Origin of the sequence: Ketobacter sp. GenoA1, assembly GCF_003671475.1 — a bacterium.
Classification (GTDB): Bacteria; Pseudomonadota; Gammaproteobacteria; order Pseudomonadales; family Ketobacteraceae; genus Ketobacter.
Genome location: NZ_RCHM01000042.1, coordinates 749,730 through 807,400, shown reverse-complemented (window position 1 = coordinate 807,400; position 57,671 = coordinate 749,730). Strand labels below are relative to the sequence as shown.

Here is a 57,671-nt window from a genome sequence, read left to right as displayed (position 1 = left end):
AGGGGGTTGCTGCTTCAAACTCAGCCAGGTACAGCTTCCAAAACTGCAGCGCATCGCCTTTGTCCACCGTTTCCAGGTAGGAGATAAAATCCTCATAGGACCCGGCCTGGGGTAAACGCGCATCCTCCCCTTTCATCAGCAGCCCGTAGGTCTGGAACACCTCACCCATCACCAGAGGCAAAGACCAGCCATCCAGTACAATGTGGTGAAAGCTCCAGATCAGGCGTGAGCGGTTACCGGGCAGATCCACCCAGGCCAGACGCATCAGCCCGGGACGTTCAAAATCAAAGCCCCGTTGCCGATCTTTCTCCAGCCAGGTTTCCATGCGTTCCTGCACCTGAGCATCGCCCATATGACGCCAGTCAAGCTCAACAATTTCCATATCAATGGCCTGATAGACGATTTGCAAAGGCCGATCGATGTCCTGCCATACAAAAGCACTGCGTAAGGCCGGGTGCCGGTTCACTACACCACACCAGGCACTTTTTAAGGTATCGCGATTAACCCCACCGAGCACCTCTACGCTGAGCTGTTCGAAATACACGCCATCATCGTTGTCGAACAGGCTATGGAACAGCATGCCTTCCTGCATGGGAGAAAGGGGGTAAACCGATTCAATATTGCGTTGCGCACCAATCAAACGGTCAATCTGTGCCTGGTTCAAACCTGACAGAGGAAAATCAGAAGGGGTATAACCGTACACATCAGGCTGCACACAATGCAGTACGATCTGCTCCAGTGCCGCCATGTAATTATCAGCAATTTTTTCGATGGTCTCGGGTTTAAACATGGAACGACTGTAGATCCAGTCTACTTGGAGTTTGTCGCCCACTATGTGGCTATTAATACTGAGCGGATGGGGAGCCATGCTTTCGAGACTATGCTCATGGCCACGACTTTGCTCTGCCACGGTAAACCAGGGATTATTGTCCAAGATGGAACTGAACTGTCCAAGATAATTAAAAACAATATCCGCAGTAGGTGCTTGCTGTAACAGTCGGTTCTGCTTTTCATTGGCCAGATAGCGCAAAGCGCTGTAGCCGAACCCCTTACCCGGGATATGGCGCAACTGCTCTTTGATGGATTTGAGATTATCCTGAACCGATTGGCCATTTTCATACTTCAAGCGTACCGGGTAAACCGAGGTAAACCACCCCACGGTACGGCTCAAATCAATCTTCTCGGAAAACGACTCCCGACCGTGCCCTTCCAGATCAAGATAAATCTCAAGGTTCCCACTCCAGTCCGAAATAGAGCGGGCCAGTGCGGTAAGGAGAACGTCGTTTATCTCAGTGCGATAAGCCTGGTGTACATCCCGCAGCAACGATTGGGTAAGCTGTTCCGACAAACCAATGGAGTAGGTAACACTTTCCGCTACGGTGGCACTGCCCCCCGGATAATCAATGGGTAAGGTGGGCTTTTCCTTTTCAATCACTGTTTCCCAGTAATCGATTTCATTGTTAAGGTGCCCCAACTGAACGCCTTCAATCAATGCCTCGGTCCATTGACGATAGGACGTGGTCTTATAGCCGAGCTTGGGCTCCTGTTGTTTCTGGGCACTCTCCAAAGCGGTATTAAAATCCTCAATCAGGATGCGCCAGGACACACCATCCACTACCAGATGATGCAGCACCAGTAAAAGTCTGCGTCGATTACCGGACAAGGTGAACAATCCCGCAGCCAACAAGGGCCCGTGTATCAGGTCCAGGGAAGCCTGAATCTGGTTACAGTGTTCAGTAATTCGCTGCTCTTCATCGCTCACGGCAACAGAGCTGAGATCATATTCAGTCAGGGCCAGATGAGTGTCCACCCCGTCTGCCGGGGCAAAGCTCTGACGCACACCATGCTCGCTGCGTTCGAACCTCAGGCGCAACGCATCATGCTGCAACACCAGTGCATGCAATGCGCTTCTCAGCTCATCGATGGAGAACGTTTTCTCGGGCCTGATATCCAGAAGTACTGATTGGTTCCAGTGATGTTCGTTAACAAAGCGGTGATCAAAAAACCAATGTTGAATCGGTGACAGCGGGAACTCACCTTCGACCAAGCCCTGCTCCGCCAGTACCGGAGACTCAACCTCACTGGCCACCGCCGCCAGCTCTTCCACGGTCTGATTTTCGAATATCTGCTTCGTGGTGATATGCAGGCCGGCCACTTTGGCGCGGCTGATAATCTGGATGCTGAGAATGGAGTCACCACCCATTTCAAAGAAATTATCGCGAATCCCCAGCTCATCAAGATTCAATACCTGTTTCCAGATATCCACCAGAATCATTTCTTTCTCTGTTCGGGGTGGAACCCGCTTCAAGGCGGAATCCGGATCCAGCTCCGGCTTGGGCAGTGCACGCCGATCCAGTTTACCGTTTGCGGTAACAGGCAGACTCTCCATGGTGACGAAGGCAGAAGGAATCATATACTCCGGCAGAATCTGCTTGAGTTCAGAGCGGAGTTCCGTTGTCGTTGGGTTGGCGTTCTGCACTGGCACCAAATAGGCAACCAAACGCTTGACGCCGGGGTTGTCTTCCCTTGCAATAACCGTCGCTTCGCGAATGGTATTGATTTTACCCATGGCCTCTTCGATTTCACTCAGCTCGATACGGAAGCCGCGAATCTTGACCTGTTGATCCACACGGCCAAGATATTCGATATTGCCATCAGCGTAGTAACGCACCAGATCGCCGGTCTTGTATAAACGCGCCCCACTGCGCTTGGAGAAAGGATCACTGACGAAAACGTCAGCGGTCAGTTCGTCACGATTCAGATAGCCATTGGCAACGCCATCGCCACCTGTGTAAAGTTCACCGGGCACACCGATTGGGACCGGCTGCATACGTTTATCCAACACGTATACGGACGTATTTGCGATGGGCCGGCCAATGGGTACGGAATGACGCACATCCGCCACTGACTGCATTCTGAAACAACAGGTGAACGTAGTGTTCTCAGTGGGACCATAGCCGTTGATCAGCGCCAGACCGGGAATCTCCTCCAACACTTTCCGTACCAGCTTGGGTGCCAACACATCACCACCAGCCAGCAATTGCTTGAGTGGTTTTAACACCGCCAAGTGATACTCAGCTATGAAGTGGAACAGCGCGGCAGTGAACCAGGCCGCATTGACCCCGCCTTTCTCAATAACCTCGCCGATTTCATCAGGCGTTAACTGGCCACTGGGTGCGACCACAATTCTGCCGCCATTGAGTAGCGGCGCCCAGATCTCGAGGGTGGCTGCATCAAATGAGATCGGCGCATACTGCAGAAACGACAACGACTCGTCCATTGCCATAAAATCCGTGTTTCGCACCAAGCGGACCACATTACGGTGCACCACCTCAATGCCTTTCGGCTTGCCGGTAGAGCCCGATGTATACATCACATAAACCGGTGCTAACGGCCCCACCCGCAGGCCGAGATCCGCTACCGGACCGGTCAACGCCTGAAAGCCGTCCAACAGCAGGATCCTGCTTTCTTCCAATGGCAACTTCGGAAATAAATGACCATGCGCCACCACCAAAGGAGCGCGGGTATCCTCCAACATGTAGCGCAGCCGGTCCTCCGGATAAGCCGGGTCCAGTGGCACGTAGGCAGCGCCGGCTTTCATGATACCCAGTATGGCAGCAATGGTTTCCGCACTACGGTCAGCACACAGCCCTACCCGATCTCCCGGCCGAATGCCTTTTTCCTGCAACGCATGGGCGACGTGTCCGCTCATGTTATTCAGTTGCGCATACGTCAAACTGATTTCGCCGGATACCACTGCCACCCTCTGGGCATGTTCTTCACACACCTGCTGGAAAACATCCAGCACATCAGAATCACGCTCATAGGATGTGACGGTGCAGTGCCATTGCTGCAGTAACTGTTGTTTTTCGTTGGCTGGCAGATAATCCACATCATCCACCCCTTGTTCAGGGTTCTCCGCCAACTGGGCCAGAATCCGGCTGAAGTGGCCAAGCATGCGCCCGATGGTTTGGCCCAAAAACAGATCCGTGCGATATTCAAAATCACCTTTCAACTGCCCGTTTTCTTCGCGCATGTTAATGGTGATATCAAATTTGGAGGTTTCAGACTCCTCCGGCAATAACTCTATCTCTAACCCTGGCAATGAAAACGAACCGGTATTGGTGGCATTCTGCAGCACGAACATCACCTGGAACAGTGGCGTGTGGCTCATCTCACGGGCTACACCCAGCTCATCCACCAGGCGTTCAAATGGAATATCCTGGTGATCGTATGCGCCGGTCAGATTTTGCTGCACCTGCTTCAACAGTGAAAGAAAGCTCGGATTATTTTTAAGATCACTGCGGATAGCCAGCGTGTTGACAAAACACCCGATGAGTTTTTCAACTTCCGGACGAATACGACCTGCGATGGGTGTACCCACACAGATATCATCCTGTCCACTGTAGCGATGCAACAAGACCTGCAGGCCTGCCAGCAACACCATAAACAACGTTACACCCTGCTGCCGCGCAAGGTCATTGAGGGCTGCGGTCAATTCGCGGCTGAGTTGAAACGGTTGGTTGTGACCGTCGTAGCTGTGAACCGGAGGGCGGGGAAAATCCGTCGGTAATTCCAGTACCGGAACACCATCCAGACGGGTTTTCCAGTAACTGAGCTGCCGGTCCAGTCGCTCACCGGCAAGCCATTCCCGTTGCCATAATGAGTAATCGGCATACTGTATGTCGAGTTCCTGTAAAGGCGAGGCTTTATCCTGACGATAGGCATCGTACAGCAGCGCCATTTCCCGGATGAAAACCCCCATCGACCAGCCATCGGAAATAATATGATGCATGGAGACGATGATAACGTGCTCGGTACTGCTGAGACGGATCAATCGCGTACGCAACAGAGGCCCGTTGATCAGATCAAATGAGGTATGGGCATCCCCCTTGAACCGGGCTTTAATGACCTCTTCCTGCTCCTCTGTCGACAAAGGCTCCAAACTGATGGTCGGCAATTCCCAACGCTGATGCTCGTTGATGACCTGACGCCCCTGACCTTCTTCCGAGACAAAAGTGGTTCGCAATACCTCATGGCGGCGCACAATATCGTCAAAGCTCATACGCAGAGCTTCAACATCCAAAGCACCTTTCAAGCGCAACGCCGCAGAAATGTTGTAACTGGCACTTCCGGACTGCAATTGATCGATAAACCATAGCCGCTGCTGCGCATAGGACATGGCAACGCGATCATTTCCCCTGCGCTCAAACGGCGTAATAGTGTCCTTCCTGGGTTCTGCTCCTTCTGATTTTTTCTTTTTCAGTTGCTTCAGCAACGCTTCCCGTTGCTCCGGAGTCAGGCTGGCCAGGCGGCTCAGTAACTTCTTGTCTGTCATTAAATGATTAGCCCATTTTTATTGGTATTTCAGTGATCCTGCACTGCTGATTAAAAATCAACCTGAAACACACTGTATTTATGTACCAGTTCTTTATTTTAGTAGTTAATAAACCAGCTAAGGCAGACCCAATGGCCTGCCTTATATTTAATCAGTTTTTGCGACATCATCATCTTTCTTTGCAAGTGAAACGTCTCAGAGATTCTTCAGATCATCTTCGGACAGCCCCTCGATTTCCGCGAGCAGGTCAGCCATCTCGAGATCATCCGCAGAAGCCAGTTCTGCCTGCAACAAGTGCAAAGCAATATTTTCAATGGTGGGTTCCTCAAACAGAGCACTCAACGCCAGCTCCACATTAAAGTGTTCCCGCACACGGGAAACCACTTGCGTCGCCAGCAGGGAATGGCCGCCCAAATCAAAGAAGTTGTCCGTCACACCCACCCGCTCCAAACCGAGCACCTCTCCCCAGATTTGGCACAGCGTTTCTTCTGTGTCATTTCGGGGCGCAACAAACTCATTCTTGGAAACGGCACCGTCACTGGGAGCAGGCAAACTGCGCTTATCAATCTTACCGTTGGGAGTAAGCGGAAATTCAGACAGCACAACATAGGCCTTGGGCACCATGTAATCCGGTAACGACTGGGCAAGGTACGCCTTCAATTCAGCAGCATCAATGGCCACATCGCTCTGCACATACGCAACCAAACGCCGATCGCCCGGTACATCTTCACGTGCCAGCACCACACTTTCCCGCACATCCGCGTGTTGGCTGATGGTTGATTCAATCTCACCAAGTTCAATTCGATAACCACGGATCTTCACCTGATCATCGGCACGGCCCATGTACTCCACCACACCATTGGGTAGGTAGCGGCCGATATCACCGGTTTTGTACAAGCGTCCATACAAGCCTGAGGCGCGATCCACACTGCAACTGAATTCGGATTCAACAAACCGCTCCCCGGTCAGATCGTCACGGTTAAGATAACCGTGAGCAAGCCCCTGCCCGCCCACATGGAGCTCGCCAGGCACACCAACCGGAACCGGGTTCAAGTGTTGGTCCAGAATGTACAAATCCAGATCCGGAATGGGGCGGCCAATCAGGCTTTGGCGTCGATCCAGGTCATCGACGGTGATTCGATGGTAAGTAACATGAACCGTGGTTTCGGTAATACCGTACATGTTAATCAATTGAGGTTGATCCAGACCATAATGCGAACTCCATTTCTGCAGAGCAGAAAAATCCAGGGCCTCACCGCCAAAAATCACACATCGCAACGCCAGCGGACTGGACGCACGCGCCACCCCATCCCGGCTGTACTCATCCATTTTGATAAACTGCGTGAAAGCCGAGGGTGTCTGGTTCAATACAGTTACACCTTCATCGCACACCAGCTGATAAAAATCTTCCGTCGATTTGGCTACCTTGCTGGGCACGATTATGACGTGGCCACCATAGAACAGTGCGCCCCATAATTCCCACACGGAAAAATCGAAGGCAAAGGAATGAAACAGCGTCCACACATCCTGATCATTGAATCCAAACCATTGATCCGTTGCAGTGAACAGCCGAATCACGTTGGAATGCGGAATCAGCACCCCTTTCGGTTTACCGGTGGTTCCCGACGTGTAAATGACATAGGCACGGTCATCAGGCCCGGATTCCGGTTGCGGATTGGTGCTCGGCTGCTCTGCCAGCATGCCCTCAACCTGATCCAGAATTACCGCTGTGAAGTCCCCTGCCGGTACGGTATCCACTACCGCCGACTCGGTAATCAGTAATGCCACCTTGGCGTCTTCCAGTATAAAGCGGAGGCGTTCTTCGGGGTTGCCGGGATCCAGCGGCACGTAGGCACCACCGGCCTTCAGCACCGCCAGAATGGAAACCACCATATCCAGTGAGCGCTCCAGACAGATGCCTACCAAGTCGTTGGACTTAACCCCCTGCTGCTTCAGGTAGAAGGCAAGCTGGTTCGCCCTGGCATTCAGTTCAGCGTAGGTGAGGCTGACACCATCCATCGCCACAGCGGCCTTATCGGGGAAGCGCTGCACGATGTTTTCGAAGCGCTGATGAATGGTATCCTGAAACTCATAATGCTGCGGCTGATGGTTCCATTCGTGCAGCACCAATTGCTTTTCATGATCACTCAACAACGATACTTCGGAAAGGCGACTGTGGGGATGCTGCGCAACCACATTCAGAATCTGCTCCAGGTGACCCACCATGCGGTGAATGGTGTCCCGGTCAAACAGGTCTGTGTTGTACTCGATCATCCCTTCCAGCCCGTTAGGGCCTTCTTCCAGATTCAGGGTAAGATCAAATTTGGAAGTTTTGGCCACCGAAGGCAGCATCTCCACATTCACATCCGGCATCTGCACATTCAGGGTGTTGGATGCGTTTTGCAGTGTAAACACCACCTGGAACAGCGGAGAATGACTTTTATCGCGGGACACACCCAAGGCATCCACCAAGCGCTCAAACGGCAAATCCTGGTGACTGTAGCCCGATAGCGTGACGTCCTGCACCTGTGACAACAGGTCGATAAATTTAGGATCGTCATCCATATCGACCCGTAACGCCAGACTATTGACAAAACAGCCGATGAGTTTTTCAAATTCCGGCAGGGCCCGATTGGCTACCGGTGTTCCCACGCATATATCGGTTTGCCCAGTATAACGGTACAGTAGGGTATAAAAAGCCGAAAGCAACGTCATAAACAGGGTCACACCCTGCTCGCGACTCAACGCATTGAGCTGCTGCGTCAACACTGAATTGATCCGCACCGGCTCATAACTGCCGTTAAAGGTCATCAGTGCGGGACGGGGCCGATCCGTGGGCAACTCCAGAACAGGCACACCCGCCAGCTGGCCACGCCAGTACGACAACTGATGCTCGAACACCGGGCCATCCATCCAATTGCGCTGCCAGGTTGCATAATCCGCGTATTGTATTTTAATCTCATCCAGATTATGGGCTGCACCGGAAACAATCGAGCGATACAACGCCCCTACTTCATCAATCAGAATGCCAAGCGACCAGCCATCGGAAATGATGTGATGCATGGTCAACAGCAGTACGTGTTCCTGATCTGTAGTCTGCAGCAGACGGGTTCTCATCAGACGAATTCGCCGGGCTTTGTTCAACGGGCCCAGCACCAGGTCAAAGGAACGCGTTGCTTCATCTTCTGCCAGGTGAATCACTTCCGCTTCACGCTCTTCCGCATCCAGGTGGCGCAAGTCCCTGACATCCATGAACCAGTCTGTGGGCTCACGAATCACCTGCGTTGCCTGGCCATCGTCGATCAGGAACGAGGTACGCAACGCTTCATGGCGTGCGACCAACTGCTGAAATGCTTTACGCAATGCGCTGACATTGAGCTTGCCGCTCAAACGAATGGCAGCGGGCATATTGTACGAGGTACTGATGTTGTATTCCGATTTGCCCGATTCCAGTTGATTCAGGAACCACAAACGCATCTGTGCAAACGACAAGGGTAGTTCGCCATTGCGATCAATGGATTTAACCGGTGGCGGCATCAGATCCGCCAGATTCTCCAGGTTATCCAACTGCAGGCATAAAGACTCAATGGTGGGCGTCGTGAACAACAGCTTCACGGGCAGCTCCACCCCAAACTCCTCACGAATGCGTGATATGCACTGAGTGGCCAGCAGTGAATGACCGCCCAGCTCAAAGAAATTGTTGGTCACACCCACTTTGTCCAGCTTCAGCACATGGCGCCAGATAGCCGCCATCTTGCGCTCATTCTCAGTTCGCGGTTCAACAAACTGATCGCCGATCAGGTCTTCAATGGACGGCACCGGCAGGCGGGCACGATCCACCTTGCCGTTGGGTGTCAATGGAAAGGCTTCCAGAATCACAAACGCCGATGGCAACATATATTCCGGTAATTGAGCCCGAATCACAGCCCGCGCCTGCTGCATTAGCTCCGATTGGTTGCCCTCCGGCGCCACCAGATACGCCACCAGACATTTGGCGCCGGCGGCATCTTCCCGGGTCAGCACCAGACTGTCCTGTACCCCGTCCACCGAGTTCAGGACGGACTGAATCTCCCCCAGTTCGATGCGGAAACCACGCACTTTGACCTGGTGATCTATGCGGCCCAGATACTCCAGGTTGCCATTATCCATATACCGCACCAGATCCCCGGTGCGATACATGCGGGCGTATTTCGGATCATTCTCAAACGGGTTGGGCAGGTATTTTTCTTGGGTTAAATCTTCACGATTGCGATAACCGCGAGTCACCCCGGTACCGGAAAGATAAAGTTCACCGGCCAGCCCCGGCGCCACCAAGGCACCATGCTGGTTAAGGATGTAGGCTTTAGTATTATCGATCGGGCGGCCGATGGTGGCGGCCTTGCCGATTTCCCGCAATGTAAACGTGGAATAGGTGGTGTCTTCGGAAGGGCCATATAAATCGTACACCCGCTCCACACAGGTATTCTGATAAAGCCCATCCACCAGGCTCGCGGCCAAGGCTTCACCGGCCAGGTTGATGACCTTCACATTGTCGGGGATCCCGTTTTCCCGCAGCAGAGTAGCAATGGCGGAAGGCACTGTATTCACCAATACCACCTCGCTTTTTGCCGGCAGGGTGGGCAACGCCAACACATTGTCAGCAAGTATAATCTTGCCTCCCGCAGACAATGTCACAAACAGTTCATACACTGAAAGGTCAAAGCAAATGGAGGTTGCCGCCAGTACTCCGGAAAGATCCTCTTCACTGAAGACGCCTTGCGCCCAATGAATCAACCCGCTGGCATTCCCATGACTGATCATCACCCCTTTAGGCTTGCCGGTAGAACCGGAGGTGTAAATGACATAGGCGAGATGATCGGCAGCGATATCCAGTTGGGGGTTATTGCTGGCACAATCCCTTAACTGCGGCCCTATCCGGTCAACAAACACCGGCTGAAAATTTTCACTGGCGGGGGGCAGCATACCATCTAGAGAACTGTGGGAAATCACCAAAGGAGCACTGGCGTCGGCCAGCATGTAAGCCACCCGATCGGCCGGATAGTTGGGATCTATGGGCACATAAGCGCCACCGGATTTGAGTATTGCCAGTAACGCGACCACCATATCGGCATCCCGCGCCATGCAGACACCCACCAGAGTTTCCCGGGTTACTCCAAGATGAATCAGGTGATGGGCCAAACGATTACTGCGCTCATTCAACTCCCCGTAGGTGAGCCGCTCCTGCCCATCCACCAAAGCCACAGCATCACTGTCCTTGGCCACCTGATTTTCAAACAGGGAGTGAATGCAGTCTGTGAGCGGGTGATCAACATCCGTCGAGTTATACTCGATTAAAAGCTTGTCTTTATCGCTTTTGGTGAGGATGTTAATGCCACCAATAGGTTGCGTCGGATTCTCAACGGCGCTTTGTATCAATTGCTGGAAGTGCTCCATCATCTGCACGATGGTCTCTTCTTCAAACAAGTCTGTGGAATACTCCAGGTCACCCTGCAAGATGCCGGATTCCTCCGACAACTCCAGCGTCATATCAAACTTGGAGGTACCCGGTGCTGTATGCAGGCTTTCCACATTAACCCCGGCCAGGTTGAACTCTTCATCGATGGTGCTGTTCTGTAATACGAACATAACCTGGAATACCGGCGAATAGCTCAGGTCACGTGATACACCCAGATGTTCGACTACACGTTCGAACGGCATCTCCTGATTGGCAAAAGCTCCCTGAGTAACCTTGCGTACCCGCTGCATCAAGTCCACGAAGCTGGGGTTGCCTGACAGATCGGTGCGTAACGCCAGCGTATTGACAAAAAAGCCGATCAGCTTTTCCAGTTCCGGTGTGGTTCGGTTCGCAATGGGCGTACCCACGCAAATGTCTTCGCTCTGAGTGTACTGATGCAACAGCACATTGAAGCAAGTCAGCAGCGACATATACAGTGTCACGCCTTGCGTTCGGCTCAACTGTTTGAGTGCCTGCACCTGCTCTTTGGGAATCTGGAAATAGTAGTTGCTGCCGTTAAAGCTCTGTTCCGGTGGCCGCGGATGATCCAGCGGAAGATCCAGTACCGGCACACCACGCAAATGCGCCAACCAATAATCCAACTGCTTGTTCAATAGCCCGCTATCAAACAACTCCTTTTGCCAGTGGGCAAAATCCGCGTATTGAACCGTGAGCTCCCGTAGCTTGGAGGGCTCTGCCGTCACCTGCTCCTCATAAGCATGGGAAATTTCGTCAGTGATCACCTTCAGGGAAAAGCCATCGGCTGCGATGTGATGCATCGTCACCAGCAACAGATACTGCTCTGCAGCGCGCCCTTTCAGCGCATCCGCCTCCTGATCCGGCAGGCGCAACAGGTGGGTACGAATAACCGGGCCGGTGGCCAGATTAAAAGGTTTGCGTGCCTCACCATCAATACGATCCTGGATGGCTTTACCTAAAGCGGGCTCTTTAAGATAGGTCAGATCTTCTGCCGTGAATCCCCACCTGGGTGCCGGCAGTACTTTTTGATAGGCGTGACCATCCTGCTCAACGTACACGGTTCGCAATATTTCATGGCGGAAAATCATGCTCTCAAAAGCTTTGGCAGCCGCCCCGACATCAAGCGCACCCTGGATTTTAAGTGCGAAAGGGAGATTGTACGCAACGTTGTTTTCACGCAGCTTATCCATAAACCACATGCGTTTCTGGGAAAACGACATGGGCATCAGTTCAGTGCGCTCTACCACTTGCAGGGGTGGTAAACTGGAGCCTGCCGCTCCGGCCATGGCATCTGCCAGAGTGGAGGCCAGGGCCCGGAAATCCCTGGCATCGAACAAAGCCGGCAATTCCAGATTGATTTCAAACCGATCCCGCAGACGAGTGAACAACTGAGTAATTTGCAGGGAATCAATGCCCAGCCCCATCAAGCTGACATCGTCACTGATACGATCAATTTTCTCACCAATCTCGCTGGCGATCGCCGCTTTCAGGTAAAGCATCAGGCGCGGTTCTTTCTCCGCCTCCGGCAGGGATTGCCATTGAGCTTTACTGAGATCCAGCGCGGCTTCTATCTCTTTCTTTTCCTCTGCGCCCTGCTCCACAGCATTCAGGGCACTGACCGCAATCGGCTGCAGTGAATCTTCCAGAAACGCCCGCTGATTGGCGCTGCGCTGAATTTTACCGCTGGAGGTCTTAAGGATCGCACCAGGCTTCAGGTACACGATGGTGTGCACCTGAAGTTCGTGATTTTCCGCCACTGCCTGCCGGATAGCAGCGCTGACCACTTCCGTCACCAGGCGCATGCGGTATTTACGCTCCACTTCCTGCACTACGACAAGGCGTTCTTCACCGTCAATCTCCACCGCGAAAGCCGCTCCGGCATCGGATTTCAGAGCCACGTGACTCTGCTGTACGGTAAATTCAATGTCCTGCGGGTAGTGATTGCGGCCGCGAATGATGATGACATCCTTTTGCCGGCCAGTTATGTACAGCTCACCGTCGATCAGGCACCCGAGATCACCGGTACGCATGTAAGGACCATCACCATCAGCGGTGTAGGCCCGGAAAGTTTCCTCCGTTGCCGCTTCATTGCGCCAGTAGCCCTTGGCGATGTGATCACCCTTGGACCAAATCTCCCCCACCTGCCCTTCGGCCAGCACGCGCTTTGTGGCAGGGTCAACTATGGCAACCTTTGCATCCAGCGGCGCAACACCATTGGAAACCAGGCGCATGGTCTTATCACTGCTGGTTGGCGCCGCGATTTTATTCTCCGACAGTGCAGCGGCATCCACTTCCTTGAACAGCGGCCGGTTTTCTTCACGGGCACAGCTCACCATCAATGTGGCCTCAGCCAAACCAAACGTAGGTGTGAACGCTTGCCGCTTAAAACCACAAACCTGAAATGCCGCTATGAAATTTTCCAGGGTCTCCGGGCGCACCGCCTCGGCACCGGAGAGCGCAATACGCAAACTGGACAAATCCAGCGTCGCCTTTTGCTCATCGGTAATCTGATTAACGCAGAGTTCATAGGCAAAGTTAGGCGCACAAATGGCCGTACCTCGATAATCACTGATGGCCTTAAGCCAGCGATAAGGCTTTTGCAGGAAAGAAGCCGGTGACATAAACACCGACGTGGCACCCACAAACAGTGGTTGCAGCGTCGTGCCGATCAGCCCCATATCGTGGAACATGGGCAACCAGCTTACCGAAACATCCTCATCATGACTCTTAAAGGCCGCTGTGATCATGGCTTCGTTATAGATCAGGTTGCCATGACTCACCATCACCCCTTTGGGATTGCCGGTGGAACCCGACGTATATTGCAGAAAGGCCAGTGTTTCGGCCGACAATTCCGGCGCCTGCCAGCGGGCAGCCGTGTCGGCTTGATCCAGATCCACCGTCAGAAACTCCAGTTCGGTAAGCCCTTCGGTTTCTGCAAACAGCGGTTCAGCAATGGTCAGCACCTTTGAGGTGGTTAACACAAAGCTGGGCACACAATCATCAATGATCGCTTTCAAGCGCCCCAGGTTCTGGTTGCGACGGGGTGGATAGGCCGGCACGGCGATGACGCCGCTGTAAATACAGCCAAAGAACGCGAATATAAACTCCAAACCCGATGGAAAAAGCATCAGGGCTCTGTCCCCCGGCTTGGCAACGGCAGCGAAGCGCACCGCTGCAGAACGCGCCTGATCCCTCAATTCCGCGTAGGTAACTCTGATACCCTGATCTTCACCATCGGGCAGAAAGGTGAAAGCGATCTTGTCCGGGTGCAGACCGGCACGTGCTTCCAGCAGCTCAACCAAATTGGAACAATGTGAAGGATTGAAGGAGATAGGCCCAACTTCTTGCGACATACAGACATTTCCTGCTTGTTTATTCTTATTATGCGATCACACCCTAAAGGCTTGATAGGCACGTTTACCTGACTTGCGAATCCATTGCGATCCCTTCCCCAAATCCCTCAGAAAAGGTAAGCCGAGATAAAAAAGGCGAGAAGCCACCGGATTTTTTAATTATAGAACTAAGGTGGTTTCGATACTTTATTCAAATTCGCATTTTTTATCAAAGATAGACCAAGCGTATACATACCTACAAAAACAGGTATACCATAATAAATTCCGTTAAATCAATGAGATATGGTTTTATTGTGTTGTAAATTTATAACCGGATGCATCATTCAAACGTTTGTTTACATTGCTTTACCGCTGCTTAACAAAGTATCACAAGGAACTCATCTGAATTGACGGTCATTTTTTATATGATGCTAAAAGAATTGGGACTTCTGCCCACATTTGTACCAAATGCGGGGCCCGCCGGGATTAGCCACCTGCAAGGCTTTCCTTTAGCACGTTTCTGGCGTACAGTGACCCACAAAAAATACTAAGCATAACAAACAACTATTAGAAATATATGAGAATTAAACCTGCGGTATCTCGCCTTCTATTGGTTATCCTTTGCCTGCTGAGCCCTCATCTCTTCGCTGAGAATCTTGAGGAAATCTTCGCGCTTGCCCGTAAAAACGATGCGGAATGGGCGGCCAAAAAACAGAAATACCTGGCTGACCGCGAAAAGATGGAGCAAGCCTATGGCTCCCTGCTCCCCACTGCGGATCTGAACGGCACCTGGGGTAAACAATATTATGAAAGCGAAACCCCGGTGTTTGATGGTGGCTTTAGCGGTGGTGGTGTCAACGAGGCCGTAATTTGTGCTGGTCTCAACAATGTCTCAACCACCGACGAGTTCCTGGACCTGTGTACCAGCAGCACCTCCACCCGCGAAGACTACGATGCCACCATCTATGATCTGACCATCGCCCAACCACTGGTGCGCATGGATCGCTGGCACCGTTATAAACGCGCCAAAAGCCTGGATAACGCCGCCAAGGCCGATTTGGCGTTCAGCCAGCAGGAGCTGATGATCCGTTCCGCGGAAGCCTATTTCGGAGTACTGCGGGCACAGGAAGAGCTGCGCCTGGCACAGTCCGAAGAAAAAACCCTGCGCACTCAGCTCACGGAAATCAAGAACCGATACAAACTGGGCCTGATGCGCGATACGGACGTGTTTGAACTGCAGGCCCAGCATGACATCGCCAAGGCGGCGGTGATTGTGGCGGAAAGCCAGGTGGACGTAGTGAAAGAGAACATGGCCATGCTCACCGGCATTTACATCGATATTGTTAACCCCCTCCCCAAAGACATTCCCATTGAGCCCCCTCAGCCTTTCGCGTTAGCCGAATGGGAAGATTTTGCCAAACGCACCAACTATCAACTCATTGCCGCTCAATATGCCAAGGAAGCATCCGAGAAGGAGCTTTCAGAGAAGAAATCCGGCCATGCCCCCACCGCGGACCTGTTTCTGAAGTACGAACACCGCGATGTGGGTGGCGGTTTCACGCCCTCCTCAGACACCACCACCTTCGGTGTACGGGTATCCGTTCCCCTTTACTCCGGCGGTATTACCTCATCTCAGGTGCGGGAAGCGGATTATAAGGTTCAGGAGGCCCGCCATAATGTTGACCTGGCCATGCGTAACGCCCTGCGCGAAACGCGACAATATCACACCCAGGTCAATGCCAATGTCGCCAGTGTCCAGGCCCGGCTGCGGGCGGTAAAGTCCAACAACAGCTCATTGAAAGCCATCAAGCAAGGCTGGCAGGATGGTATTCGCACCATGTCCGATGCCCTGACGGCACAGCGCAAGGTGTTTCAGGCGCGCAAAGAATATGCTACTTCACGTTACGATTACATTCTTAACACATTAAAGCTCAAGAAAGCGGCTGGTGTTCTGTCGCCCGATGATTTACAAACACTGAATAGCTGGCTTGATAGCCCGACCGATACCGTCAGCTCCATACTCGAAACCGATGAAAGCTATCTGGAAGAAGTGGACGACATCAAGTTCGAGCGTGAAATCAAGACTTTTGATGATGAAAAAGAGGCCGAAAGCGCGAAACAACACAAGAGCCTTTATGACGCATTCAAAGCCTGGCGCGATAAAGAATAATACATTTTATAATCCAATAAAAATTAACGAAAGTGAGGGGGTTCCACCTCGAGGCACTATGGGAATAATGCCGAAGAGCGGGAATACACTAGATGGATAAAGACCTAAACTTGGATCAGAAAACACCTATGTACGCAAAACACGCTCGCTACCTGGCGCTGGCCGCCGCTGTCTCTTTCAGCAGTGGCGCCACTGCCCAGCTGCTGCATAACGTAACCATCGGCAACCCCAAGGCACTGGCATTGGGAAATGCGGTTACCGCTGATCCACCGGGCATTGACTCCATTCACTTCAACCCTGCGGGCCTTGCCAAAATCAAAGGTCGCCAGATGAACCTCAAGGTTTTGGCGGCCCATATGACCATTGATGGTGATATCGGGGAACCAACCCGACCAACCAATACCATTAAAGAGGTCTATTATCAGGGCAACAATGGCAACCCCAACAAGCCCCAATGCAGTGGTGGCGCAGTACCCACCCAGGAAGAGCTCGATAACTGCTGGGGCATCGATCCCATCGCCAATACCAGCACCAGTATTGATGGCCCCGGCCTGATGTTGCCGTTCGTGGGCTTCACCGAGGTCCCCATCCTGGCGTTTCCGGCCGGCGGTATCGCATTCGAGGACCCTGCCCGGGGCTGGACCTTTGGTACAGCCGTGTATTCACCCCAGGGCATCGGTTATACCCGCAAGGACGGAGACCCAAAAGACGGCATCGGTGATCCCGGCGCATATCAGGGCGTCAACGTAGGCGTCACCCGCTTAACCTATTTCTCTCCCACGGTGGCCATTCCGGTCAGCGATCGACTGTCTTTCGGGGTCGGAATCAACTTTTCTTACCAGGGCATGGCACTGGACACCTACATTCGGGCTCCACTGGAAACAACTCAGTTTCTGGATAGCGTCAACGAGCTACCCCTGCCTGATGACCTGAATATCATCAAGCCCTACGACACCGTGGGGCGACTTTCCATGGAGATGGAAGACTTCCTGTCGGTTGGGTTTAATTTCGGTATCCTTTACGAACCCTACGACTGGCTCTCTTTCGGCTTCCTCTATCAGAGTGAAACCACCTCGCAACTCTCCGGTGACTACAAAATGGAGAACACGGAAGAGTTCATGCTGACCACCGAAGGGCTTGCGCCCCTGGGTGGTGCCCTGGGCGCTTTCGGTGGAGCTGCCTTTAACGCCACGGAAGTGGAAAAAGGCACAGTTGAACTGGAATACCTGATGCCGCAAAACATCGCTTTCGGCACCTCCATCAAAGTATTGCCGAATCTGAAAATAAACTTTGACGTGCGCTGGGTAGAATACAGCGTATGGGATGAACTCAAATTTGAATTCAGCAACAACGTCGATTTTCTTAACCTGTCCAGCGTAATTTATACCGTGGCCGGTGGTTTTGATGTTAAAGACAACGCCGACCCGGACGAAATGCGCATTCGCCGCGCCTATGAAGATACCTGGTCCGTTGCCATTGGTGCCGAATACCAATGGAACGACAACCTGGTTCTACGGGCAGGCTATGAACCCCGTGAAGGCGCCATACCCAGCTCCTCAGCAGACCTGCTTTTCCCAATAGGAGACGCGGACCTGTTCACAGCTGGTTTCGGCTGGCAGATGAGCAACACCACGCGCATTGATGCAGCCTTTGGTATTCTTTACTCTGAACAAAGCATCGATGCCTGCGAGTCCAAGAATGCCAACACCTGCCAGGAAGGGGATGTAGTTTATAACCCCTACTATTCCATGCCGTTTGAAACCGAAACCACAGCCTACATTGCCGCCATTTCATTCGACAAAAAATTCTGATCGACAGCATCCATCAGCATAAAAAGCCCGGCACTGTCCGGGTTTTTTGTTTTTGGTTCAGTCCGCCCCAAAACGATCTCTGCCACCTTAATCCTTTTGTTATCAACAATATATCGAGACTACCCATCGCCAAATAGTCCTTTCGGTCGATGCCGAAAAGGCGTCATAACGTTATAAAGATGGATAGTGTTATGAGCGCGCTTCTTACCGCTCGGCCGGTACCAATAACAACAAACAATCAAGCATCCGCTATTTTTTGACGATAGGGAATTACCATGAAGCTGCAGTATCTGAAAGTGGTTATCGCCACCTTGCTCTACCTGCTTATGCAAACCCCGGCAGCGGCCGCAGAGCGCATCAGCCCCAATAATTTATGGGTCTATGATGACGACATCACCATTCCCACTTTACTCAACCCATCCGACCCGGCATCCGACACTATTTACCTGCCGGCCAATATTTTCGTGCCCACCAGCGACGATCCGAATCAACGCTTCCCTGCTGTCATCTTCATCAGCAGTTGGGCACTGAATGAATACGAATATATTCCCCAGGCCCAGATCCTGGCAGACAAAGGCTATGTGGTTTTAAGCTACACAACACGCGGCTTCTATAACTCTCCCGGAGCAATCACCACCGCTGGAATTGAGGATTTTTCAGATGGCTCAGCCGCCATCGACTACCTGCTGGACAGCAGAAATGGTTATCCTGTGGACCCTGATGCGATAGGATTAGCCGGCATCTCATACGGTGCCGGAATATCATTACTCACCGGGTTTAATGATGAGCGGGTGAAAGCCATTGTAGCCATGAGTGGCTGGGTGGACCTGATCGACTCCCTGTGGGCCGGCAACACACCCAACTATGCCTGGATCGAACTCCTGATCTTCAGTTCACAACCCATTCCGCTCTTGGCCAGCAATAACCCCAGCCCGGAGATTGAAACCAACTATGCCAATATGAAGGTGCACGAAAATGTCGCCGCCACCAAGGAATGGGGTTATGTAAGATCCGCCGCCAGCTATCTTGATATGGTTAATGCCCGGGAGAATCCACCGGCAATCTACATGGCAAATAATCTTCACGACTACCTGTTTCAACCGGACTCGCTCTTTACAACACTGAAGCAATACAACGGTGACTGGCGACTGGACCTGAGCCGCGGTGTACACGGCTCAGGTGAAGCAAGCGGATTGCTGGGTAACGAGGAAAATACAGTCTGGGAAAATCTGGGGCTCTGGTTTGACCATTACCTGAAAGGCATCGACAACGGTATCAATACCGCCAAACCATTCAGCACCAAGGTGTTGAATACCGCCAAACGGGAAAGCTACGATTCCCTCTCCCCGGAAGACGAGATTAAAATATTCAATCTGATTCCGGAATCCGGTGCCCAGGGAGGCCAACTTTCCGAAACCTATGCCAATACTGTGGATCTGGAAGTAAGTTTCAGCACACTCGACCGCATTACCTACCCCGGCTGGATCACCGGGGCACTTTCTGCGACGGGCCGCACCCTGAATTTCAATGAGATCGACCGCAGCCTGGGCCTGGTATTCACTACACCCATACTGGATGCCCCGCTGCGGTTGCGCGGTGAAGCCAAAGTCAACCTTGCCATCGTCGGGGAAGACAAAGCTCAATACTTTGGCTACCTTTTCTATTTAAATCCCAACACCGGTATCGCCAACTGGATTGGCCACGCCCCCTTCTCCTGCCACCAGTCGGAAGGCTGCGTGGTAAACGACGGTGACCTGGTGCAGATTGTATTGGACTTTTACTGGACTGCAGTGGATATCCCCGCCGGCAGCCAGCTGATGTTGGTCATCGATGGCAATGATCCCGACTATTGGCGTTATGAAACCACCCCTGAAACCAATACGGTGGTGTTTCAGAGCAACCAGGCCGCCTACCTTGAGTTGCCAGTGGTCTGGGAAAACACCCAGTATGATGACCCGGTGGCAAACTTCGAACAGGCCCAGGACCTGGCGCGGGGCGCCAACGGCGACGACAGCAGCTTTTCCGGAAGTGGCGCCGGCGGCAGCGTGCCGTTTATGCTCCTGTTGGCCGGCTTGGGATATGTAGCCACCCGCAAGCACTTTTCCAGCTGACTTTTTTTGGGCCCGGAACCCGGGCCCCTGTATACTTTTTCGCCTAACCCCATTTAATTCAACAAACTGTGATATCCACCTCATAGTTTTTCAGTGCCTGCCCCGAAACCGTCTATTTTTAATCTTGTTACGATCGTACAAGTTGCGATGATTCATGGTTACCCCAGGTGAAGTACCTTGCGCAGTTCATTGTCGTGTTTGCCCGGTCTTTGCCTGCCTATTGAGTATTTGGCATGCTGTTTAATCGTTTGTATTCCAGAGTTATCCCAGGCGTACTGGCTTTAAGTGTCGCTGCCTGCGGCGGCGGAGGCAGCTCTTCCGATGACAACGGAAGCGCCTCAAATCCAACTGAATCCATCACCACCAGCACCGTGCAGGGTGCCGTGGTAAAAGGCGTGGTGCAGAATGGTCTGGTGTCCGCCTATGAGCTGTCCGGGGGCCAGGTGGGCCCGTTGCTCGCCACCACCCAGACCAATCAATACGGTCAATACCGTCTGACTTTGACAGGCTATGAGGGGCCCATCTATATTGCGGTCACTCCGCAGAATGAAGGCACCCTGATGGTCTGTGACGCCGCCTCCGGATGCGGTGACTATATTGGGCTCAGTGAGCAGGATACCAACGAAAATAATGTCATTGATTTTGGTGAAGCCTTTCCGGTACCGGGCAATTTCATACTGACCACCACGTTACCCTCATCCGCTGATGGCCAGGCCAGCATCTCAACACTGACCCATCTGGCCACTCAATATGCCCTTACCTTCCCGCAGGGCCTGAACGATGTTTCCATCGCCGTGGCCCAGTCTCATATTGAAGACCTGTTCGGGGTTGCGGATCTGGCGGAAACCCGGCTTATCGACCTCACCGACCGCACTGCTGTGACCAATGCCAGTGCGGAAGAACTGCGTTACTCGCTGTTCTCCAGCGCCTTGCTTGGCGTCAGTAATGATGTGGCCTTTGCCCAGGTGCTGGAAAGCCTTGCCCAACAGCTGCAAATGAATGGCGGCCAGTTGGTGACTCAGTCAGCCGCAGATGACACCCCTACGCTACTGGAACTGGTACAGCAGGCGCAACAAACCGCGCAACTGCTTGAGCTGGCGACACAGGAAGCCGTGTTCGCCCAGGAAGCCACATTGCTGATGGACAGTACCGCAGGCAGCTTGACCTCCGCCCAACCGTCACCGGGAGCCGGAGGCAGCAGCGCTGTCATCGTTGAAGAATTCATTGCCGACCTTATGCTGTGGCAAGGGGCATTGAGCCTGGACCCAAATCAGGGATCTTTTTCCCAAACCGTCACCGCCATTGGGGTTTCCACCGGCCCCGATCTGGCCAATATGTTGAGGGCCGTCTCCATTGCCGGTCAGTATGGGCCGGTCGTAGCGCTACCGGATGCCGCGCTGGGCGCAGCCTGCGACAGCCTCGGCAACTACTTTGCCCGCCTCTCCTGCCGCTTGCTGATATCCGGCAAGTCCCTGGAGGAAATCTGCAATGGTGCGTTCAACCTGGTACTGTTCAATCGCTCTTTATGTGATGTGCTGAACGACCTGACTTTGCCCCTGGGCAACGGACTGGTTGGCCACTTTGCCCTGTACGACGGCATTGCCCGGATCTACGGCAGCACAGACGGTGTCGACGTGGATATCACCTTCACGGCGCTCACCAATCAGCGATACACTTACGGCTTTAACATTGCAGGAACCGCCGAGTCAGAAACAGGCCTACTGGAGATCAGCGATGGCAACTTTGCCCTCAGCTTTGCCGGCGGCCTGGATATCAAGAACCTGAAACTGCCGGAAACGGCGTCCGGAAATCTGAGTGTCCGTTATGAACAATTCAGCAGTACGGACATCACCAACCCAATCACCTTCAATGGTGATCTGGACATCAACCTTGATCTGAGTGGTGTGCAAGAGTTGTCTGATGCCGAGGCACTCTACGCCGGCCTGGATAGTGTGGACATCACCATGATGGCGGATGGCGAATTCGAATCCTTGTTTGGGGATCGTTTTGACGGTGCCATCACCCTGAACGGTGGTCTGGACAGCGAAGTACTCCTGCAATTTGAACGTGATCTGCCGGACTACAGCGATCGCGCCCTGATCACCATCAGCAGTACCCCTGAGCGTATCGCTCAAGGTTTGATTAATGACATTCAAATGGAATGGGCTGGTAAACGTTATAACATCATGTACTTTTTCGACCCGTACTTTGGTGTCCGTATTACCAATCAGGACGGGGTCATCACGGATCTTGACCTGAGTGTTGAAGACGAAGCCACAGCGGGGATGATCATGCTCAACGGCACCTCCTACGGAGACATCAAGCCCTTGAACGGCAGCCTTCTGTTCACCTTGTCAGACGGTCAGGAGATTGTGCTCTGATCCGACAGAAGAAAAAAGGGAGCCGTTGGCTCCCTTTTTATCACACAAAATACATGACCAACCAATCGGCTATCAATGCCGGTTTTGATTCACCTTCAATCTCAACGGCATATTCCGCGGTAAACAGATACTGACCGGGATTTTTCTCAGTTACTGCTTTCAAGGTGGCCACCGCACGAACACGAGCACCGGTCTTCACTGGAGCCAGAAAGCGGATTTTATCAAATCCGTAATTCATCCCCATCTTTAACCCTGCCGGAATCACCAGCTCACTCATTTGCGACTGCAAATGCGGTAATAATGACAGGGTCAGAAAACCATGCGCGATGGTGCCGCCGAATGGCGTATGCTTGGCTTGCTCCGGATCAACATGGATAAACTGGTGATCCAGGGTACTGTCCGCGAAGGCGTTAATACGCTCCTGATCGATCTGAAACCACTCTGACTGTCCCATGGACCGGCCCACGTAATCCTGTAAAGACGCGGCATCAACTATTTTCATTGTTATTCCTCTGTATTAAAAAATGAATCAAAAACTAAAACCCAAAATAAAAAGTGAACTCTATAAAAGTGAACTCTATAAAAGGGAACCCTAAAAAAGGGAACTCTAATCGTTAAACAATTTTTCAAGCTGGGATTCCACTAAAGCCCAGGGAATCAACAGCGGCTTTTTGGTGACGGTTAAAGTACAGGACTCGCCTTCCACCAAGTACTCAACATGAAAACCCTTGCCTTTGGCGAAGCCTTTCTCACTGTCGCCCGTGAAATGAACATCATGTTTATCCGCAAGGCGATACAGTCGTTCCACGATGACTTTCGGGTCCTCTTTCAATCGACCCGTTACTGATCTGGTCATAAGCACTCCAAACCGGGCACACGCCCTATTATTCTGATTAGCAGACCAACATTTTACCATGTTTGTCTTGGCTATCGGACAGTGCAACGCGGGCAAAAAGCCTCTAAACCACTGTTTAAAAGGTGATTTTGAGTAATTCCTGTAAATTTTTGCTACTGTACGACCACAGCTGATCAACCGGCTCCTGCCTCACCTCCGCCAGGATCTCTACAATCCTGAAAAGGTTTTCCGGACTGTTGCGATCACCCATTGCGAAACTGGGTGCGATGTCCGGTGCATCGGTTTCGAAGACGATGGCATGCTGCGGTAATGCTCTCAATATCGCCCTAATCCGGTTTGCCCGATCGTAGGTTCCAGCTCCACCAAAGCCTATTTTGAAGCCCAGATCCACCGCTCGCTGTGCCTGCTGCAGGCTGCCGGAAAACGCATGCATAATACCCCCCGACTGCAAGCCCGACTCTTTCACCAGCTTCAACACCAGATCCTGGGTTTTACGGGCATGAACCAGGATGGGTAAATGATGGCTCCGGGCGACACTGAGCTGATCCTTGAACAGCTTTAACTGCCTATCCAGATTGGAACTGTCATGAAACCTGTCCAGGCCGATTTCACCAACCGCCACGGCCCCCTGGTGCAACCAGGCATCAAGCTCGTCAACATCCCCTGATGAATGGGCGTCCATAAAGCAAGGGTGTAACCCATAGGCGGGCAACAACCGTGGATAGGCTGGATCTGTGAACCTCTCTACCGTGCTCTGCAGGGCAGGCCATTGCTCAAGCGTGACCCCGGGCACTACCAGCGCACGCATTCCCTGTTTCCGGCAGCGTTCAAGAATAGCGCCCCGATCGTGGTCGAACTGGGCAAAGTCAATATGGCAATGGCTATCGATCAACGGGTTCATGGTCACTGGCGCCTGGAAATCTGCCTTTTATGGAAACCCATTTTCCCTGTCAAATCAAACTCACTGTTTCAGGTGAAATAACCTTTTTTGTCCTCGATAATATGATCCGCAATATAGTTGGAGATCGCATATACGCTCTCCTGAGGATTCACGATGATGGAGGTAGGAAACAGGCTGGCGTCAGAGACATACAGGGCTTGTACGTCATGGGTTTCACCATAGGGGCCCACCACCGACTTAGCCGGGTCGGCACCCATCCGCATGGTGCCCTGAGGATGATAGGACACCATTCTGAGGGCAAAGGGATTATTTTCAATTGCGTCAATCACGGCATCGATTTCAGCTTCTGATTCGATAACACGTTTATCCACCGTGGGCAGAAAAACCCGCTTCGCGCCCGCCGCAAAATAGATCCGTGCGGCTGCCTTGAAGGCCGCCTTCATGGCGGGAAAGTCGGAATCCGCCACTGCATAATCAATCTGTTTTTTACCATCCACCAGGCTCACCTGACCCACGTTATGATCATGAATCAGAGAGACACAGGAAGCATAATTCTTGGACCGCGACATAAAATCCAGGTAGGCAGCCCCGGTACCCGGTTCAGTGGACATACCCAATTCGATGGGGCCGGCACCACCGCCTTCGAGCACAAAGCCGCCTTTGTCAGGGTGCTCGAATTCATCCACATACACACCCAGCATGGCACCACGCCAGGTAAACACCTCTCCATCGAATTCGGCCACGATCATGGTTGACGGGTGGCAGGCGAAGTTCTTACCCACCTGTCCACTGCCATTAGCCAGACCACTGCGCAAAAACAGCAACGGCGTTTGTACGGCACCGGCTGCCGCCACCACCACCTTCGCTCGAACCGTCATTTTAGCAACGGCTTTACCGGATTGCGGATCCCGAATCTCTGCCTCAATCCCGGTTGCACGGCCGTTATCGGTCAGTATGCGGGTGGCAAAGGTATCAGTATAGATACTGGCTCCATAATGGCAGGCCCAGGGCAGATAGGTAACCAGCATGGATTGCTTGCGATCGGTTTTGCAGCCGGAGAGACAATGACCGGTGAGCCCACAATCCTTGATATTGCGCTTCAGTGGTTTTACCGACCACCCTAAACGTTCCGCACCGGTTTGCAGTTTGCGGCTGTTTTCATTAATTTCGTGAGGCCCATTTGTATGGATACTGAGGTTTTTTTCCACCTTCTCAAAATACGGTGCCAAAGATTCGCTGCTCAAATTGGACAGCCCAAACTCCGCAGACCATTGTTGCAGAATGAAATCCGGTACTCGAAACGTCACGCAACCATTGACTACCGTGGAACCTCCCAGACAACGGCCTTGTAATACCAGAAGATCACCTTGCTTGGTGGCCTGGTTGCCCTTGTCTTCGTAGAGCAGCTCCAGCATATCGGGAAACGTCTCATTGAATTGTGAAGAGGGCACGTAGGGCCCAGCTTCCAGCAAGATCACTGATTTGCCGGCGGCAGCCAACTCGTATGCCATCACCGCCCCACCCGCACCGGAACCCACGATGACGGCATCGGCCTGTAGATTAAGGTTGGTGGACTTGATGTCCGCCGCTGTCTTGACATTCAACATCACCACACTCATACCTCACTGCGGACGGGCAAAGGCGCTTCGCCCAATGACGGCAAGCCCCATTTTTCGGAAACGGGCCCATCAAACGCCAGAGGCCCCCATGTACTGGGTTCACGCCAGTAAGATGCGTACACCAGTTTTTTCAGTACGGAAATGATCCCCTGCTGCACGTAATGACCCGATTGCCAGGCGTCTATGTAGGCGATGGCCTCGTTCGTGGGTAACCCACTGAAGCGGGAAAAATACCACCCCATTACCAAACTGCCATGTTCGAACAGCCCCATGGCCTTAGCCAGGTTCGAACGAATATCCGGGTCCATGCCGGCCATCAGATGATCCAGATTTTCAAGCACGGGAACCTGCTCAAGCGGCGTCATGGTGGTACCCTCAGTGGGCAGTACCACGTGGGCAAAACGGGTGAAGAACGCTACCTGATCCGCTGAGAGCACCCTCCCCGCCGGTGCCTCTGCCACAGGAGGGTCAGAGCAGGCAGACAACACGGCGCCGGCACCTGCAACCAGTATGGTGTGGGCGGCCAGAGCCATAAAACGACGCCGCTTCAAAGGGGCCAGCGCCAGGTCGATATCGTATTGTAATAGTTCAGACCGGATGGGATTCGGCATAGTCAGTTTCCAATTGGGTGACCATTGAGTCTACACACATTGTTTATGCCTTGAAAATGACCAAAAATCACCGCAATTTGACAAAATGCACCAAAATCATCAGCCTTGATGTGGGTCAACGTGAGATCTTAACGTTAGGTTATTCTCAATATGAATGGATAGATCATTCAACAGCCAACCACAACAGGGTGTTTAAATGACGTTGGAAAAACACGATTTACTGCACGAGTTCCCGGAGAATCGGGACACCATTCACGAGCTTAAGATGAATAACAGCCATTTTGCCCGGCTGTTCGATCAGTATCACGAAAAAGACCACGAGGTGCACCGTATTGAAACCGGCGCAGAAAAATCCAGCGACGACTATTTGGAAGTACGCAAGAAAGAGCGCCTGCATCTGAAGGATGAGCTATATAGAATGATTAAAGACCACGAGGCATCTTAGGTGATGTTGTGAACTAAACAGGGGGTTCATCCGCCCCTGTTTAGTTCACAACACCGCACTTATTCCTGGCATATGATGCCCGACACATCCTTATATTTTTCATCACAGGCAGTGATATTGCGCTTGCCGTTGTCTGAGTGTTTACGTGATCGTGGGCCTGGCTCGTCAAAGCGCCAAATTACCCCCACACTGAGCGCGGATACCTCAAAGTAATTATAGCTTTCACCGTCAAATTCATGTTCTTCTTCCTGAATCAAATACTCAGCGTATAGGGACAGATTTTCAGAATAATGGTATTCCGCGCCGATTGAATAGAAGAAATCCTCCCCATCCAGTTCTTCAGTTTCAAACGAGAGAGCAGTATCTTCGACTCCGTTGAAATATGTTTCAAAGCGGACCTTGCCGTCAACATCCCAAGTGGCAATCCCTGCTTTTCCGAACAGACTTAAGGAGCTGCCCAAGGGTAATGAACCTTTTAACGCAATCCCCATTGCAGTGGTTTTGAAATGAAAAGAATCTTTATATTCAATTGAATTCGAGCCCGAGGTTTCTGAGTATCGATAATCAGTCTGCGATTCACCAAAATCAATATAGCTAAATTCCAGTGCCAGATAACGGGGCACGAACTCCCAGCCAGCGAACAGCTGGTAAGCAAAAGCGTTCTCGTCTATATCAAAGTTTTGATTGTCTTCAGAGCCAGGCTCCAGAAAGAAATCTTCAATGGACGTGTATTGAGAATAACCCAATCCGATTCCCGCGTAGACACCTGAGTAACCCTGCGCGTGTACCTGGGTGGAAAAACCAAAAACAAGTAGCGCCCCCAGACCGAACGCTCTTAACTGATTTAACTTCATTTAGAACCCCGTTTATTATTGTTTTATAAACAAGAAAGCCCGGCAAAAAGTACCGGGCTTTCTTTGTACCGCGTAAAGACTTGTTACACAAGCTTTTCCAATTCTGGAACTGCTTCGAACAAGTCAGCAACCAGACCATAGTCGGCAACCTGGAAAATAGGTGCTTCTTCGTCTTTATTGATTGCCACGATGACCTTACTGTCTTTCATACCGGCCAAATGCTGAATTGCACCGGAGATACCCACTGCAACGTACAGCTGCGGAGCAACGATCTTACCGGTTTGTCCAACCTGCATATCATTTGGCACAAAGCCCGCGTCAACCGCCGCCCGGGATGCACCCACGGCAGCGCCCAATTTATCGGCCACTTTATACAGCATCTCGAAGTTATCGCCGTTCTGCATACCACGACCACCGGAAATAACCACTTTGGCAGCAGTCAATTCAGGACGGTCACTCTTGGCCAGCTCTTCGCCGACAAAAGACGAGACTCCGGCGTCTTTGCTGACACTCAGATTTTCAACCTCAGCAGAGCCACCTTCAGCAGCAACCGGATCGAAAGAGGTACCACGTACGGTCAGAACATTGGTTTCTTGTGAACTTTCTACCGTTGCGATCGCATTACCTGCGTAGATCGGACGCTGGAATGTGGTGGCATTAACCACGGCAGAGATTTCAGAAACCATCTGCACATCCAGCAAGGCAGCTACGCGCGGCAGGAAGTTCTTGCCGGAGGTGGTGGCAGGCGCAAGAATGTGGCTGTAGCCCTTGCCCACTTCGGCAACCAGATCGGCCACATTCTCGGCCAACTGGTGTTCATAGGCTGCATCGTCGGCAACCAAAACTTTCGCCACACCGGCGATCTTTGCAGCTTCTTCTGCAACCGCACCGCAACCAGCACCAGCGACCAATACAGTGATATCACCACCGATTGCCTGAGCTGCTGCTACAGTGTTCAGGGTAACGCCTTTCAAGCTGGCATTATCGTGTTCTGCATAGACTAATACGCTCATTAGATCACCTTCGCTTCGTTTTTCAGCTTGTCTACCAACTCTGCAACATCAGCTACCTTGATACCTGCCTGACGCTCTGCAGGTGGCTCGACCTTAACGGTCTTGACCAAGGGAGTCACATCAACCCCGAAGTCACCGGGTGACTTCATATCCAGCGGCTTTTTCTTCGCCTTCATGATATTGGGCAGAGAAGCATAACGTGGTTCATTAAGACGCAGGTCCGTGGTCACCACAGCGGGCAGTTTCAGGTCAACGGTCTGCAGACCGCCATCGATTTCACGGGTAACTTTGACGGAACCGTCGGCTACGTTCACTTCGGAAGCAAAAGTACCCTGGCCCATACCAGTCAATGCTGCCAGCATCTGACCAGTCTGGTTGTTGTCGCCATCGATAGCTTGTTTACCCAAAATGACCAACTCAGGCTTTTCTTCATCAACAATAGCTTTGAGCAATTTGGCAACGCCTAATGGTTGCACATCAGCTGCTTCAACCAGAATGCCGCGATCAGCACCCAATGCCAGAGCAGTACGGATTTGCTCCTGAGCTTCTTTAGGACCTACGGCCACCGCAACAATCTCGGTAGCAACCCCCTTCTCTTTCAAACGAACAGCTTCTTCAACAGCGATTTCGCAGAAGGGGTTCATGGCCATCTTGACGTTAGTCAGGTCAACACCGCTGTGATCAGCAGCCACCCGAACCTTAACGTTGTAGTCAACAACTCGTTTGACAGCAACAAGAACCTTCATGGAACCCTCGGCTTTATAATGGAATGTGGATTTAAGGTGTCGGTGAAAAGCGCTCTGTTTTCAACTGACACCGCGCGATCATCAGTAGTATGAAACAGTTTTCACACTGTGACCGCCCTTGTTAAAAGCGCGTGGTATCTTGCCGTTTTATATCAGGGAGGTCAATAGCCAATCCGGCACCCCAATCGGTCCCCAGCGCCAATACTGCTAACGCTATTAGGGCAAAATCCCCCGGATAAATCAATTAGTTACTGCGCCGGCGCGATTTTGTTGAAATTTTGTTCAACGCCCCAACATGGCCCATGATGGTTATTTCTTAGCGCAGACAATTTCGCTTTGAGGTGATAACTTCATAATTAATTTACACTATCTTGCCGGGTGCGCCGGCTGATGAACAGCCCCTGCGAGCTAACCTGGTTAGGGTTAACGGCCCTCTTGCCTATATTAGAAATTAGAATCAGACCTGATGGAGTATTTAAGGATGATAAGACTGTTTACATTGATGATGGCCCTGTGCCTGGCAACCAACGTGGTGTCTCGGGAGATCGCTGGCATTGAAATGCCGGATAGCATCACCACCGCCAATGATACCAGCCTGCACCTGAACGGCGCCGGGATTCGTTCAAAATGGTTTGTGGATCTGTATGTCGCGGGCCTCTATCTAACGGACCAGCAAACGGATGCCGAGGCCATTCTCGCTGCCGATGCCCCAATGGCCATCCGCCTGCATATCATCTCCGGCTTGATCACCAGCGAGAAAATGACCGAGGCCACCATTGAGGGCTTTGACAGCGCCACCGGGGGTAACACCGCACCCTTGCAGGCTGAAATTGACCTATTCCTGTCTAGTTTTGTTGAGCCGATTAAAGAAGGAGACATTTTTGACTTTATCTACCAGCCACAGCTGGGTATCAGTATCATCAAAAACGGCACCCTGAAACAAACCATGGAAAGTGACGCAGACTTCAAGAAAGCCTTGTTCGGTATCTGGATTTCAGACAACCCCGCGCAAAAATCCCTAAAACACGAATTATTGGGACACAAGGTTTAGACCGCACCGAAAACAAAGGTATGTTGAGCCTTCGACATACCTTTTGCCATGGCCCAATCACCCGCGATTCCAGCGTTACCCTTTTCCCCCTATATCCCATCATTCCCCGCCTTAACTTCCTTGAGTGCCCTGTTTGAGTGTTCTGTTTGAGTTTCCGGCTGGAGGTGCCCGTCTCCTTGTCTTAATTTATTCATCAAACTTTCACTTACAGGAAACAGTCGCCAATTAAAGTCAGCATCGAGGTTTCATATATTGCGGAGGCCATGATGCTTCAACAACCAAACACCGCTCCACACACCGTGGAGCTTACAACCCGGCCCAGAATCTTTGCCGAATTCATCCATTCGGAGCAGGAAATCCGCTCCGCCCAGAAAATGCGATACGACGTTTTTTGCCAAGAGTATAACGTTGAGCTGCCGGTCAATATGGTGTGGAATGGCAATCCGATTGATGTGGACGAACTGGATGATCACTGCCTCCACCTGGTGGTCCGCGAGCAAAGCCGAAATGAGATCATCGGCTACACCCGGGTATTGACCTGCGATCTGGCGAAGCGATTCGGCAGCTATTATTCAAGCCATGAATTCGATATCTCAAAGGTCATCAGCCGGCCTGGCCGCTTCCTGGAGATCGGTCGAACCTGTATTCACCCTGATCATCGAAACGGCGCCACCATCGCAGTGTTGTGGGCATTTCTGGCCAGATACATGCAGGATCACAACTATCAGTATTTGTTTGGTTGTGCCAGTGTCTCTCTGGATGATGAGGGAAAAACACTGTCTGCCTTAACCCCCATTATCAAGGAAAAGTACATGGCCGATGAAGAGTATCGGGTTGTACCAAAAGTACCCTTCAGCCTGCGTAAAGAATGGAGCAAAGAAAAAGCATCCTTCCCTCCTCTGCTCAAAGCCTATACCCGGATGGGCGCCCGCATTTGCGGTGATGCCTGTTGGGATCCGGATTTTAATGTGGCCGATCTTTTTGTGTTGCTGGATATCAATAATGTGGCCAATCGTTACGCCCGGCATTTTCTGAAAGACAGAGAGGCCGCGTGATCCAACAAGCCTATCGAGCAGCCCGCCTCTTTTTGCATATATTGGCGGGCATGTTCCTACTGGTTCTGACCGGTGCCATCTGGAACAACAAAACCAACCTGGTGAAGGCAACCAAGCAATGGTGGCTGGGCAGAACCACACACTTATTGGGAATTGAAGTACAAATAATCGGTACACCCCCGCAACCTGTGGATGGTAAAGGCCTGCTGTACGTCAGTAATCATATCTCCTGGATCGATATTCCACTGATCGGCAGCCTTACCCAATTAAATTTCCTGTCCAAAGCAGAAGTCCGCCGCTGGCCACTGATCGGAAAACTGGCACAAGGCACTGGCACTCTCTTTATACAGCGGGGTTCCGGTGATGCGGACCGGGTGGCGAAGGCCATGGCGGAGTACCTGAATGAAGGTCGATCTGTACTTTTCTTTCCCGAAGGCACTACCAGCGATGGCCGTGGTGTACGCCGGTTTCACAGCAAGTTATTCAAAGCAACTCAATATACCCAAACCACAGTGTGCCCGATAGTCGTTCACTATCAGATTGCCGGTTACTCCCACAACCCAGTGGCGTTCATTAATGATGATGAATTTCACCTGCACTTATGGAACCTGCTCAGGTACCGGAAAATTAAAGCGATCGTGGAGTTTTTACCTGCCAGATCTGCGCTGTGCACATTGCAGGAAGCCTTCGTTCGTGACCTTCAGCAAGAGATGTCCGTGGTTGTGCAACAACGCCAACTGGATGCGGTCAGTACCAGTATTCAATGGCTTGATGCATCCATTCCCGCCGCTCAGAAGGATGGGGCAGCCAGTTTCTGAAACTGGCTGCTGCCCGCATCAAAAACTCCATTAAACACTGATGACGTCTTAAAACCCGTTCATGACGATGGGGCAGAACCGGATTGAACACTCCCAGCGCATTAAACAGTTGCAGCGGGTTCTTCTTCACCCACATCCAAGATCCCATTTCCAAAGTAAGGGGGAGATAAGTTCCCTTACGGGTATGGAGAGTCTCACGATAAACATAATCCCAAAGATCACCGTGAGTGGTGTAGTTGCGGGACTGTGGTTCGATCAGATAAAAGCTGAACGTAGGATGAGTGCGGCGAAACAACAGTCGCAGAGCAAACATTTCACCGATATCATCAAAGGGATCCGGGGTGAACGCGTAAGGAAACCAGACCTGATCCTGGTGACCAAAACCGGAGTGGCAATCCAGAGAGATCACAAAACTGGATTCACTCACAACGCTCTCCACCAGCCGTATCAGCGAACTGGCCTCCGCTTGCATGGGCTCGTCTTTTCTGCCCCTGTACCAGGGTATGTGCCGACTGAATCGTTGCCCACCCAACAAAAAAGGCACCCGTCCTTGCGCGTCTATGGGTGCGTTCCGCATAAGATCCACACCATTGATATTACTTCTGGTACGGCGCAACATTCCGGAAGGGTTAACCAGTGGCACAAACAAAAGGCGCACATCTTCGAGAATGGAGTCCAGACTTTCATCCCAGTCCATTCTGTGAAAAAGCGTGTGCATGAACGAAAGCAACACCTGAGTTCCAATACGTTCCACACCATGAACACCGCCACTGAAGATCACCACCGGCGCGGTGGCCGCAGCACTGCCCATTTCAAAACAATAGATTGGCAGACAATCATCACCGCATTCAACGGCGCTCAGGGTATGTACTCTGGCTGGCAAGTCGGCTTGCTCCAACCAACGATCCATTTGATACAGCTCGGGAAGACCTTTCAGCACCCGATCGGAACGCATTAACGTCAACGGTTAGTTCTCCGGCAAAAACAATACAACCGTTTTATAACATTTTGATTGCAGTCAGATGACGGCGGCTATGCCGTCGGCAAACGCGGTAACCCGGTAGCGTCGCAGCTGTGATTAGGACAGTAACCCAATGGGTTTTTCGCCAGATACTGTTGGTGGTAATCTTCTGCATAGTAAAAGTCAAATTGGCCCAGAATCTCCGAAGTGGTGGGCTCCAGGTTGTGTTGGGACAACGCCTGGTCATAACGGGATTTGGACTGTGTGGCCTGTTGCTTCTGATCGGGCGTGGTCACATAGATACCGGAGCGATACTGTGTCCCGATATCATTGCCCTGCCGCATACCTTCGCATGGATTGTGGTTTTCCCAAAACAGGCGCAACAACTCAGTGAACTGGATTTTCTCTGGCAGGTATACCACCTTCACTATTTCATTGTGCCCGGTTTTGCCGCTGCAGACCTCCTCATAGGTTGGGTTTGGTGTTATTCCAGCACCGTATCCCACTGCGGTGGTGTACACGCCCGGCACCTGCCAAAACAGCTTCTCCGCTCCCCAAAAGCATCCCATTCCGAAGTAGCAGACCGCGGTGTTCTCCGGGTAAGGAGGCGTCATCGGGACACCAAGCACAACGTGCTCCCCCCTGGGAATTATGGGGGTATCACGACCGGCAAGCGCTTCTTCAGGTGTAGGTAGCGTCAGTTTGCGTTTGTTCCACATTGTCCCAACCTCATTTGATTTCAGCTCTAATCCATTTTGATATCTAGCTGCGCAGTGCCTCCAGATCCCGGAAGCAGGCCAGTGACTCCGGGTTCGCCAGTGCATCGGTGTTGTTCACTGTTTCACCATGTACGATCTTGCGCACGGCCAGTTCTGCGATCTTACCACTAATGGTTCTGGGAATGTCTTTCACCGCTATGATTTTAGCGGGTACATGCCGTGGGGTGGTGTTTCTCCTGATGGTTTCCCTGATGAGATTAACGTGATGTTGGTCCAGGGAGATATCCGCCTGCATCTTTACAAAGAGGATAACCCGAATATCATCCTGCCAATCCTGTCCGATGACCACGCTGTCTACAACAAAATCGAGCTGCTCCACCTGCCGGTAAATTTCCGCTGTGCCGATGCGAACACCACCAGGGTTCAACACCGCATCGGAGCGGCCGTAGATAATCATACTGCCACGCTCGGTTATTTCCCCGTAATCTCCATGCGCCCAAACGCCTTCAAAGCGCTCGAAATAGGCACTGTGAAACTTTTCACCTTTAGGGTCGTTCCAAAATCCTACCGGGCAGGATGGAAAGGCATTGACGCACACCAGCTCCCCCTTCTCATTGATGACACTGTGCCCACTTTCGTTATAAATCCGCACATCCATCCCCAAGCCGATACACTGCAGTTCACCACGAACCACCGGCAGAGCCGGATTGCCCAGAGCAAAACAACTGATAATATCGGTGCCACCGGAAATGGAGGACAGGCAGATATTTTCCTTAATACACCGGTAGACAAAATCGAAACTCTCGTGAGCCAATGGAGAGCCTGTGGAAAAGATTGCTTTCAGGTTTTCCAGCCGGTGGCTTTCCCGCGGTCTGACCCCGGATTTCTCCAATGCCGATAGATATTTGGCACTGGTGCCGAACAGGCTGATACGTTCTTGGTCTATCAAATCAATAAGCGCCGTAGGCCCGGGGTGGAAAGGTGAACCATCAAACAGCACCAGTGTTGCCCCACTCGCCAAACCGCTCACCAGCCAGTTCCACATCATCCAACCGCAGGTGGTAAAATAAAAGAACACATCGTTAGGCTTGAGATCAGCATGCAGACTATGCTCTTTGCGGTGTTGCAGCAGGGTGCCACCAGTGGAATGCACAATGCACTTGGGTACACCGGTGGTACCCGATGAATACATGATATAAAGCGGGTGATCGAACTCTACCTGGGCAAATTCCAACTCGCCGGTATCCCCTGTGGATTCGATATCAGAATAGAGTGTGACATCCCTCAGTGTGGCCAGCGACACCGACTCTTTCAGAGTGGATGGTTCATCGAGAAATGGAACCAGCACCGTGCTCCTGATCGCTGGAATTTTCTCTTGCACCAGGGCAATTCGGTCCATAATCGACAGGGTCTTACCTGCATAAAAATAACCATCCACCGCAAGCAGCAGCTTGGGCTCAATCTGGTGAAAGCGATCCACGATGCCGTTGATGCCGAAATCCGGTGAGCAGGAACTCCATATGGCCCCCAGACTGGTTGCCGCCAGCATACCCACCACTGTTTCGATGCAATTGGGCATCACCGCGGCCACCCGATCGCCTTTCACCACCCCTACACTTTTCATGAATCGAGCCAAGCGGTACACGCGATGATTTAGCTCAGAATAGCTAACCGTTGACCTGTGCCCGTTCTCACCACGAAAAACCAATGCAGTTTTATCTGCCTGGGACGGATCACGAGATGGTGCCAGCAGATTCTCAGCAAAGCTTAACCGCGCATCCGGAAACCATTTTGCCCCCGGTAAGCGCGAGGCATCGTCTACAACCCGACGGCAATCACCTTGCATCTGAATACCACAATATTCCGCCACCAGTGTCCAGAACTGATCTACCTGTTGACAGCTCCAACGCTGCAGTGCGGAATAGTCTGAAAACCGGGTACCGTAACGCTGATTCACCAAATGCATAAACTGGTGCATATTGGTGTTTTCAATCCACTGACTATCCGGTTGCCATAACACAGTATCCACGCTTAATCCTCTTGCTCAATTTCCATTTCAATCAATTCGTCACCTTCGTTGACCAGGGAGCCTTCTTCGAAGAACAGACCGGCCACCACGCCGTCTTTCAGGGCCCGTATTCCATGTTCCATTTTCATGGCTTCAACGGTAATCAGCAGGTCCCCTTCTTTGACCTTGTCTCCAGGTTTGACTGCCACCTGAACGATGCGCCCATTCATTGGAGCTTTCAGATGTTTTTCGGATGATTCAGTGCTGGGCTGCGCTTCGTAGACATACTCTGTGACCGTTACCGTACCGCCCTGTTTGAACAGAATAACCTCGGAACCGGAACGCACTGCCACCATACGCTCACTGATGTCACCGGAGACCACCAACTCATCGCCATTAAACTCAACCTGCAACGTTAACAGGCGATCTCCTGACATAACGGTGATTTTGTCACCGTGGTAGCACAATTCAATATTGACTACGGAATCCTGGCTCCGAAAGCAAAAATGCTGCCTGGCAGGTGTATTGAGCTGCCAGCCATGCAGTACCCTCCAGGGATCTTGAGCATCCGGCCGGGATTGACTTTCCTTACTCAAATACAATGCCGCGAAGATGAAATCATGGGCTGTGATCACCGGTGGCGCGAACAACAGACTGGTTTCGTAATCGTCGATGAAATGGGTGCTTACCTGACCTTGCTGGAATGCGGGGTGATCTATCAGGCTTTTCAAGAAGCCGATATTGGTCTTCAACCCACCCAGATTGAACTGTCGCAGTGCTCTCTGCATCCGGTGAATCGCCTGATCACGGGATTGATCCCAAACAATCAGTTTGGCGATCATGGGATCATAAAAGACGCTGATCTCATCCCCTTGTACCACTCCGGAGTCTATTCGAACGTAGTCGGATTGCGTAGGCACGTTCAAATAATGGATCACACCGGTGGAAGGCAGAAACTCATTGGCCGGATCTTCAGCGTAGATGCGTACCTCAATGGAATGACCGTCAATTTTCAGTTGTGATTGGGTTAACGGTAAAGGGTTTCCTTCCGCCACACGAATCTGCCATTCAACCAGATCCTGCCCGGTGATCATTTCCGTAACCGGGTGCTCAACCTGAAGACGGGTGTTCATCTCCATAAAGTAGAATTCACCGCTGGCATCCAGTAGAAATTCAATAGTGCCCGCCCCCACGTAGCCGATGGCTTTGGCTGCACGCACCGCTGCCTCACCCATTTTTTTCCGGGTGGCCTCCTGCAAGCCGGGTGCCGGAGCTTCTTCAATCACTTTCTGATGTCGACGCTGAATGGAGCAATCCCGTTCAAAGAGATAAACGGCATTCCCGTACTGATCGGCAAATACTTGAATTTCCACGTGACGTGGCTGATTAATGTATTTCTCTATCAGAATATGATCATCACCAAAGGAAGATCGGGCTTCACGCTGACAAGCGCTTAAGGCGGCATCAAACTCAGTTTCCTGATACACCAACCGCATCCCCTTGCCACCGCCCCCCAAGGAAGCTTTCAACAGCACAGGGAAACCGATCTGGCGGGCTTCTGCCAGCAGAAACCCGGCATCCTGCTCATCCCCGTGGTACCCAGGCACCAGAGGCACTTCAGCGTTCTGCATAATCAACTTGGCCTGCGCTTTGGAACCCATTGCAACCATGGCACTGGCGGGCGGACCAATCAAAATGATCCCATGAGAGGCACAACGGCGGGCGAAATTTGCGTTTTCGGACAGAAATCCATATCCGGGGTGGATCGCATCGGCGCCGGCCTGTTGCGCCACTTCAAACAGACGATCCATATTCAGATAGCTTTCACTGGCTGCTGATGAACCAATCCAATAGGCCTCATCAGCAAGCAATACGTGCTGGGCATGGCGGTCTGCGTCCGAATAGACGGCAATGGTTTCGATATCCAAACGCTTCAGGGTGCGAATCACCCGGCACGCAATTTCACCGCGGTTGGCAATTAATACTTTTTTAAATAATGTTCGTTCAACCATGATCACTGAGCCTCGCTCTGGTTTTGCCCACTGCGCCAGGATGGAATTCGCTTCTGCAGGAAAGCGGTCAGGCCTTCCTGCCCTTCCTCTGATACCCGCAGCTCGGCAATCAGATCCGCTGTCACTGAGCTGGTGTGCGCGCCTATCTTGTCATGGCCGATGGATTGAATAAGTTGCTTGCATTGTTGCACCGCATTGGGCCCGTTTTGGGTTGCTGCAGCGGCGTAATCACGAATCCTGCTCTCCACTTCCATGGCATCACAGACCTCATGTACGACACCCAAGGCAGTTGCTAACTGAGCATCAAACACTTCTGCACTGAGCATGAAACGCCGGGCGTTACGCATGCCCATGGCTTCGATTACATAGGGACTGATCACCGCCGGAGCCAATCCTATTTTCACTTCACTGAGACAAAACGTTGCATCGCGTTCAGCAAAGGCAACATCGCAGGCACAAATCAGCCCCAGCGCGCCACCATATGAAGCCCCTTTCACGTGGGCAATGACCATTTTGGGTAGCGTATAGACGGTATACATCAATTCCGCCAACCGCATAGCGTCCGCACGGTTTTCTTCCCGCGTGAGTCCTGCCATGTTCTTCATCCAGTTCAGGTCCGCACCGGCAGAAAAGTGTTTACCCTCTGACTGCAGCACCACTACCCGGCAGCTTGAATCCCGACCCGCATCCAGGAAGGCCGATGTCATTTCTGCGATCATCTGGTCATTAAAGGCATTGTGCAATGCAGGCCTGTTCATGGTAATAAACGTGATGGCCGACTGTTGGGAAACAGTAATAAAATCCATGGTCATCACCTCACATACGGAACACGCCAAAGCGCGTCTCTGGTATTGCTGCGTTCAACGTTGCGCTCAGGGAAAGCCCCAGCACATCCCGGGTCTGGGCCGGATCAATCACACCATCATCCCACAACCGCGCACTGGCGTAGTAGGGATGGCCTTGCGCCTCGTAAGTATCGATAATGGGCTGCTTAAATGCTTTTTCGTCTTCCAACGGCCAATCCTCACCGGCGCGCGCAAAATTATCTTTCTTTATCTGCGCCAGCACCCCGGCGGCCTGCTCCCCTCCCATGACCGAGATCCGTGCATTGGGCCACATGAACATTAATCTGGGATCGTAGGCCCGACCACACATACCGTAATTGCCAGCGCCAAAACTGCCGCCGGTGATGACGGTCAGTTTCGGTACCTGGGCACAGGCTACCGCCGTCACCATTTTGGCTCCGTGCTTGGCGATGCCCTCCGACTCGTATTTACGCCCCACCATAAAGCCCGTGATATTTTGCAAGAACACCAAGGGAATCTTGCGCTGGGCACAGAGCTCAACAAAATGCGCGCCCTTCTGGGAAGACTCACTAAATAAAACGCCGTTATTGGCAACGATACCCACCGGAATCCCCCAGATTCGCGCATAACCACATACCAGGGTGGTTCCATAAAGCGCTTTGAATTCATCGAATTCGGAGTCATCCACGATTCTGGCAATGACTTCACGCACGTCATAGGGAGTTTTAAGATCAGGTGGAACCACACCGTAAATTGATTCCGGATCATAGCGGGGGGGCCGTGGCTCCACCACGTCCGTTTGTAGGATTTTTTTTCGGTTCAGACGACTTACCGCAGAACGAGCCAGTTGCAGAGCGTGCTCATCATTCTCGGCAAAATGATCGGCCACACCAGAGGTGCGGCAATGCACATCCGCTCCACCCAGATCCTCAGCGGTGACTTCCTCCCCGGTGGCGGCTTTCACCAGGGGTGGGCCGGCCAGAAAAATAGTGCCCTGCTCCTTGACGATGATGCTCTCGTCGGCCATGGCCGGAATGTAGGCACCGCCTGCCGTACAGGAGCCCATCACGACCGCTATCTGCGGAATTCCTTTGGCCGACATATTGGCCTGATTGAAAAAAATTCGGCCGAAGTGTTCACGATCCGGAAACACATCATCCTGGCGGGGTAAGTTGGCGCCGCCAGAGTCCACCAGATACACGCAGGGTAAATTGTTCTGCTCGGCAATGGTCTGTGCCCGCAAATGCTTTTTCACCGTAAGCGGATAATAGCTGCCGCCTTTAACGGTGGCATCATTGGCTACCACCATGCATTCCTGCCCGTGAATTCGCCCTATGCCGATAATCACTCCCGCTGCGGGTACGTTTTCACCATACACCTCATGGGCTGCCAGTTGCCCCAATTCCAGAAATGGAGAACCAGGATCCAGCAGTTGCCGCACCCTTTCCCTGGGCAGCAACTTGCCGCGGGAGAGGTGTTTTTCCTGCGCTTTTGCTCCACCGCCTTCACTGATGGTTTGCGTCAGATCCCGCAGCGCCTGCACCAGCTGGCTCATGCGCTCTTGATTGCCGGTATACTCCGGGGAATGTGGATTGACTTTACTTTCCAGAATCGCCATGGTTTATGTTTCCTTTTTTATAGGCCTATGCGGTTTCACTAAACAGCTCGCGGCCGATCAACATGCGACGAATTTCAGATGTCCCGGCACCAATTTCATACAGCTTGGCATCCCGCAACAAACGCCCGGTGGGATACTCGTTGATGTAGCCGTTGCCCCCCAGTGTCTGGATCGCATCCAACGCACATTTGGTGGCGTTCTCTGCGGTATAAAGAATGACGGCAGCGGCATCTTTACGGGTCGTCTCACCACGATCACAGGCCTGGGCCACCGCATAAAGGTAAGCGCGACTGGCATTGGTGATGGTGTACAGATCAGCGACTTTACCCTGCATCAATTGAAACTCGCCAATGGCCTTACCAAACTGCTTGCGCTCGTGGATATAGGGCACCACCACATCGAGACAGGCCAACATGATGCCGGTTGGCCCTCCGGACAACACAACCCGCTCATAATCCAGGCCGCTCATCAGAACCTTTACGCCCTGGTTCAGTCCACCCAGTACGTTTTCCACAGGCACTTCGCAATCCTCGAACACCAGCTCGCAGGTATTGGAACCACGCATACCCAATTTATCGAGTTTCTGTGCCTGGCTGAAACCTTTGAATCCCCGTTCAACAATAAACGCAGTAATACCATGGGGGCCTTTATCCAGCTCCGTTTTGGCATAAATCACATAGGTATGGGCGTCCGGGCCATTGGTGATCCACATCTTGTTGCCATTCAAAACATAGTGGTCGCCCCGCTTCTCGGCCCGCAGTTTCATGCTCACCACATCCGAGCCGGCATTGGGCTCACTCATTGCCAATGCACCGATATGTTCACCACTCACCAGCTTGGGCAGGTACTTTGCCTTTTGCTGCTCGTTACCGTTGCGATGGATCTGATTCACACACAGGTTGGAGTGAGCTCCGTAACTCAGCGCCACCGAGGCGGACGCCCGGCTGATCTCCTCCATGGCAATAACATGCGCCAAATAGCCCATGTTGCTGCCTCCGTATTCCTCAGCCACCGTCATGCCGAGCACACCCAGATCACCAAACTTTTTCCACAGATCCATGGGGAACTCATTGTTGGCATCCACCGCCGCTGCTCTGGGTGCAATTTCGGCCTGGGCGAACCGGTGCACCGTATCGCGCAATGCGTCCAGTGTTTCGCCAAAGCCAAAGTTCAAGGAGGGGTATAGCGTTGTCATCGGATTATTCCTTTCGTAGTGCGCAGCTTTCTTCGAGCGCAACCTGGCAGCGGTTGCGTGCTTCTTTTAACTCTATTTTCATAACCTCAATATCATGCAGCTGCTGATCCAACAGGGCTTCTTTTTCATCAAGAATGCGCAAAAACTGCAGCAGTTGCTTTTCATTGCCGGAGTCCGGATCGTACATGTCAAACAGCACACGGCTTTCCGCCAGGGTGAAACCCAGGCGCTTGCCCCGCAGGATCAGTTTCAGCAAGGTACGATCCCGCGGACTGTAAATACGTTTTTGCCCTTCTCGCACGGGGGATAGCAGCCCCTGATCCTCATAAAAGCGGATGGCACGGGTGGTGATATCAAATTCCCGTGACAGGTCGCTGATGCTGTAGGTATTCGGCCGCTTTGGCTTTTCCGGCTTGGCGTCGGTCGGATTACTCGTCATTGATCAATCATCATGTTCCGGGTTGGCAGTTATTGTTCACCATGATAATTGACGTTTACGTAAAGGTAAACACAGAGTCAGCACCAAAGGTCAGGCCAACGAGCCAAACGGCGGTTTAGCTGGTACCATGATTTCCCTATTTTCCAATCAGTTAGAGGCTACTATGACGCGCACTGTACTCATAACAGGGTGTTCAACCGGCATCGGTCGCCAGCTGGCGGAAGCCATGCATGACAAGGGTTATCAGGTGATCGCCACCGCCCGTGACCAAACCAGGCTTACGCCACTGAACCAACGGGGCATCACCACCCTGTCGCTGGATGTCACCCGGGACGACAGCATTCTGGCAGCCAGACAGGAAATCGAAAAACTGGGACTGCAGGTGGACATCCTGATCAACAATGCCGGTTATGGTGCCATGGGGCCGATCGTGGAAATGCCGGTCGCGGAGATGGAAAAGCAGTTTGCCACCAACGTCTATGGGCCGGTGAATATGGTCCGTGCCTTCACCCCCATGATGCACCAACAGGCCGGTGGCATGATTGTCAATGTGGGCTCTGTCTCCGGCATATTGGTAACGCCGTTTTCAGGCGCGTACTGTGCCACCAAGGCGGCCCTGCACGCCCTGTCGGATGCCATGCGCATGGAGTTGGCACCGTTCAATATTGAAGTAATGACAGTAATGCCCGGGGCTATTGAATCTGAATTCGGCAATTCCGCAGAAGCCTCTTTGGCCAGGACGCTGCCCCCTGATTCCCTTTATCAATGGGCACGGGAAGGTATCCGCAAAAGAGCCCGCGCCTCTCAAGCCAACCCAACCCCCACCAAGGAATTTGTGGCAGCGTTGCTGAGCCGGATTGAAGCCAGACACCCAAAAGCCGAGGTCGCCATCGGCAACGGCAGCAGGACATTGCCACTCCTCGCCAGGGTGACACCCACCCGCATTCGCGACTGGCTTTTGCAACGTTCATTTGGTCTGCACAACTACTCTCAGGGGAAATAGCGCAAAAGCTTTCCTATACTTACGATCTCTACGGGAATTAAGGATCGTAAATGCGACGATGGAATGGCTGGGGAGATGAAGCCAATGATTTCCCCCTGAAGCCAGAAGCGCAGAAATTTCTGCTACAGCAAATCGGGGCCGCTGCTGCGCTGGAGGATGCGGCCCTGGCCGACGTGATCAATAGGGTGCCGCCATCACGCCTGCCGGATCATCCATTGATAACCCGTGAAGCAGAGCCAAGAGTGCGCCACGCCCGCGGTCAAAGCCTGCCGGACTGGCTTGCCATGAGATCCGGACACATGGAGCCCTTCCCTGACGCCGTGGCCTTTCCGGAAAACAACGCTGAAGTGCAGGCTCTGCTGCAATTTGCCGCCACACATAATGCGGAACTGATTACCTATGGTGGCGGCTCCTCTGTGGTCGGGCACATTAACCCTCGCCGCTCTGAACGGCCAACACTCACCGTCAGCATGGTGAACTTCAACCGACTCTTACACCTGGATAAAACCAGCAACCTGGCCACTTTCGGAGCCGGCGCCCCCGGCCCGCTGATTGAATCCCAATTGCAGGCGCAGGGTTTTACCCTGGGACACTTTCCCCAATCCTGGGAACTGTCGACACTGGGTGGCTGGGTCGCCAGTCGATCCAGCGGGCAGCAATCGTTGCGCTACGGCCGCATTGAACAGTTACTGGCCGGTGCCACCGTGGAAACCACCCGGGGAACACTGCACATTCCCACCACACCGGCCTCCTCAGCCGGCACCGATTTGCGGGAAATCCTACTCGGCTCCGAAGGGCGCATGGGTATCATTACCGACGCCACGGTCAAGGTGAGCCCATTACCGGAAACAGAACGCTTTTACGGGGTATTTTTTCCGGATTCGGATGCCGGCGTAACCGCTGTACGGGCACTGGCCCAGCAAAGGGTACCGCTGTCCATGATGCGACTGAGCAACTGCGGTGAAACCAGGACGCAACTGAAGTTGGCGGGGCACCCAACCGCCGTGGCTGCCCTGGAACGCTATTTACGAATACGGGGTGCAGGGCAGGATAAGTGCCTGTTCACTTTCGGCGTTACCGGCAACAAGGATTTCTGCCGGGCGACGCTCATTCAAACCAATCGCATCATAAAACAGCATGACGGCATCAATACCGGCACCTTGCTCGGCAAAAAATGGCAAGAGAACCGCTTTCGCTCGCCTTATCTGCGCCATGGGCTTTGGAACTTGGGTTATGCCGTCGATACAGTGGAAACCGCCGTCGACTGGGCACGGGTGCCCGCCACCGTTGAAGCCATCGAAAACGCCATTCATCACACGCTGAAAATGGCCGGAGAAAAAATTCTTGTATTCACCCACCTCTCCCACGTCTACCAGCAGGGCTCCAGCATCTATACCACCTACGTTTTTCGTTGCGCCCGTAATTATCCAGAAACGCTTGATCGCTGGCGCCGCATGAAACAGGCCGCGAGCCAGGCCATCGTAAAAAATGGTGGCACCATCAGCCACCAACATGGCGTTGGAACAGATCACCTAGCCTATCTGAAAGCAGAAAAAGGCGAACTGGGGATGGCCACCATTGACGCTCTGTGCCGGCACTTTGATCCACATGGCATCATGAATCCCGGTAAGCTCGTGCCTGAAGAGGACAAGCATGAATCCCATTGACCGCAATCAGGCCTGGCAACAAATCACCCACCACGACAGCCCCTGGGACCTGATCATTGTGGGGGGTGGTATCACCGGCGTGGGCATTTTGCGAGAAGCCGCGCGGCTGGGTTTAAAGAGCTTACTGGTGGAACAAAAAGATTACGCCTGGGGCACGTCCAGCCGCTCTTCCAAAATGGTTCACGGCGGTTTGCGTTACATTGCCCAGGGTGACATCAAGCTGACCAAACATTCCGTGCAGGAACGGGAGCGGCTCATTGCAGAAGCCCCCGGCCTGGTGGAACGATTGGGTTACCTGTTTCCGATCCGTAAAGGTCAGATTCCGGGCAAATTGTTGTTCAATAGTTTGCTGAAAATCTACGACAAACTGGCCGGCGTCAAAACCCAGCAATTTTTTGGCAGCAAAAAGTTATTACAAAGGGTGCCGGGCCTGAACCCCGACAAACTCAAAGGCGCAAGCTATTACACCGACGCCATTACCGATGATGCCAGACTGGTGCTGCGGGTATTGCATGAAGCGCTGCAGCCGGGCACCACCGCCCTCAACTACTGCCGGGCAGAGGCCCTGCTCTACAACGCCCACGGCCAAGTGAATGGTGTCAGGCTGCTGGATTGTGTTCACCGCCAACAGCAGGATGTGCGGGGGAAAGTGGTCATCAACGCAACCGGAGCCTGGGTGGACAATCTGCGGGAAGTGGTCAGCCACGAACGCACCATTCGCCCATTGCGGGGCAGCCACATTATCATTCCTCACGAATTGGCGCCGGTGAACGATGCCCTCACTCTGTTTCATCCCCAGGATAAACGGGCGGTATTCATTTTCCCCTGGGAGAACGCAACGGTGGTGGGAACCACCGACCTGGACCATGCGCTGGACCTGGATCTTGAACCCAGTATCACCAACCCTGAGATCGATTATTTGCTGAGCCTGGTGCAACAGCAATTTCCCCAGGCCAATATAACCCGGGATACCATCATCGCCACCTACGCCGGCGTGCGGCCGGTGATCAGCAAGGATCGCAGTAAAGCACCCTCCAAAGAAAAACGGGATCATCAGGTTTGGGTTGATAACGGGCTGGTCAGCGTCAGTGGCGGCAAGCTTACCACGTTCAGGCTCATTGCCCTTGACACCCTGGACACCGCGTTAGCGCTCATCAGCCCAACTGGCACCCCCCCACCGGCGGCCCCCAAGCGGAGCATCATCACTGGCGCCACCGTGAAACCGGAGCAACTGAATATTGATGACCCGGCGCTGGCGGCAAGATTAATCGGCTGCTATGGGGACTCTGTGCTGGACATAATTCAGCAAAGCAAAACCGGTGAACTGTACTGTATCGAGCCCACCCGTTTCTGCCTGGCGGAGATCCGTTGGTGCGCCAGACATGAAAGTGTGGTCAATCTTGACGATCTGCTGTTACGCCGTACTCGGCTCGGTCTGCTGCTGAAGAACGGAGGCTCTGAGCTGCTGCCGTTGTTGCAACCGATTTGCATGGAAGAACTCGGTTGGGACCACGCCACCTGGGTGGCCCAGCGGGAACGCTACATGACCCTCTGGCATCAACATTATTACCTGCCGAGCGCCTGATGCCTGACGCGATCCTGGCCATCGACAACGGTACCCAAAGCGTGCGCGCGCTGCTGTTCGACCTGAACGGGCAGTTACTGGCAAAAAGCCAGGTGGAACTCGAACCCTACTACTCCACCCAGCCCGGCTGGGCCGAACAGGATCCTGATTATTTTTGGCGACAACTGTGTTCGGCCTGCCGCTCACTGTGGCAGATGGACACAGTTGACCCCGCTACCCTGCGCGCCGTTGCACTCACCACCCAGCGCTCGACCGTCATCAATGTGGATATCAACGGCAACCCTTTGCGCCCTGCCATGGTGTGGCTGGATCAGCGTCAGTTGGATAACATTGACCCCTTGAAAGGACCCTGGCGCTACCTGATCAAAGCCGCCGGTGGGGAGGACACCCTAAACTATTACCGGGCACAGGCGGAATGCAACTGGATAGCCCACCATCAACCCAACATATGGAAAGCCACCCATAAATACCTGCTGTTATCGGGATACCTGACCTATCTGCTTTGCGGCAATTACGCAGACTCAACCGCGAGCCAGGTCGGCTACCTGCCGTTTGATTTCAAACACCACCGCTGGTGTGCCAAGCACGACTGGCGCTGGCAAGCGCTGGCCGTCAAGCGCTCACAGTTACCGCGGCTTTATGCACCCGGTACCGTTATCGGGCAGATCACCGCCGAAGCAGCACGGGACACCGGCATCCCTCACGGGTTGCCCTTGATTTCCGCCGGCAGTGACAAGGCCTGCGAAGTGATAGGGTGCGGCGCGTTGACCCCGGACACAGGCAGCATCAGTTACGGCACCACCGCAACCTTCAACGTCACCAGCCCCAAATACCGGGAGGCCATTCCCATGCTGCCCGCGTACCCCGCCGCAATGCCAAACCACTACAGTTGCGAGGTCATCGTACAGCGGGGCTATTGGATGGTGAATTGGTTCAAACGGGAATTTGCGCACAGGGAGGCTGAAAAGGCCAAAGAACTCAATATCGCGGTGGAATCGCTGTTCGAGCGGTGGCTGAAAGAAGTACCGGCCGGGTCCATGGGTTTAACACTGCAACCCTATTGGTCCCCCGGCTTGCGTATACCGGGCCCGGAGGCAAAGGGAGCCATTATCGGCTTTGGCGATGTGCACACCAAAGCCCACCTCTATCGAGCCATTATTGAAGGCATTGCCTATGCATTAAGAGAAGGAAAAGAACGCATTGAAAACCGCACCGGCCAACCCATTAACAAGCTTATGGTGTCAGGGGGAGGCGCGCAAAGCAATGGCATCATGCAGATCACTGCGGATATCTTCGGCATGGATGCGCACCGCCCACACACCTTCGAAACCTCAGGCCTGGGGGCGGCTATCAATGGGGCGGTGGGTTGCGGCCTCTACGCCGATCACCAGCAGGCTATTGCCCATATGACCCATCCAGGCGAGCGATTCAGCCCCGTCGATGACCACAAAAATCTTTATGACCAACTGTTCAAAGAGGTCTATTCGCCCCTCTATGAACAACTTAAACCGCTTTATGGCGCGATCCGCCGCATCGTAGGTTACCCGTAGGGGTTTTCCTTGAACACGCGCTGGATTTCTTCGATTTGAGCATTGTCATTGATTAATGCCGCGACACATTCGGCGTCCAGCTTCTCACCGGCCATCTCCTTTAACTTCGCAAACGCCTCACTGTTGCTCCAGGCTTCCTTGTAAGGTCTGCGACTGGTTAATGCATCAAACACATCGGCCACCGCAACGATTCTTGCCTCCAGGGGTATGGCATTGCCCACCAATCGGTCCGGGTAGCCGGTACCGTCCCAGGCCTCATGGTGATGCAGCGCTATGTTACGCAGCATATCCACATGGGTAACACCATTTAAACCATAGTTCTTTAGCAACTTGTCGATGAGAGAACGGCCCTGCTCCGAGTGCGTTCGCATGATTTCCCGCTCCTCTGCATCCAGCGGCCCATCCTTGAGTAATATGCTGTCGGGGATAGCGAGTTTGCCCAGATCGTGCAGCGGTGCAAAAAGTAAAATATGCTCTACGTACTGATCATCCAGCCCCTTTAGCTCTGCAATGTTCTTGGCAATCAATTGGGAGTAACGGGACATTCGCTCAAGATGACCACCGGTTTCCGGATCACGTGAATGAGTCAAATCCAAGGCGGACTTGATGGTGGCCAGCAACACCCTGACGTTGGTTCGCTCGTTTAATATCAGGAGCGTGATCATGTGGGCAATCACATCCAGCTCCGTTAAAACCCGCTCACTGAACACCTCAGGCTCATCACCGTTGAAAAAGACAAACCCGAGAAAGTGCCCCTCCCACACCATGGGCAGGGTATAACTGGATCGCAAACCGGCATCATAAATTGCCTTGGTGTGTTGATGCTCGTCACCGTGGCGATTGAAAACACTTAAATCATTCACCACCCGCGGCTCACCGCTGGCCGCTATCTCCTGCAACGAAAGGCAATCCGCCAGTTTGGCCTGATAGTGGGTGAGCGGACTGTCTTCCAGACTGCTGTAGACAAATGTTCTCAGGTAGTCGGTATCCGGATCATACAGGGCCACTGCAATGCGGGTGATGTGCGGCATATGATCTTTCATAACACCATGCATGAAACGCAATTTGTCAGCGACGGTCTCTGCCTCTGCCAGACCCTGCCACGGATCTGCGTGTTTCTCCCCTGACATAACGGCCCTCACACTGAAACACAATCAGTATTAATCCTTTACGTAAACCGGATGCATTGCAAGCACAAAACCACCCGGTTTACTTGACCCATGACAGAGATTATTGAATTACATACCCTTTTTTAATCCGTAATACGTTGTCGATTATGGGGCTCATCCAGATTCTGCAGCGGACCCAACGGCACGATGCCAGACGGATTGATGGTGCCATGACTGGCGTAATAATGGGTTTTGATATGATCGAAGTGTGTGGTTTCTGCTACACCCGGCCATTGATAAAGCTCGCGCATATAATTGTCCAGATTGGGATAATCCCTGATGCGGCGAAGGTTGCACTTGAAATGGCCGTGATAGACAGCATCGAATCGAATCAACGTGGTAAACAAGCGCCAATCGGCTTCGGTTAAACGACTGCCCACCAGATAGCGTTGGCTTTCCAACAACTGTTCCAGATAGTCCAGAGTCTCGAACAACGGCAGGAGCGCCTCTTCGTAGGCCTCCTGAGTCGTGGCAAACCCGGCCCGGTAAACACCGTTGTTCACCTGGTTATAAATTAAGTGATTGAGGCGATCCACCCCCTCTTGCTCCGCCGGGGGATAAAAGTCACCAACGCTTGCCCCGCAGCCATCGAACGCGCTGTTAAACATGCGGATGATGTCCGCCGATTCGTTGCTGACAACGGTTTCAGTAACCTTATCCCACAATACCGGCACCGTAACCCGCCCGCTGTATTGGGGATCGGCTTTTAGATAGACCTGGTACAGGTAGTCCAGGCCGTAAAGCGTATCACCAGTCACCTCTTCACCCGCTGCGAAAGTCCAACCGTGCTCCAGCATCAACGGATTGACGACGGCCACACTCACCAGTGACTCAAGGCCTTTCAGCTTGCGGAATATCAAGGTCCGGTGCGCCCAGGGACAGGCCAGGGACACATACAGATGGTAACGCCCGGGCTCTGCCTTGAAACCGCCGGCTCCGGTCGGCCCGGCACGACCGTCTGCGGTTACCCAGTTACGAAACTGGGCGGCGGAGCGCTCAAAGCGCCCCTTAGTGGATTCCGTGTCATACCATTGGTCCAACCAGCGACCTTCCACCAACAATCCCATGATATTCCCTCCTATTGGGTTGACATTACATTCACATCAGCGGTATTCCGGGCCGATCCCAGGCCATGAATACTGATCCAGCGATCCAGCGAAAAGGCACCGCCACCACGAATCAGGAGCGCCACTGAGATCGCCAGTAACGACAACCCGAACTCGTAGCCGTTGTTACTCATGAACAACCCATTCTGGATATGCACTGAGACTATGGCCACCACCATGGTAATGGCCAACACCAGGGCCGCCGGCCGGGTGAGCAGGCCCACCAACAACGCCAACCCGCCGAAGAATTCCGCACTGCCCGCCGCCAGCGCCATGAGGTAGCCCGGCTCCAGTCCAATGGACGCCATCCACTGCCCCGTACCGTCCAGCCCATAACCACCGAAAGCGCCAAACAATTTCTGGGCGCCGTGGGCCATAAAAATAATGCCCGCAGGTATCCGCAATGCCAGCCCCGCCAGGCTGGAATCCGTGAAAACAATATTCCTAAGTAAAGATGTGTTCATGCTGACCTCCAAAACGACCCTGATTGATGAGTGTGGAGCCATTATAGGAAGCGATTATTTCGAAAGATAATTGATTAATTAGACTGTTTATTTCGAATTTTTAGAACATTCTACTGAAGGGGAAGTGAATAAAGTAAACAGCTGGGCATAAAAAAAGCCTCTTAAGAGAGGCTTTTAGGAAACTGATTGGGTGTTTTCGTCATACCGAAATCACGATGGTCAACACTTCCTTGGCAATGAACCCGAATACACCCAGACCCAGGGTGAGGAAGATGGCAAAGGTGCCCAATTTGCCAGCCTTGGATTCAGCGGCAAGCTTGTACATGATGAAAAACATGTACGCAATCAGACCGGATACGCACACATAAAGGGAAACCGCTTCAAACTGCTCAACAGACATCACGCCACCTCGACTTCGGGTACCTGAATACAACAGGCGTTAATCGCGAGGCGGAATATACCCACCACAATTCGAATTAACAAGCGCATCTTGATAAAAAACTGATCTATATCAACATTAAGCGAACACTTGTTTACAAAAACTCATCAAAACATCAGAACAGAGCTAACTGATTGTTTTGGAATGGTAAAGAAAACTTATCACATGATAAGTGACGGCTTCCCGCGTATTGTATACCCGCCTTTCTACAGGCGTTCCGAAACCGGTTATTGAACAATTCTGCAAATGGCCCCTGACCTCTCATACGCTCGCCAAACTGGGCTGAATAGAGCCTGCCGCCACGACTCTGGCGGACGATGCTCAGCACCCGCTCCGCCCGTTGCGGATAGTGCTCAGCCAGCCACTCAGAAAACAATGGGGCCACCTCCAGGGGCAAGCGCAGAAAAATGTAATTGGCACTTTCCGCACCGGCCTGGGCAGAGCGGTTGACTATGTCCTCAACCTCCCCATCGTTCAGCCAGGGAATGAGTGGCGCCATCAGCACCCCCACGGGTATGCCGGCCTGGGTCAGTGCCGACACCACCCTGAGCCGCGCGGCACCCGAGGCCGTTCTGGGCTCCAGCTGGCCTTTAAGCCGGTTATTCAAGGTGGTAACACTGATCATGACTTTCACCAAATCCAATTCGGCCGCCTGCTTGAGCACATCAATATCCCTCAATACCAACGCACTTTTGGTGATCAGCGTGAATGGATGGCGGAACCGCACCAGCACCGTCAGCAACTCCCGGGTGATTTCCGTGTGGCGCTCCACCGGCTGATAGGGGTCGGTTGCCGTACCCAGGGTGATGGGGCTGGGCTTGTAGCCTTGCTTTTGCAATGCCTCCTGCAAACGTTGCGCTGCATTTTCCTTAACAAATATTCGCGTCTCAAAATCCAGCCCCGGCGACAGATCCACATAGGCGTGATTAGGCCGGGCAAAACAGTAAATACAACCATGCTCACAACCGCGATAGGGGTTTATTGACTGCTCAAACGGAACATCGGGGGATTGGTTACGACTAATGATGGATTTGGCGGTCTCACGGTAAAACACCGTTTGCGGTGCCGGCATGGCCTCATCAGTGTCGCTCTGGCTCTGGGTTGGATTATATCGCCCCGTTGGGTTGCTAACGGCGCCGCGCCCTTTGTACATCATGCCTTGGGTCCTTTGAATATCATGATAATCACCTGCATTTCACGACAACTGTATATTCATACAGCTGTCGTGAAATATCAAGAAAATGCGCCGGATATTGATGTAAGTACTGGGTTGGATGTCCAAGCCGCTCTATCATTAGCGGATAACAATCAAGGAGCTAATATGGCCTCCAGCGCTCAACCAGTACTCCGACTCAAGCGGGTTGCTATTGATACCTATCACGAGAACGTGGCTTACCTGCACCGGGATTGCCCGGTCTATAAGGCCGAAGGCTTTCAAGCACTGAGCAAAGTCGAGGTCCGCGAGGACGGTAAAAAAATACTGGCGGTTCTCAATGTGGTGGACGATGACTGCATTGTAATGCCGGGACAACTGGGCCTGTCAGAACAGGCCTTCGATCATTTGGGGGTGGCGGAATCCAGCAACGTACGGGTCAACCATGCAGAGCCGCCACTGTCCATGGAGTTTGTACGTGAGAAACTGTCCGGAGAACGAATCACCCAGGATAAGTTTCATCACATCATTCAGGATATTGCCCAGAACCGTTACTCCAAACCCGAGATCGCGGCTTTTCTCGTGGCGGTTTCTGAAGCGGGGCTGGATCGGGATGAAGTGCTTTACCTGACCCGGGCCATGGTGGAGTCCGGACAAAAACTGGATTGGGAAGAAAAGCGCGTTGTCGACAAACACTGCATTGGCGGCATCCCGGGTAACCGCACCTCCATGGTGGTGGTGCCCATCGTGGCAGCCTTTGGTCTGTTGTGTCCGAAAACCTCAAGCCGCGCCATCACCTCCCCGGCCGGCACCGCCGATACCATGGAAGTATTGGCGCAGGTTGATCTGCCCATGGAGCAGTTGCATAAAATTGTACGCGAGCAGCGTGGTTGCCTGGCGTGGGGGGGAACCGCAAAACTGGCACCGGCGGATGACGTGCTGATCTCGGTTGAGCGCCCGTTGGCGATCGACTCCCAGGCGCAGATGGTGGCCTCTATTCTATCGAAGAAAAGGGCCTGCGGCTCCAGCCATCTTCTGATCGACATACCGGAGGGCCCCACCGCCAAAGTCCGCTCCATGAAAGAAGCGATGCAACTGCGTAAATTATTTGAATACGTGGGCGATCGCATTGGCTTGGTGACCCAGGTCATCATCACCGACGGCCGACAACCCATTGGCCGGGGTATTGGCCCGGTGCTGGAGGCAAGGGATGTCATGCGGGTGCTGCGTAATGATCCGGAAGCACCCCATGACCTGCGGGAAAAGTCCTTGCAGCTGGCCGGCAGATTACTTGAATTCGATAATGATATTCGCGGTGGCGAAGGCTACGAAATCGCTCGGGATATACTGGATTCCGGCCGCGCCCTGTTCAAGATGGAACAGATTATCGAAGCCCAGGGTAAACAGAACCTGCGTTACGAATTGGGCACACTGACCCAGGATGTGGTGGCACCGGCCGACGGCACCGTCCTGGGCATCAACAACCTGACCATGGCCCGTATCGCGCGCCTGGCAGGGGCACCCATTGATAAAGGTGCAGGGGTGTATTTGTATAAACGAACCGGCGACAGGGTTCACCAAGGTGAACCACTGTATCGCATCTATTCCCAGTTTCCTGCAGACTTTCAGTTTGCCTGCCGCCTTGCAGAAAAAGACAACGGCTATCAGGTGGGAACCGCAGAGGAGCAAACAATCCCATGGTAACGGACACAAACACGATGGTGGTGCTGGGCTTTGAAAGCAGCTGGCAACAGGCAACACGGCTGGCGCAGTGCCTGTCGGTGCCCTGCTCGCTGATACAATGCCACCTCTTTCCCGATGGCGAAAGCCGAATAAAAGTACCCACCGGCCTCCCCCCTACGGTGCTGTTTGTGTTGAGCCTTGACAACCCCAATGCCAAACTGATCGAGCTGCTACTGGCCGTTGCCGCCAGCCGGCGTCATGGCTGTCAGCGGGCTATTTTGGTGGCACCGTATTTATGTTACATGCGGCAGGACATTGAATTCGAACCGGGGCAAGCCGTCAGCCAACTGATTATCGGCGACCTGCTTTCCAGCCGGCTGGATGGCATCATCACGGTGGACCCTCACCTGCACCGCATTAACCACCTGTCCGAATCCTTCACCCACTGCGAGGCCATCAGTCTGTCTGCCGCCGGTGAAATTGGCCGGTATCTCAAGCCCGGAGCGGACAACCGGATGCTGGTGGGCCCCGACGAAGAATCAGAACAATGGGTAAAAACCGCCTCCGACACCAGCGGCCTGCCCTATTGCATCGCCCGCAAAGTCCGCCACGGTGACCGGGATGTGGAAGTGGCGTTGCCCGATGAAAACCTGAGTGGAAAGCACGCCATTCTACTGGACGACGTCATCAGCTCCGGCCACACCATCAAGCAGGCGGCACAGGCATTGATGCGGGCAGGCTGTGTGCAAGTGGATGCTGTTTGTACCCACGGTCTGTTTGCCCCCGGTGCGCCGGAGGCATTAACAGAGGCGGGCATCACCCAGGTGGTCAGTTGCAACAGCATTCCCCACCCCAGCAATCAAATCGATTTGTCACCACTGATCAAAGATGCCGTGATCAGGCTGGCCTATTGACACTCCCAGCTATGAACGTCCGGCTTTTCCGCAGCAGCAATCGGACGCAACGGCATGTTATCAACTTCAAACACGCCACTCCCCTGATCCGGCCATTGCCCCAGAAGAATTTCAAACTTGGGGGTTAACGGGTATTTCTGCAGTACCAGCTTTTTGACGTTGATCTGCTTAACCGGGAGATAATCCAGTATCAGACGGCTTTCGGAACGCGCCCCAGAGGACAAAGACTGCTTGCAAAGCACATTGGCGTAAAGCACAAAGCCATCTTCCCGTACATGCAGGTAAAGACGCTGATAAAAGTGCATGCCGTTCTCTTCCACGGACTCAGAAAAATACCAATGGCCGATGATAGGTTGGCCAGCAATATCCACCGGTGTCACTTCGACGCTATCACAGGCCACCAACAGCATCAGCCCCAACAACAACACACTGTTCTTCATCACTAAACCCCCAAAATAAATTCAGCAACCCAGTCAGCAGCTTGCCGCCAATGCTGTATCTGGGTCAAGCCACTGGCTTTGCGCGGCTTGAAATCATGATCACCGTCTTCCAGCCAGCGAATGTCGCAACTGGCCGGCAGATTATAATGGGCCACCTCCTGCGGTTTACCAAAGGGATCACGGGTGCCTTGCACGATCAACCAAGGTGAATCAATATCAGGCCAGTGATCACTCCGAACTTTGTCCGCTTTACCCGGCGGATGGAAGGGGTAGCCTAACGACACGGCCCCTCTGACCCCGGACTGGGCCAACAGCATCGAAGCCACACGCCCACCCATTGATTTGCCACCCACTACACAGCTGGCAGCACCGCCCGCATCATCAACCACCCGCGCAAACGCATCCAGCAGAATCTGCATTCGATCCGGTGGCCGCTTCTTGCCGGTTTGGCGGCGCTGCATCATATAGGGAAATTCGAACCGAATCACCCGCACACCCCGCTCCGCCACCAGCCCTGCCAGAGCCTGCATAAAGTCGCTGTCCATGGGGGCGCCGGCACCGTGGGCGAAGACAAGAGTCAAGTCGCTTTTCGGGTTTTGCGGAGTATCACAAAGGTAGGACATGTTGCCCTCCAAAGCGGTTGGAAACCAGCGCGCATTGTCTCATAATCGGCCTCCATTTTGTTGGGAGCAGTCTGATTATGTGGTTCAAAAACTTGCGTATCTTCCGATTCACCAAACCTTTCGACATGAGCGCGGAGGAACTGCAAACCCACCTGGCGGACAAACCCTTTAACCCCTGCGGACGCCAGGATCTGACAAAATACGGCTGGGTGCCCCCCATTGAGCAGGCCCAGGCTGCAGATCAGGAGCCTCAGTTTGTGCACGCCTGCAACGGATTTCTGATGTTGTGTGCCAAACGGGAGGACAAGGTCATTCCGGCCTCCGTGGTGAAAGAGGCTGTGCTGGAGCGCTCCCAACACATTGAACAGAAAGAAGCACGCAAAGTCTTCAAAAAGGAACGGGATCAGCTCAAAGATGACGTGATGCTGGAACTGCTGCCCAGAGCATTCTCCAAATCACAGCGGGTCTATGGGTATATTTCACCCAAAGACAATCTGCTGCTGATTGATGCCTCCAGTGCATCCAAGGCGGAGCAATTCATGAGTCACTTGCGGGATACCCTGGGCTCGCTGCCGGTGATCCCGCCGGCCAGCAAGCAGGTGCCCACCGATGTGATGACCCATTGGCTGGCAGAACAAAATGCTCACCCGCCATTCCTGCTGGAACGGGAATGTGAATTAAGCAATCCCACCGACAGCGCCAACGTCATTCGCTGTAAAGCACAGGACCTGGATGCAGACGAGGTCCAGTCCATGCTGGAATCCGGCAAGCGTTGCACCAAACTGGCGGTTAACTGGAACGACAGCCTCCACTGTGTGATCGAGGAGGATCTCAGCATCAAGCGCATGAAGTTTGATGATCAACTGATCGAGCAGGCCCATGAAACCGACGCCGAGAGCAAGGCCCAGCAATTTGATCAGGATTTTGCGGTAATGAGTCTGGAATTGTCGAAATTCTGCAAAGACCTTTTCAAGGCTTTCGGGGGGCTGGAAAAAACCCGGGTGGTCTGATCACTAAACCAGAATGATTCCGAGCACAACACCCAACACCACCAGCCCGGTGATCAGCAGGAAAATATTGGTTTTCGAGGCGATCATCCCGCCAGGCTTGGGTGCCTCCGGAACCAGGGCCTTTTCATCGGTACGGAAAATCAACTCCATTCGACCGATGCGGATCACATCGCCCGGGTGCAGCGTGGTAAATTCCACCGAGCGGTTATTGATGAAGATAGGATTACGCCCCTCGCAGGATTCCAGTACCCACTCATCCGCCAGTTTGCGAATACGCGCGTGGTGGCCGGACACGGTCTTATCGGACAACTGAAACTCGCATTCCGATTCACGCCCCAACAACCAGGCGTTCTTGTTCTGGGAGATCAGAGAAAACACCTTACCCCGTATGGGTGCCGTGAGCATCACCAGACGCGGGCCGCTGCCGCTGTCGACGGTTGCGGAGGTGCGCTCGGATTTCCCCTGCAGGCGATTCAAATCGTCGATACTGAGGATACGGGTACTGTCTTCGTCGGCGGCAAC

General features: G+C 52.9%; 41 protein-coding genes (2 of these 41 cut by a window edge). 15 read left to right on the top strand and 26 right to left on the bottom strand.

The features are described from left to right. On the bottom strand, window positions 1–5,338 hold the 5' portion of the coding sequence (locus D9N13_RS17595) for a non-ribosomal peptide synthetase (protein WP_290592716.1). Its footprint begins 7,214 nt before the window's first position; the window shows 5,338 of its 12,552 coding nt (coding positions 1–5,338); the start codon lies at window positions 5,336–5,338; the stop codon falls past the left edge of the window. 195 nt (window positions 5,339–5,533) lie between these two features. Then, the gene (locus D9N13_RS17590; RefSeq protein WP_290592714.1) at window positions 5,534–14,164 is read right to left on the bottom strand and encodes a non-ribosomal peptide synthetase; all 8,631 of its coding nucleotides are present in this window, start codon (window positions 14,162–14,164) and stop codon (window positions 5,534–5,536) included. A gap of 556 nt (window positions 14,165–14,720) precedes the next feature. On the opposite strand from D9N13_RS17590, the gene D9N13_RS17585 reads away from it, so the two are divergent. From D9N13_RS17585 to D9N13_RS17570, 4 genes are all read left to right on the top strand, one after another. Then, on the top strand, window positions 14,721–16,313 hold the full coding sequence (locus tag D9N13_RS17585; RefSeq protein WP_290592712.1) for a TolC family outer membrane protein: 1,593 nt from the start codon (window positions 14,721–14,723) through the stop codon (window positions 16,311–16,313). A 128-nt stretch (window positions 16,314–16,441) separates the two neighbouring features. Beyond that, on the top strand, window positions 16,442–18,124 hold the full coding sequence (locus tag D9N13_RS17580) for an OmpP1/FadL family transporter (RefSeq protein WP_290592710.1): 1,683 nt from the start codon (window positions 16,442–16,444) through the stop codon (window positions 18,122–18,124). Between the two features lie 275 nt (window positions 18,125–18,399). Further along, on the top strand, window positions 18,400–20,235 hold the full coding sequence (locus D9N13_RS17575; protein ID WP_290592708.1) for a CocE/NonD family hydrolase: 1,836 nt from the start codon (window positions 18,400–18,402) through the stop codon (window positions 20,233–20,235). Between the two features lie 233 nt (window positions 20,236–20,468). Beyond that, the gene (locus D9N13_RS17570) at window positions 20,469–22,616 is read left to right on the top strand and encodes a hypothetical protein (protein ID WP_290592706.1); all 2,148 of its coding nucleotides are present in this window, start codon (window positions 20,469–20,471) and stop codon (window positions 22,614–22,616) included. A gap of 40 nt (window positions 22,617–22,656) precedes the next feature. Here D9N13_RS17570 and D9N13_RS17565 read toward each other — a convergent pair whose 3' ends face one another. From D9N13_RS17565 to D9N13_RS17545, 5 genes are all read right to left on the bottom strand, one after another. Beyond that, complete coding sequence (locus D9N13_RS17565; protein ID WP_290592704.1) at window positions 22,657–23,118, bottom strand: MaoC family dehydratase; 462 nt, start codon at window positions 23,116–23,118, stop codon at window positions 22,657–22,659. Window positions 23,119–23,223: 105 nt separating this feature from the next. After that, window positions 23,224–23,472 carry a hypothetical protein gene (locus tag D9N13_RS17560; RefSeq protein WP_290592702.1) on the bottom strand — a complete coding sequence of 83 codons (249 nt, stop codon included), beginning with the start codon at window positions 23,470–23,472 and terminating at the stop codon, window positions 23,224–23,226. 115 nt (window positions 23,473–23,587) lie between these two features. Continuing rightward, window positions 23,588–24,373 carry a TatD family hydrolase gene (locus D9N13_RS17555; protein WP_290592700.1) on the bottom strand — a complete coding sequence of 262 codons (786 nt, stop codon included), beginning with the start codon at window positions 24,371–24,373 and terminating at the stop codon, window positions 23,588–23,590. A gap of 68 nt (window positions 24,374–24,441) precedes the next feature. Continuing rightward, on the bottom strand, window positions 24,442–25,992 hold the full coding sequence (locus D9N13_RS17550; RefSeq protein ID WP_290592698.1) for a GMC family oxidoreductase N-terminal domain-containing protein: 1,551 nt from the start codon (window positions 25,990–25,992) through the stop codon (window positions 24,442–24,444). Continuing rightward, window positions 25,989–26,603 carry a hypothetical protein gene (locus tag D9N13_RS17545; RefSeq protein ID WP_290592696.1) on the bottom strand — a complete coding sequence of 205 codons (615 nt, stop codon included), beginning with the start codon at window positions 26,601–26,603 and terminating at the stop codon, window positions 25,989–25,991. Before D9N13_RS17545 ends, D9N13_RS17550 begins: the two co-directional genes overlap by 4 nt. A gap of 196 nt (window positions 26,604–26,799) precedes the next feature. On the opposite strand from D9N13_RS17545, the gene D9N13_RS17540 reads away from it, so the two are divergent. Next, entirely contained in the window at window positions 26,800–27,048 is a 249-nt protein-coding gene (locus tag D9N13_RS17540; protein WP_290592694.1) for a YdcH family protein, read from the top strand. 59 nt (window positions 27,049–27,107) lie between these two features. On the opposite strand, the gene D9N13_RS17535 is transcribed toward D9N13_RS17540, so the two are convergent. The 3 genes from D9N13_RS17535 to D9N13_RS17525 form a co-directional block, all read right to left on the bottom strand. Beyond that, window positions 27,108–27,902, bottom strand: coding sequence for an outer membrane beta-barrel protein (locus tag D9N13_RS17535; RefSeq protein WP_290592693.1), 795 nt, complete (start codon window positions 27,900–27,902; stop codon window positions 27,108–27,110). 83 nt (window positions 27,903–27,985) lie between these two features. Continuing rightward, window positions 27,986–28,915: an electron transfer flavoprotein subunit alpha/FixB family protein gene (locus tag D9N13_RS17530; protein ID WP_290592690.1), complete on the bottom strand. Its 930-nt coding sequence runs from the start codon at window positions 28,913–28,915 to the stop codon at window positions 27,986–27,988. Beyond that, window positions 28,915–29,661, bottom strand: coding sequence for an electron transfer flavoprotein subunit beta/FixA family protein (locus D9N13_RS17525; protein WP_290592688.1), 747 nt, complete (start codon window positions 29,659–29,661; stop codon window positions 28,915–28,917). Before D9N13_RS17525 ends, D9N13_RS17530 begins: the two co-directional genes overlap by 1 nt. A 481-nt stretch (window positions 29,662–30,142) precedes the next feature. Here D9N13_RS17525 and D9N13_RS17520 point away from each other — a divergent pair, with 481 nt between their 5' ends. The 3 genes from D9N13_RS17520 to D9N13_RS17510 all read left to right on the top strand — a co-directional run bounded on the left by D9N13_RS17520 (window position 30,143) and on the right by D9N13_RS17510 (window position 32,585). After that, a complete protein-coding gene (locus D9N13_RS17520; RefSeq protein ID WP_290592686.1) occupies window positions 30,143–30,712 on the top strand; it encodes a chalcone isomerase family protein in 570 nt (189 codons plus the stop codon). Window positions 30,713–30,978: 266 nt separating this feature from the next. Then, entirely contained in the window at window positions 30,979–31,767 is a 789-nt protein-coding gene (locus D9N13_RS17515) for a GNAT family N-acetyltransferase (RefSeq protein ID WP_290592684.1), read from the top strand. After that, window positions 31,764–32,585 carry a lysophospholipid acyltransferase family protein gene (locus D9N13_RS17510; protein ID WP_290592682.1) on the top strand — a complete coding sequence of 274 codons (822 nt, stop codon included), beginning with the start codon at window positions 31,764–31,766 and terminating at the stop codon, window positions 32,583–32,585. Before D9N13_RS17515 ends, D9N13_RS17510 begins: the two co-directional genes overlap by 4 nt. On the opposite strand, the gene D9N13_RS17505 is transcribed toward D9N13_RS17510, so the two are convergent. The 8 genes from D9N13_RS17505 to D9N13_RS17470 form a co-directional block, all read right to left on the bottom strand. Beyond that, on the bottom strand, window positions 32,515–33,540 hold the full coding sequence (locus tag D9N13_RS17505) for a DUF2817 domain-containing protein (protein ID WP_290593113.1): 1,026 nt from the start codon (window positions 33,538–33,540) through the stop codon (window positions 32,515–32,517). The genes D9N13_RS17510 and D9N13_RS17505 overlap by 71 nt on opposite strands. 77 nt (window positions 33,541–33,617) lie before the next feature. Then, the gene (msrA, locus tag D9N13_RS17500; RefSeq protein WP_290592680.1) at window positions 33,618–34,265 is read right to left on the bottom strand and encodes a peptide-methionine (S)-S-oxide reductase MsrA; all 648 of its coding nucleotides are present in this window, start codon (window positions 34,263–34,265) and stop codon (window positions 33,618–33,620) included. A 43-nt stretch (window positions 34,266–34,308) separates the two neighbouring features. Beyond that, entirely contained in the window at window positions 34,309–36,294 is a 1,986-nt protein-coding gene (locus D9N13_RS17495) for an acetoacetate--CoA ligase (RefSeq protein WP_290592678.1), read from the bottom strand. 2 nt (window positions 36,295–36,296) lie between these two features. Next, the gene (locus D9N13_RS17490) at window positions 36,297–38,285 is read right to left on the bottom strand and encodes an acetyl/propionyl/methylcrotonyl-CoA carboxylase subunit alpha (protein ID WP_290592676.1); all 1,989 of its coding nucleotides are present in this window, start codon (window positions 38,283–38,285) and stop codon (window positions 36,297–36,299) included. A 2-nt stretch (window positions 38,286–38,287) separates the two neighbouring features. Beyond that, window positions 38,288–39,091 carry an enoyl-CoA hydratase-related protein gene (locus tag D9N13_RS17485; protein ID WP_290592674.1) on the bottom strand — a complete coding sequence of 268 codons (804 nt, stop codon included), beginning with the start codon at window positions 39,089–39,091 and terminating at the stop codon, window positions 38,288–38,290. Window positions 39,092–39,101: 10 nt separating this feature from the next. Continuing rightward, window positions 39,102–40,709 (bottom strand): carboxyl transferase domain-containing protein, encoded by a 1,608-nt coding sequence (locus tag D9N13_RS17480; protein ID WP_290592672.1) that lies wholly within the window; start codon window positions 40,707–40,709, stop codon window positions 39,102–39,104. A 25-nt stretch (window positions 40,710–40,734) separates the two neighbouring features. Next, complete coding sequence (locus D9N13_RS17475) at window positions 40,735–41,904, bottom strand: isovaleryl-CoA dehydrogenase (protein WP_290592670.1); 1,170 nt, start codon at window positions 41,902–41,904, stop codon at window positions 40,735–40,737. A gap of 4 nt (window positions 41,905–41,908) precedes the next feature. Further along, window positions 41,909–42,343 carry a MerR family transcriptional regulator gene (locus tag D9N13_RS17470; protein WP_290592667.1) on the bottom strand — a complete coding sequence of 145 codons (435 nt, stop codon included), beginning with the start codon at window positions 42,341–42,343 and terminating at the stop codon, window positions 41,909–41,911. 163 nt (window positions 42,344–42,506) lie between these two features. On the opposite strand from D9N13_RS17470, the gene D9N13_RS17465 reads away from it, so the two are divergent. From D9N13_RS17465 to D9N13_RS17450, 4 genes are read left to right on the top strand one after another with little or no spacing between them, the layout of a single operon-like run. After that, on the top strand, window positions 42,507–43,346 hold the full coding sequence (locus D9N13_RS17465) for an SDR family oxidoreductase (RefSeq protein ID WP_290592662.1): 840 nt from the start codon (window positions 42,507–42,509) through the stop codon (window positions 43,344–43,346). Window positions 43,347–43,396: 50 nt separating this feature from the next. Then, on the top strand, window positions 43,397–45,013 hold the full coding sequence (locus D9N13_RS17460) for an FAD-binding oxidoreductase (protein WP_290592660.1): 1,617 nt from the start codon (window positions 43,397–43,399) through the stop codon (window positions 45,011–45,013). Then, complete coding sequence (locus D9N13_RS17455) at window positions 45,000–46,598, top strand: glycerol-3-phosphate dehydrogenase/oxidase (protein ID WP_290592658.1); 1,599 nt, start codon at window positions 45,000–45,002, stop codon at window positions 46,596–46,598. Before D9N13_RS17460 ends, D9N13_RS17455 begins: the two co-directional genes overlap by 14 nt. After that, complete coding sequence (locus D9N13_RS17450) at window positions 46,598–48,148, top strand: FGGY-family carbohydrate kinase (RefSeq protein ID WP_290592656.1); 1,551 nt, start codon at window positions 46,598–46,600, stop codon at window positions 48,146–48,148. The genes D9N13_RS17455 and D9N13_RS17450 overlap by 1 nt, the downstream gene beginning before the upstream one ends. On the opposite strand, the gene D9N13_RS17445 is transcribed toward D9N13_RS17450, so the two are convergent. The 5 genes from D9N13_RS17445 to D9N13_RS17425 form a co-directional block, all read right to left on the bottom strand. After that, a complete protein-coding gene (locus D9N13_RS17445) occupies window positions 48,139–49,278 on the bottom strand; it encodes an HD domain-containing phosphohydrolase (protein WP_290592654.1) in 1,140 nt (379 codons plus the stop codon). The genes D9N13_RS17450 and D9N13_RS17445 overlap by 10 nt on opposite strands. A gap of 122 nt (window positions 49,279–49,400) precedes the next feature. Next, complete coding sequence (locus tag D9N13_RS17440) at window positions 49,401–50,384, bottom strand: glutathione S-transferase family protein (protein WP_290592652.1); 984 nt, start codon at window positions 50,382–50,384, stop codon at window positions 49,401–49,403. Window positions 50,385–50,395: 11 nt separating this feature from the next. Next, complete coding sequence (locus tag D9N13_RS17435; RefSeq protein ID WP_290592650.1) at window positions 50,396–50,887, bottom strand: DoxX family protein; 492 nt, start codon at window positions 50,885–50,887, stop codon at window positions 50,396–50,398. 199 nt (window positions 50,888–51,086) lie between these two features. Beyond that, window positions 51,087–51,287 (bottom strand): DUF2788 domain-containing protein, encoded by a 201-nt coding sequence (locus D9N13_RS17430; protein ID WP_290592648.1) that lies wholly within the window; start codon window positions 51,285–51,287, stop codon window positions 51,087–51,089. A gap of 154 nt (window positions 51,288–51,441) precedes the next feature. Next, on the bottom strand, window positions 51,442–52,482 hold the full coding sequence (locus tag D9N13_RS17425; protein ID WP_290592646.1) for a PA0069 family radical SAM protein: 1,041 nt from the start codon (window positions 52,480–52,482) through the stop codon (window positions 51,442–51,444). 165 nt (window positions 52,483–52,647) lie between these two features. Here D9N13_RS17425 and D9N13_RS17420 point away from each other — a divergent pair, with 165 nt between their 5' ends. Together D9N13_RS17420 and D9N13_RS17415 are read left to right on the top strand one after the other, a co-directional pair. After that, complete coding sequence (locus tag D9N13_RS17420) at window positions 52,648–54,183, top strand: thymidine phosphorylase family protein (RefSeq protein WP_290592644.1); 1,536 nt, start codon at window positions 52,648–52,650, stop codon at window positions 54,181–54,183. Then, window positions 54,177–55,076: a ribose-phosphate diphosphokinase gene (locus D9N13_RS17415; RefSeq protein ID WP_290592642.1), complete on the top strand. Its 900-nt coding sequence runs from the start codon at window positions 54,177–54,179 to the stop codon at window positions 55,074–55,076. The genes D9N13_RS17420 and D9N13_RS17415 overlap by 7 nt, the downstream gene beginning before the upstream one ends. On the opposite strand, the gene D9N13_RS17410 is transcribed toward D9N13_RS17415, so the two are convergent. Both D9N13_RS17410 and D9N13_RS17405 read right to left on the bottom strand, forming a co-directional pair. Further along, window positions 55,070–55,516 (bottom strand): hypothetical protein, encoded by a 447-nt coding sequence (locus D9N13_RS17410; protein WP_290592640.1) that lies wholly within the window; start codon window positions 55,514–55,516, stop codon window positions 55,070–55,072. The two genes, D9N13_RS17415 and D9N13_RS17410, sit on opposite strands and share 7 nt — an antisense overlap. A gap of 2 nt (window positions 55,517–55,518) precedes the next feature. After that, on the bottom strand, window positions 55,519–56,139 hold the full coding sequence (locus tag D9N13_RS17405) for an alpha/beta fold hydrolase (RefSeq protein ID WP_290592638.1): 621 nt from the start codon (window positions 56,137–56,139) through the stop codon (window positions 55,519–55,521). 77 nt (window positions 56,140–56,216) lie between these two features. Between D9N13_RS17405 and rdgC the strand changes: the two genes are divergently transcribed. Beyond that, the gene (gene rdgC / locus D9N13_RS17400; RefSeq protein WP_290592636.1) at window positions 56,217–57,149 is read left to right on the top strand and encodes a recombination-associated protein RdgC; all 933 of its coding nucleotides are present in this window, start codon (window positions 56,217–56,219) and stop codon (window positions 57,147–57,149) included. A 3-nt stretch (window positions 57,150–57,152) separates the two neighbouring features. Here the strand turns inward: rdgC and D9N13_RS17395 are convergent, their stop codons facing one another. Further along, on the bottom strand, window positions 57,153–57,671 hold the 3' portion of the coding sequence (locus D9N13_RS17395; RefSeq protein ID WP_290592634.1) for an FHA domain-containing protein. The gene runs 435 nt beyond the window's last position; the window shows 519 of its 954 coding nt (coding positions 436–954); the start codon falls outside the window, past its right edge — the gene reads right to left on this strand; it ends in the stop codon at window positions 57,153–57,155.

Excerpts from the sequence above, each read along its gene's own strand:
- D9N13_RS17590 (WP_290592714.1), bottom strand. The coding sequence starts at position 14,164 with ATGTCGCAAGAAGTTGGGCCTATCTCCTTCAATCCTTCACATTGTTCC.
- D9N13_RS17585 (WP_290592712.1), top strand. The coding sequence starts at position 14,721 with ATGAGAATTAAACCTGCGGTATCTCGCCTTCTATTGGTTATCCTTTGC.
- D9N13_RS17580 (WP_290592710.1), top strand. The coding sequence starts at position 16,442 with ATGTACGCAAAACACGCTCGCTACCTGGCGCTGGCCGCCGCTGTCTCT.
- D9N13_RS17575 (WP_290592708.1), top strand. The coding sequence starts at position 18,400 with ATGAAGCTGCAGTATCTGAAAGTGGTTATCGCCACCTTGCTCTACCTG.
- D9N13_RS17570 (WP_290592706.1), top strand. The coding sequence starts at position 20,469 with ATGCTGTTTAATCGTTTGTATTCCAGAGTTATCCCAGGCGTACTGGCT.
- D9N13_RS17565 (WP_290592704.1), bottom strand. The coding sequence starts at position 23,118 with ATGAAAATAGTTGATGCCGCGTCTTTACAGGATTACGTGGGCCGGTCC.
- D9N13_RS17560 (WP_290592702.1), bottom strand. The coding sequence starts at position 23,472 with ATGACCAGATCAGTAACGGGTCGATTGAAAGAGGACCCGAAAGTCATC.
- D9N13_RS17555 (WP_290592700.1), bottom strand. The coding sequence starts at position 24,373 with ATGAACCCGTTGATCGATAGCCATTGCCATATTGACTTTGCCCAGTTC.
- D9N13_RS17550 (WP_290592698.1), bottom strand. The coding sequence starts at position 25,992 with ATGAGTGTGGTGATGTTGAATGTCAAGACAGCGGCGGACATCAAGTCC.
- D9N13_RS17545 (WP_290592696.1), bottom strand. The coding sequence starts at position 26,603 with ATGCCGAATCCCATCCGGTCTGAACTATTACAATACGATATCGACCTG.
- D9N13_RS17540 (WP_290592694.1), top strand. The coding sequence starts at position 26,800 with ATGACGTTGGAAAAACACGATTTACTGCACGAGTTCCCGGAGAATCGG.
- D9N13_RS17535 (WP_290592693.1), bottom strand. The coding sequence starts at position 27,902 with ATGAAGTTAAATCAGTTAAGAGCGTTCGGTCTGGGGGCGCTACTTGTT.
- D9N13_RS17530 (WP_290592690.1), bottom strand. The coding sequence starts at position 28,915 with ATGAGCGTATTAGTCTATGCAGAACACGATAATGCCAGCTTGAAAGGC.
- D9N13_RS17525 (WP_290592688.1), bottom strand. The coding sequence starts at position 29,661 with ATGAAGGTTCTTGTTGCTGTCAAACGAGTTGTTGACTACAACGTTAAG.
- D9N13_RS17520 (WP_290592686.1), top strand. The coding sequence starts at position 30,143 with ATGATAAGACTGTTTACATTGATGATGGCCCTGTGCCTGGCAACCAAC.
- D9N13_RS17515 (WP_290592684.1), top strand. The coding sequence starts at position 30,979 with ATGCTTCAACAACCAAACACCGCTCCACACACCGTGGAGCTTACAACC.
- D9N13_RS17505 (WP_290593113.1), bottom strand. The coding sequence starts at position 33,540 with ATGCGTTCCGATCGGGTGCTGAAAGGTCTTCCCGAGCTGTATCAAATG.
- msrA (WP_290592680.1), bottom strand. The coding sequence starts at position 34,265 with ATGTGGAACAAACGCAAACTGACGCTACCTACACCTGAAGAAGCGCTT.
- D9N13_RS17490 (WP_290592676.1), bottom strand. The coding sequence starts at position 38,285 with ATGGTTGAACGAACATTATTTAAAAAAGTATTAATTGCCAACCGCGGT.
- D9N13_RS17485 (WP_290592674.1), bottom strand. The coding sequence starts at position 39,091 with ATGGATTTTATTACTGTTTCCCAACAGTCGGCCATCACGTTTATTACC.
- D9N13_RS17480 (WP_290592672.1), bottom strand. The coding sequence starts at position 40,709 with ATGGCGATTCTGGAAAGTAAAGTCAATCCACATTCCCCGGAGTATACC.
- D9N13_RS17475 (WP_290592670.1), bottom strand. The coding sequence starts at position 41,904 with ATGACAACGCTATACCCCTCCTTGAACTTTGGCTTTGGCGAAACACTG.
- D9N13_RS17470 (WP_290592667.1), bottom strand. The coding sequence starts at position 42,343 with ATGACGAGTAATCCGACCGACGCCAAGCCGGAAAAGCCAAAGCGGCCG.
- D9N13_RS17465 (WP_290592662.1), top strand. The coding sequence starts at position 42,507 with ATGACGCGCACTGTACTCATAACAGGGTGTTCAACCGGCATCGGTCGC.
- D9N13_RS17460 (WP_290592660.1), top strand. The coding sequence starts at position 43,397 with ATGCGACGATGGAATGGCTGGGGAGATGAAGCCAATGATTTCCCCCTG.
- D9N13_RS17455 (WP_290592658.1), top strand. The coding sequence starts at position 45,000 with ATGAATCCCATTGACCGCAATCAGGCCTGGCAACAAATCACCCACCAC.
- D9N13_RS17450 (WP_290592656.1), top strand. The coding sequence starts at position 46,598 with ATGCCTGACGCGATCCTGGCCATCGACAACGGTACCCAAAGCGTGCGC.
- D9N13_RS17445 (WP_290592654.1), bottom strand. The coding sequence starts at position 49,278 with ATGTCAGGGGAGAAACACGCAGATCCGTGGCAGGGTCTGGCAGAGGCA.
- D9N13_RS17440 (WP_290592652.1), bottom strand. The coding sequence starts at position 50,384 with ATGGGATTGTTGGTGGAAGGTCGCTGGTTGGACCAATGGTATGACACG.
- D9N13_RS17435 (WP_290592650.1), bottom strand. The coding sequence starts at position 50,887 with ATGAACACATCTTTACTTAGGAATATTGTTTTCACGGATTCCAGCCTG.
- D9N13_RS17430 (WP_290592648.1), bottom strand. The coding sequence starts at position 51,287 with ATGTCTGTTGAGCAGTTTGAAGCGGTTTCCCTTTATGTGTGCGTATCC.
- D9N13_RS17425 (WP_290592646.1), bottom strand. The coding sequence starts at position 52,482 with ATGATGTACAAAGGGCGCGGCGCCGTTAGCAACCCAACGGGGCGATAT.
- D9N13_RS17420 (WP_290592644.1), top strand. The coding sequence starts at position 52,648 with ATGGCCTCCAGCGCTCAACCAGTACTCCGACTCAAGCGGGTTGCTATT.
- D9N13_RS17415 (WP_290592642.1), top strand. The coding sequence starts at position 54,177 with ATGGTAACGGACACAAACACGATGGTGGTGCTGGGCTTTGAAAGCAGC.
- D9N13_RS17410 (WP_290592640.1), bottom strand. The coding sequence starts at position 55,516 with ATGAAGAACAGTGTGTTGTTGTTGGGGCTGATGCTGTTGGTGGCCTGT.
- D9N13_RS17405 (WP_290592638.1), bottom strand. The coding sequence starts at position 56,139 with ATGTCCTACCTTTGTGATACTCCGCAAAACCCGAAAAGCGACTTGACT.
- rdgC (WP_290592636.1), top strand. The coding sequence starts at position 56,217 with ATGTGGTTCAAAAACTTGCGTATCTTCCGATTCACCAAACCTTTCGAC.